Origin of the sequence: Fibrella forsythiae (assembly GCF_017353175.1) — a bacterium.
Lineage (GTDB): Bacteria > Bacteroidota > Bacteroidia > Cytophagales > Spirosomataceae > Fibrella > Fibrella forsythiae.
In genome coordinates this window covers 570,887-624,429 of the sequence record NZ_JAFMYW010000001.1, presented here as the reverse complement: position 1 = coordinate 624,429, position 53,543 = coordinate 570,887, and the positions used below count along the sequence as shown (strand labels likewise).

Here is a 53,543-nt window from a genome sequence, read left to right as displayed (position 1 = left end):
TACTAAAACTATAACAAACAGCCGTTTAGCCTACCTATTTTCTTCATTTGAGGACGTTTCCTCAACTGGTTTTACCAAGCCTGTTGTAGTAGCGTTGTAGCTAGGTTTTGTTCTTCCGATTTTGGTACAACAAACTGACTTTATCAACGGCTTCCTGATCGAACTGCTCCTGATAATTAATGGTCGTTTTCATGTCTGCGTGACCGAGCGCCTCCTGACGGGTTTGCATATCAACGCCGCTGCGACGCATCATATCGGCAAAACTGTGGCGCATGACATGGGGCGTCAGTCGTTTAGTTAAGCCGACTCGCTCGCCCAGGGCGATAATCTGTTTTCTGGCCCGACCTTTTGCCTTTCTGACTTCAAGGTACTGATCGGCCGTTTTTAGCTTATCAAAGTTGGCGGGGAGGTAGGGGAATAGGAATTCGTCCGGTTGCTTTGGCGTACCGTTTTCATGGACCAGGTAGGGAGCTAATAGCTCAATTGCTTCCCGGTCGAGTAGAACCGACATCGATCGTTTATTTTTACCCGTATTATACCGGAGCCGGTGTTGATCACCTTCAACGGTGTAAGCGCCAGCGCGCCAGGTAATGGCATCACCAATGCGCGCCCCATGTGCCAGGTACATCATCATGGCCAGCGGGCGGGCGTGTTTCGGACTGGTTACCGACGGATGGCCGCCCCGGTGTTTGGTAGGGGCGGGAGCCGTAGCCAGCTGCTCAATCTCCCCTTCGTGCAGTCGTTGTACGTTCTTGCGTTTGATCGTCAGGCTAATGCCCCGCATAGGAAAGCGCTCAAAGCTGACCAGTCCCTTGTCGGCGGCCAGGTAGAGCACGTGGCGAAGGTTTCGCAGGTAGCTGGTTACGGAATTGGGGGCATAGTATTGAAGCAACCACTCTTTCAATGCCAGAGCGTCTGCTTTAGTGAATTTGCCAAGCAACCAATACGAATCATCAATCTTCTCATCGGATACGCTATCGGCTATCTTGTGGGTTTCGCGCAGGTAGCCCCGGAATACCTTCAGGCTTGATTCGTAGCCATCGGCCGTTTTAAGCTTACCCAGGTCGCCACCGGCAATGGCTCGCCGGTGGGCAATGTGAGCGGCGAAAAAGGGGAGGAGTCGATCCGGTAGGCCGCCCTGCTCCAGATACGATTTAACATCGGTTGCCGAGAACTCAAGCTCCCGATTTTCAAAAAAACTGATTGCCTCTTCGGCCCGGTTTAGAGCCGAAACAATGCGGTCGTTGAAGATGGAGAAATCGGCACAGGACCGGCGTACCCAGTTCTTAAGCTGCCGATTACCATTGCCGTTGAACTGCTTTTCTGGAATGGCTACGGATAACGACAGAAACACCGCGTCACGGTCCTTAGTGATCCGAAGCCAGACGACATGCAATTCCGCTTTATTGGCCTTTGGGTTGAGTTTAACGGCCAACGTGCAACGACCCATTTATAACCGTGATTTATAATAATCGTAAACGTGGTATACCTGCCGTATATCGCCCATAGACAACTTTAGCTCGTCGCCGCCATTGTCGGAGCGCAAAACGACGGTCTCGCCCACGTAGTCGACCGAACGCAGGCGTTTGATGATGAGCTCGTCCTGAAAATCGACAACAACGATTTTGCCGGGCTTAGGAAAGGTGCCGGGTGGCATACGGTAAAGCAATACTTCGAAACCTGGCTGAAGCAGCGGCTCCATACTGTCGCCATTCACCACAATAATGCCGTGGTCTTCGGGCCTAATGCCGGGATACAGCCGATCTTCGGAAATAGGCACATACTCCAGTTCCTTGGGGTTGTCGCCAAAAAACGCCTGGTAGCCAAATCCCGCCCGCGCATTGACCGGGATACGCATAACCATCACCCGGTTCATTGCCTCAACAGAAACCGGACGGATACGGCGAAACTCATTGGCAATCTCGGCGGATGAGAGATCTTGAGCTTGCCCGAATACATCGTCGTATTTGGCCCCCAGTGCCTGAAGAATTACCTTCTTATTCTCCGCGCTCAGGGAGGCTGATTTAAAATATTGATTAACGGTGCTTTTGCCCTTTTCTAGCCTCCGGGCCAATTCAGCCTGCTGAATACCTGCCCTATCCATCCACTCCTTCAACGCCTTCCCCTCGTGTTTTCCGGACCGGTCCGGTATGCTCTCACTGTTTGTCCAAAACTGCGGTAACTCGCCTCTCTTCATCCATTCTAATCGCGCGTTGGTGGCACGCTCAATCTTTTCCAGGTGGTCGTCATTGAAATGACGAGTGGACCCTGGACTCAGCAGTTTCGATAATAGTGTCTCACCGAGGCCAACCATAATTGCAAAATCGCGCTGGCTCTCATTGGTGATCGTCTTAATTAGCTGTTCGACGCGCTTTTGTACGTCGGACTTTTCAAGCCGTGTTGGCATTAGGTACGGACCCACCTCCCAGCGGGCGTTCGTAGGAAAAGAAAAAATGTTCGTCATGCTTGCAAATAGTACGTATTAATTCGCATATTTGTCAAGCTCTTAGCGAACGGTCTAAAAAACTAGCGTTCGCACTCAATTCATATTAATTCGTAATAATACACATTATGGCAAGACCAAAAAACGTCCTGAGCAAGATTCAGCAGGACGAAACGCTCTTTGGAGGGATCTGTGAGGCCATCGATATGATTGGCCCCGATGCATTAGTGGGAACTGGCAAGATCGGCCGCACGTCAGTTTTTAAGTACAAACGCCGTGAGCCGGTCAATCCCAGGGTAGAGGTAGGTTTACTAAAAGCGATCGAGCATTCTGGCGACCCAAAGTATGTCAACACCCTGGCGGCAGCCGGGAGAATACTGAAAAGCATCAAAAAAGCCCGCTAATATGGCTCATGTTGTTGAATATGAGGAGTTTGAGAAAGTAATGAAGCGTATAGAGGCACTGGAAACAGATAACCAGTTCTTCAAGGCTTTACTACTGGGGCAAAAATGGCTCAGTCGTAAGCAGACCTATACGGCGCTCGGGGTATCGGCTATGACCTTAGATCGGTTGCGGCAGGCCAATGCTATTACTTATCGTTACGAAGGCACTAAGCCCCTGTACTGTATAGACAGTGTGCGGGACTACATGAAAAACCGAAAAATTGAGGGAAAGGCCATTGATCAACGCCTCATTTCTGCGTTACAGGCCAGATAAGAGGCAGTATCCATGTCAACAATTCGTATTCATGCGTTTTGTAAATTCGTATCAATGTCAATTTTTATTTGCCTAATAACTTGACATTAATACGAACTAATACGAACTTTGGGGTAACGAAACAGGCTAACCAATGGACACTGCTCAACTCCCTTTTTTGTCAGATACTCCCCGGTCAGGGTACCGCTTAGACAGCTTTCGTGGCAAGTACGTCCGCATCGATGCTGACGCCGAGCCACTGGATTTTCAGGATGAAGACGATTACAGTGATAGTCAGCAAAACCGCGATTTCTGCCGCCCCGAAGTATGATACCCGAACGCACCCAAACCCGAATTCTGGCGCTGGTTTCTGCCCTGCTACTGGGCGGGGCCGCGCTGGCCATCGCTTCCCGGCTTCTGTCATGAAAGATCGCCACCAACACCCCTCCGATGGCATCTGCCTGCTCATTGTCCTGTTCACGTTTGCCTTTGGCTATGCCATAATGACCACACTCTAAATCCTATTCCGGTGCCTAAGACGCTAACCATTACCCCCGAAGAAAAGGGCGAGCTGACCTACCAGGAACTTGTCGGCTACCTGAGCAACGACATTGATTTCTCCGAACTCGATACTGACTCGCGCTTGCTGGGCATACCCTACTCAGCCTGGGTAGTAGGCGTTTTGGCCGTCGGTGGATTTTGCACGACCTGCTTCATAATCAGCTTATTCCTATGAAATCTGAAACCATTGAAACGCTGGCCGAAGGGCAAAGCGAAACGCTGGGCCGCCTGCTCTTTGGTCTGCTGGGCCACGTTGACGATTACGCCAATCTGGAAGCGCGCATTTCAGATTACATCGAACGGGAGCTTGATCACTCGCGCCACACCTCCCCACTGATTGCCGAGCCTTATACGCTGGCCTACTTCGAGGCGCGTACCAAGAAGTTTGTCGTTCACCTGGCTGGCCTGTACGGCCGAAAGGCGCTTCCGGCGCTGCAACAGAAATATTTTGGGCTGTTTACCACGCTTACGTACGCCCACCTGATCGCCGGTCTGATTGACGAGCAGACGCATCTACGACTAACGGTCGACTTCGCCTTTGTCCGGGATTTCATGCGGAAGGAAAACTAAGCAATGAGTCAGGTAACGCACTCCTTTTCGGTTGATGTAGCGAACGCGGTTGGTGATCGTAAAGCGATTATGCTCAACAATTTCGCGCATTGGCATAAGATCAACATGACCGATGAGCGGCATTGTATGGACGGTCACGTTTGGTTGTACAACACCGTTGAAGACTTCGCCAGACTGTGGACGTACCTCACACCTAAACAGATCAGAACTTCACTGGATAGCCTGGAAGAAGATGGATATCTCATAACGGGCAACTACAACGAATTCAAGAATGATCGTAAGAAATGGTATGCCCTAACTCAAAAGGCCTGCGACCTTTTATGCATTGAATTTTCCCATTTGCCCAAACGGGCAAATGCATTTGCCCAAATGGTCAATTCCATTTTACTAAATGGGCAAATGCAATTGCCCAAACGGGCAAATCCAATTGCCCAAATGGGCAAATCATATACTAATACAAAACCTATAGAAACCTCTATAAAAATCTCTATAGGTAATACTACCGCCGCTAACGCGACGGCGACGCCCTACTGGTCAGTACTGACTATCTCGCTTGCTCAGTACGAAGTGCTTTTAAAGTCAAAAAAGAAAAAAGCCCCCCCCGGTTCCGCGACGCCCCCCCCGTCCAATCACCTATTCCGCAATTCGCCCTATGCCGAGCGGACCGCATTTGTGGCCGCGTTTACCAGCGATGAACGGTACTGCATTTACGACGCTGACTGGTATTACGATCTGGTGAGCAATTGGGCCGCCTCGAAAGGCGCGGTAAAAAAAGACTGGCTGGCTACCGCTCGCAACTTCATGTTAAGCGATGCCCAAAAAAATCAGGCCCGTCTGCGGCCTGATCTCCAACCTCAACAATCACAAAGCAATGGATACGCTGCAAAAGCCGGACGGAACGCAACTCCCGGCAATCAAACCCAACAACAGCGGGCTGAGTTTGCCCACGACGTCTACTCTGCAATTGATCAGATGGTTGCTACAGGGTAAGGCTGGCGACATGGGGGCGGCTCTGTCGCTGAGTAAGTATGCCACTTCGCTGACACCCGCCATGGCTATGCACCCGGCTAACAAGCAACTCTCCGTGCTTCGCAAGGAGGACGAAGCCAAATACCTGAAGGTGATTGCTACGCTACTCATGCGTACGGCCGAACTACTGAATGTCAGCGCCGCCAACTCACTCTCGACGATTCAGACGGCCGATCTGGCGATACGAATCGGAAAAAGTTACTACTATCTGCGTCTGGAAGAACTCGTTTACGTGTTCAACCGCGCCCAGAATGGCGTATACGGAAAGGATTACAACCGCCTGGACGCGCCGACGGTGATGGGCTGGCTTGACCGCTACGACATTGACGAGCGTACGCCGTTGGTGTTGAGCATGAATCAGGTGGCGGCCGCTAAACTGGAAAATCCCGACATGCAGCCCGATGAGAGGGCCAAACGGGAGTATCTGGAACGCGCCAGAGCGGCCGGGCATAACGTACCTGACTACGATCAACTGACGGCCGAGCAGCATGGACAACTTGAAAAGTATACCTCGGTCCGTGAGCTATACGACCGCGTTGCTGCTGGCAAAAAAACGGAGGTAAGCCAGTCTGAGAGTGAACGCTGGGCGAACCGAGTGCCCAAAACCGTACAGGAACAGTTCGCCGAGGCCCGCACCCGGTGGGTACAGGAAAAGAAGGAGGGTATAGTCGCTGATTATGCGCAGGCTAACTCGACCGACACCGACTTCGAAGAAATCAACGAACAATAGCATGGGCTACCAAATGCCAATCCACCGCGCCCGGTGCCGATTCATTATGGGTATCGACCCCGACGTTGATAATTCCGGCCTACTCGTTTACGACCGGCAAGCTGTCAAATGGTACGCCGACGAGTTGGATTTGTTCGCCCTGATCGCCTGGATACAAAAGGAATTCAACCCGGCCGATCTGGATACGATCATCGAAGCGGGTTGGAAAAACCCCAGCTACCACCACGTGGCCACCTTCAACCCCCGCTTCAAGGTGATGTCGGAAAAAAACAAGTTGGCCTTCATTGCGCGGGCTGCCATGGACGTGGGCGAAAACTTCAACGTCGGGAAGCAGATCGATAAACGGCTCAAGCAACTGAGCTACAATACCACTCTTGTCGCTCCGGTGTCGGCTAAGCTGAACGCCGCCGAATTTATGCGCCGTACCAAACTGGAGCACGGCTACAACGAAACCATCCGGGATGCCTACCGAACGATGGAGCCTTTCATCTAAACCAATTTTTCACCTATAAATCAGTACTCAAAATGTCTAAATGGTATCAACCCAAAATCAAGTACACAGCCTTAATCGAGGGGAAATCGAAGGTTGTCAGTGAACCCTATCTTTTCGAGGGAGTCAACTACGGCGAGGTTGAAAAGAACTGTTACGAAGCGCTGCGTACCCGTATCAAGGGGCCTGACGTGGACACAATCGCCAAGTCGTCATTAGGTGAGCCTGTATTTTATGCTGGTACACGTGAGGATAGCTTTGAGGCAGATCCGTTTTGGCGGGTTGGCATTGAAACCGGTGAAAAGTACGTTTACCTCGTTCCGGCAAAAGACGCCGAAGAAGCAATTAGCCGGGCGCTCAAGTTTCATGGGTACGGCGAGCGTAAGTCGGTGTTTGACATCAAACGCACCGATATCCTCGGCGTCTGGCATCCTAAAAACGAACTGTGGCAGGGTGACTGGTGGAACCGTATGGAATTGCTGCTCGAACAGAAGAAGTGCAGCTGGGATATTAATCAGACGAGCCTATTTAATGCTGACGGCGCAGTAGACCCAGAAACCGGAGAAGTATTCAACAAACCAGCCGACTTCGTAGCACCGCAGGAGACCGAAGAACAGCGCATCGCCCGCGAGTTGGACGAGCGGAAAACCAACGTACCTGCCGTGCGGAATGTAGGCGTCGGTTCGGTTGAAACGCTTGCCGTTGAGGCTGAGGATATGGAAAACGGCGTAGAACCGGAGCACTTCCACGAGGCGCGGTTGATCGAAACGCCGCAGCTGGGGCCAGGTACCGACATTAACGCCAATTCCGAGCAGAAGTACCCGGCCGGCAAATCGAAAGCCAAGGCAAAACCCAAGAAGGAGGTTAAGCCTAAAACGCCGAAACGAGCCGCCAAACGCCGGGGTGACTGGGTATCGCCTACTGCGTAATGGCCGCCAAAAAGCAGAAAAAAGACCTTAAAGTCGATGCCCAACTGCGACAAATAACCCTCGCAGTTGGGCGCGATTCGAGCGGCGTTGTCTGCCGGATAATCCGAAAACTGGACGTCGGTTTGGTGCTTCAACGCCAGCCCTACGTCTCCCCGATTGATGGGTGGCGGCAGGAATACCCCGACCTACCCATCGACCCCGATAATTCGCTTTGGCTTCTCAATACGATTAAAAATAGCCCGGCTGAATGGCCGGATTAAGTCAGAGCCGGGCCGTCGGAAGCGGCCCGGTCTTCCAACCACTAGTATCTACCCTTTCAAATAGACGCGCAATGTTAAGCAATAATTCATACCAAGCCTTTCTTGAAGCCAAGATCAGTTTGGCGCCAAAATCGGGCATTACGCTTGACCCTGGCCAGTTGCACCCGCTACTTAAACCCCACCAGCGCGACATCGTGTTGTGGGCCGCCGAAGGTGGACGCCGGGCAATCTTTGCTCAATTCGGTTTAGGGAAAACGATCATTCAGTTAGAGCTACTGCGCCAGATCATTAATGAGCGCGGCGGTTACGGCTTAGTTGTTTGTCCCCTGGGGGTAAAACACGAGTTCGTCCGGGATGGCGCCAAGCTGGGCTTGACGGTTCAGTACATCACAACCACCGATGAACTGGATGACCCGTCGGTAATTTACATCACCAACTACGAACGGATCCGTCGCGGCTCCATCGACGCCAGCTTGTTTACGGCCGTCAGCTTTGATGAGGCCTCAATTCTGCGCTCGCTTGATACCGATACTACGCAGACGATTCTTGACACATTTCAGGCAGTAGAGTTCCGGTTTGTCTGCACGGCCACGCCATCACCCAACCGGTTTTTAGAGCTAATCAATTACGCCGATTACCTCTCGATTATGGACCGCGGGCAGGCACTAACGCGGTTTTTTGAGCGAGACAGTACAACGGCCGGTAATTTGAGTATTCACCCGCGGCGGGCTACTGAGTTCTGGCACTGGATGAGTTCATGGGCTATTTTCCTGACTCGCCCCTCTGATCTGGGCTACGAAGATGAGGGATACGACCTGCCCAAACTAACGATCATTCCGCACAGGATATCGTTTGATCGGGCCGTGAAAGTGGATAAGAAAACCAGGCAAAGCTCCCTTTTGTCAGACTCGAGTAAATCGCTTCCTGATGCGGCGAAAGAAAAACGGGAGTCGGTCGACCGCCGGGTCGAAGCGCTTAACGGCATCCTGTTGGATAACCTCGACGATAATATCTTGATCTGGCATACACTGGAGCAGGAGCGCAAAGCGATTCAGACACTTATCGGTAGCGGCTGTAAATCCGTTTGGGGGGCGCAGGATATTGATCAGCGTGAGAGCTACCTGACTGGTTTTGCGGAAGGATCTGTCAAGTACCTATCGACCAAGCCAACTATCGCCGGTTCGGGCGTCAACCTGCAATACCACTGCCACAAGGCTGTATTCGTTGGCATTGATTACAAGTTTAACGACTTCATTCAGGCAATTCACCGCATTTACCGATTCGGCCAGACGCAGGCCTGTGAGGTGCACATCATCTACACGGACGCCGAAGACGAAATCTACAAAACGCTCCTGCAGAAGTGGGCCAATCACGACACGCTACAAAATGAAATGACGACCATTATCAAGGAACATGGCCTAAACGCCGACGCCTACGCCGCCCAGCTGAAGCGTGAACTGTTCGCCGGCCGCCAGGTAGCTACAGGTCAGTTGTGGGAGTCGGTCAATAACGACTGCGTAGCCGAGTGGCAAACTAAACCCGACAACTCGCTCGATCTGATTGTAACGTCAATTCCGTTCGGTAATCACTACGAGTACAGCGAGAACTATAACTGTTTCGGCCACAACGAGACCAACGAGGCGTTTTTCGAGCAGATGGATTTTCTCATTCCTGAGTTATACCGGACGCTCAAACCGGGCCGTATTGCCGCCATTCACGTAAAAGATCGGATTCGGTATAGCTACATGAACGGAACGGGTTTTTCGTCCATCGACCCGTTTTCAGACGATACCGTACGGGCGTTCCGCAAGCATGGGTTCTACTTAATGACGCGCATTACGGTTGACACCGACGTGGTACGCGAAAACGCAAGTACGTACCGTTTGGGCTGGTCGGAGGCCTGTAAAGACATGACCAAGATGGGCGCTGGCCTGCCTGAGTACGTGCTGATTTTTCGCAAGGCGCCATCGACCTCGGACAATGCTTATGCTGATGAGCCGGTCACGCATCAAAAGCGAGAATGGAATAACGATTCCAAATCGTGGTCGACCGACTACGAAAGCGGTTATAGCCGGGGCCGTTGGCAGTTAGACGCCCATGCGCATTGGAAAACATCGGGCGAGCGGCTCATTTCGGAGGAACGGCTCCGGCGTATGAATCTGAAAGATGTGCTCAAGTACTGGAAATCGCTGGAGGCGGGCGAACGCTACGATTACCACCGGCACGCCCAGCTGTGCGAAATGCTAGACCAGCAGGGTAAGCTACCGTCCGGTTTTATGGCTACGCCCCCGCAGGCTAATTCCCCCGACATCTGGGACGACATTACCCGGATGCGAACGCTCAACTCGGAGCAGGTGAATCAAAAAAACGAGAAGCATATCTGCCCACTTCAACTGGATATCATCGAACGATTGATTGAACGCTATTCAAATCCCGGTGATCTGGTAGCGGATCCGTTCGGCGGCATTGGCTCAACGGGGTATCAGGCCGTGAAAATGAAACGTCGCGCCTTCCTGACTGAGCTTAACAGTGCGTACTGGCGCGATGGTCTAAAACACCTCCGCGGGGCCGAGGTGAGCCAAACCGCCCTTTCCCTATTCGACATTCCCGAATTCGCTTAATCAACCTTTCACCTACCGACATCAATGTCGGTAGGTGACTACAATCAACCGAGAATCATGGCTTCATCAAGCATCGAATGGACTGAACAGACCTGGAACCCGACGGTTGGCTGCACGAAGGTTTCCGCCGGTTGCCGGGGCTGTTACGCCGAAATCATGCACCGGCGATTACAGGCAATGGGTCAGGAAAAGTACGCCGATAAGTTCACCGTCGTAAAGCCTTACCGGCCCCACCTGGGATTGCCCCTCTTGCGTAAGGTGCCGACTACGTATTTCGTCAACAGCATGAGTGATCTGTTTCACGAAGACCTGCCGGTTGACTACATCATCGAGGTATTTGATGTGATGAAACAGGCAGACTGGCATACGTTTCAGGTGCTGACCAAACGCGCTGATTTGCTCGAATACAACGGGCAGTCCATCGTATGGCCAGATAACGTCTGGATGGGTGTTTCGGTCGAAGACTACCGGCAGATTGACCGCATCGATCACCTTCGGCGTACGGGGGCAAAGGTCAAATTCCTTTCGCTTGAACCGCTGATCGGCCCTCTTCCTGGCTTAAACCTTACCGGTATTGACTGGGTGATTGTCGGCGGCGAATCTGGCCCGATGGCTCGCCCGATCCAGGAAGAATGGGTGGAGAACATCCGTTGGCAGTGCGAGGCTCAAGGCGTTGCCTTCTTCTTCAAACAGTGGGGCGGCAAGAATAAAAAGCTCAACGGCAGGCTGCTTAACGGTCGTACCTACGACGAAATGCCAGTACTATAATATTCATACCTGACTATGAAAACCCAAAATATGGCATTCCCAAATATAGACGTTCCAGCAGAGGATTTCCCCGACGCCCAGTTGTCGGCCGCCGAAAAAATAGCCCGCCCAATCACAATGCACTGTCTAGGCGTTGCCTTTCGCCTTCGCATCGAACGCGATTTGGTACGGGGTATCAATGGTCGAATCTTTTTGCAGGTGGTCTATGACGATCCCTGTACAAAGACCGACCAAACGCAGGAGTGGCACGGCCGGAAGTGGTACCTCAGCGACCACATGACGGCCGATGAAATTGTAAAAACGGCCTATGCTGCCTTCGAGGCAACCGTCAAGCACGAGGTCATGGAGGGCTTCAAAGTCGACGATCAAATCCTGTTTAATCCGCACGTTCATTTCCGCTCACTGCTGGCCATCACCGATCAGGAAGTAGGCCGACCCGTTCAACAATGACCCCAAATCAACCCATGAACACCCCAACACAAAAACCCGTCGAATTACACGCGATTATCGAACTTTTTGGACATCAAAAAATGGCCGGAAAGGTCAGTGAGTACCAGCTGGGCGGCAATTTTATCCGCATCGACGTACCTGAAACGTCTACGCAGGGGGCCTACTGCCGCATCGTAAACCCCTCGGCCGTCTACGCGATCAACCCCGTAACCGAGGAGGTAGCCAAGGGCATGGCCGAACATCTCCAGACTAAACCGATTGAGGCCTGGGATATTTCCACGATGCAGCGGAAGCTGTTGGCCCTCAAAAATGCGACGAATGAACCGGCCGATGAGGACCCACAGGATGAGGGGGATTATTACGAACGTATGTAGGCACCTACTTATCGGCTATGTACTTGACTCCCTCTCGCAGGGTAGGCAGGTACGTAGCCAACCGGCGTAAAACACCGGCCGAGGTGTCGCCCTCCTGCCCGCCACGTCGCATTCGATCAATCGCCCCGCGCACCATCGATGCCGGATCGTCGGTCGATTCAAACGCCGAAAAATTGATATGGCCTTTGGGCAGCTTATCCAAAATTGATTCGAAGTACTCGATTAATCGTTTGTCGTCATCAGTCATACCACAAAGCTACTGCCAACGGAAATGAACGTACCCACTTTTTTGATTCCCGTCGTAAAGCGCCAGGTGCCGCAATCGGCCGTGGTTCGCTTTGAGGCCTACGGAAACTACACGCTTATCTATGTGGAGGGCGAAGGAAGCCCCATTCTATACAGTCGGTGCCTATTGGAGATGTGCGCGAGATACCCATTTATGGTGCGTGTATCCCGTCATCATGCCGTAAATCCACAGCGCGTTGAACGTACCCAGCATTGGAATGTCATCCGGGTCGATGGTATGCCCATCAAGCTAGTCGGCCGGTACTCACCCGTTTTGAGGAGCGGCCGATTACCCCAAGTTAACTCATTTATGAAGTCGGTATGAAATTTCTCAAGAAGCTTGACCCCTCCCGCGCCGCCTGGGTATGGATGAAAGATGCTTCCGTCACGAAGCCTGAATTGATCGAGACGGAGATTGAATTTCGGCAAAAGTACGGCGATGCCTTCATGGGTGCCGTTGGCCGGGTGTTTTACTTCCAGTTTACCAACGCTCTGGCCCGTTCGCTGTTCCTGCAATCGTTGGCCATCGCCTATAGTGATGAGGGTGTATGGACTGAGTTTGTCGAGGCTAACCCATAAATCTTCCCATATGGTCTACATCGATAATATGAATGCGTCCTACCGTGGCATGAAAATGTGCCACATGATCGCTGATACAACTGCCGAACTACTTGAAATGGCCGATAAGATTGGCGTTGCCCGCAGGTGGATTCAAGACGTCGGTACCTACAATGAGCATTTCGATATATGCCAGACCAAAAAGGCGAAAGCTATTCAGTTAGGCGCACAAGCGGTATCCATGATGGAATTAGGTCGAATACTGGTTAAACGTCCTGGCCATCCTTTATACGAATCAGTATCTAGTTAACCCATTCACAACACCTACGACGATGAACAAACCCCAGCGATTAGACCCGCGCTTCTTTTACCTGCGGGGCATGGAATACGAAATACCCACCGCCGATGTGATTCGGTTCGAAGGTCTGGGCAACTACACCCGTATTTATATCCGAGGTCAGCGTAGGCCTTTACTGTATGGTTACACGATCGGTACGTTGTGCGCCCGATTTCCATTTATGGCCCGCGTGACGGTTTCCGTAGCGGTGAATCCGGCCCACGTCGAACGCACTGGCCAGCGCAATATTATCCGGGTTGGGGCTATTCCGGTCAGGCTGTCTAAGCACTATACCGCTAAGTTGCCCGGCAACGCGCTAGCTCTCTGACGGCCAAACTAAAGTTATTCCGGCCCCTTTGGTGGGCCGGGTAACTTAGAGGCCTATGGAACCTAAAAATCTATCTGACCTCATACCAGATCAGGACAATGCCAATAAAGGCACCGAGTACGGTCAGCACCTGCTCCGCAAGTCCATTCAGGAATTAGGCATCGGCCGGGGCGTACTGGCGGCAAACGATGGTACCCTGATTGCCGGGAATCAAACCGTCAATATGCTCTCCGAGCTTGGCTTCGAGAAGATCATCGTCGTGCCCACCGACGGTAACACACTGGTCGTAACGCAGCGTACCGACATTGCGCCCGGCACGAAAGAATTTCACGAGTTAGCCTTAGCCGATAACAAGGTCGGCCAGGTCAACCTGTCATTTGACGAGGGCAAGGTCGATGAGTTGGCCGAGATGTTCGATATCAATCTGGGTGACTGGGGGTTCAAAACCGAAAAGGTCGTCGGCAAACAGCAGAACGAGGGCGGGCTGGCCGAACGCTTCGTAGTACCCCCCTTTTCTGTACTCGATACCCGCCAGGGCTACTGGCAGGCTCGTAAGAAAGACTGGCACGCCCGAATCGGCGATAAGGGGGAAAGCCGGGAAGGTACCCTGCGTAAATCCGCCAGTGGCGATGATCCCTCGTATTACCGCCAAAAATCCGCCATCGAGGAAAAACTGGGCCTCAAACTCACCTCGGCCGAGTTCGAGGAGAAACATTACGTTCGTTCGACGAAAATACCCAAGGGTGTAAGCCTTCTCGACCCCGTTCTATCCGAAGTGGTCATCAAGTGGTTTGGCCTGCCCGGTGGTCATGCCTTTGACCCATTCGCGGGTGATAGTGTGTTTGGCTTTGTGGCCGCCTCCGAAGGTCAGCAGTTTACCGGCATCGAACTCCGGCAAGAGCAGGCCGATCTGAATCAGGGCCGTTTAACCGAGTCAGGCCTGCCGGGACGATACATTTGTGACGATGGCCGGAACGTCGCCCAGCATGTGCCGGCCGAATCGCAGGACTTACTGTTTAGCTGCCCGCCCTATTTCGATCTGGAGGTATACTCCGATAAAGAAAACGACGCCAGCAACCAAAAGACGTATCAGGGCTTCTACGCGATACTCGATCAGGCATTCACCGCGGCTATTACCTGTCTGAAGCCCGGCCGGTTCGCCGTTATCGTCTGCGGCGACGTACGCGATAAGAAAACCGGGGCCTACTACCGATTCCCCCAGGACGTAGTAGGTACGTTCGTCCGCGAGGGCATGTACCTCTACAATGAATTGATTCTGATTGAGCAGGCCGGTAACGGAGCCATTCGCGCCAATGGTCAGATGAAACACCGGAAGGTCGTCAAGACCCACCAGCAGGTACTCGTCTTCTATAAGGGCAACCCCCGCGATATTAAAACCACCTTTCCCGAAATCACTTATGAGCCCGAAGATCTGGAATCATTCGGAGTGGATTCCGCTGACGAATCCGACCACGCTGAAGACTAAGCTCGACGCTATTCTTCTACGCGCGACATTCAACGTGTTAAACTTTTCTGAATACCACTTCGAGCCGTTCGGATGGACGGCCCTTTGGCTGTTGGGTGAATCGCACCTGGCTATTCACACCTTCCCCGAACACGGCAAATCGTACCTGGAGCTATCCTCGTGCATGCGCGATAAGTACGTCGTGTTTCTGGAGGAGTTGGAGGGGTTGCTTGAGTCGGTAAATGGGAATTAAATGGGAATATGGAGACGAATGATGACGAAGTAGGCTACGGTAAGCCACCTAAGGAGACGCAATTTTCGAAGGGTCAAATCGCCAACCCGAACGGTCGGCCTGTTGGCCCAATTACCAAGTTCCTCCGGGAGTTTGGCGACGCCACCGAACTCACGTTTTCGATTACGCGGACCGACAGCAAGGGTACGTCCAAGAGCGAGGCGTCGCTATCGACCAATGGCACGAAGACGATCAATCAGGCGATTGCGGCCCGGTTGCTGCAACTGGCCATCGCGGGCGATATGAAAGCGATTCGGGAGGTGTTGAACCGGACCGAGGGACGTGTGCCTCAACCGCTCAACATCGGCGGCCAGAACGGGGAGAATCCGTTAGGCGTCGTGCAGGTCTTTTTGCCCGACAATGGCCGGGGCGACCGGCGAAGTGATGAGTAAAGCGGTCGATATTCGCCCCCAGCCCGGCTATCAACTCAAATCGCTGGCTTCACCGGCTGATATCGTCATCGGTGGCGCCAGCGCAGGCGTTGGTAAAACGTTCTCGCTGCTGCTGGAGCCGCTGCGGCACATTCAGAATCCGGACTTCCGGGCTGTCTGTTTCCGCCGTACCTCGCCACAGATACGGGCGGGCGGTGGTCTATGGGATACGTCAATGGGGCTATATCCGCTGACGTCGGCAAAGCCTCGTGAGTCAAGACTGGAATGGGAATGGCAGTCCGGCGCGCGGGTCGCCTTTCGACACCTGCAGTACGAAAAAGACAAACTCGAATGGCAGGGTTCGCAGGTTCCCCTGATACTATGGGATGAGCTAACGCACTTCTCCGAGTCGATGTTCTTCTACCTGTTGACGCGGAACCGGTCAGACTGTGGCGTACGGCCGTACGTTCGCGCGACGTGCAACCCGGACCCGGAATCGTGGGTGGCCACGCTCATTGCCTGGTGGATCGATCAGGAGACCGGCTTTCCGATTCCCGAACGCGATGGCGTAATTCGGTATTTTACCAAAGCGGGCGCGGACTACATCTGGGGCGATACCTTCGAAGAGGTGGTTGAAAAGGGCTGGTGGTTTCTGGAACCACTGTTGGCCGAATTCAACCTGCCCGCCGAGGTATTCGTTAAATCGATCACCTTTATTTCCGGGCGGCTGGTCGACAACCAGGCGCTGCTCAGTAAAGACCCCGCTTACCTGGCCAACTTATTGGCACAGGATGAAGAGACGGTGATGCAACTCTTTAAAGGCAACTGGAAGGTGGTTATCTCGGACCGCGACATCTACGAGTATCAGTCGTTTGTCGGGATGTTTGTCAATCAGTACGCTGTCGACACGCAGGGCCGCTACATCACGGCCGACATTGCCCTGCAGGGTAGCGATAAGTTCATTGTCGGCGTCTGGTACGGCATGGAACTGGTCGACATTCTGATTATGCCCAAATCCAACGGCCGGGAGGTCGTGGACGCGATCAAGGGGCTGGCTGCCACGCACAAAGTACCCAACCATCACATTGCCTACGATAACGATGGCGTGGGCGGCTTCATCGGTGGTGAGGGTGGCTTCATCGAAGGAGCGCGGCCGTTCCATAATGGCGGTTCGCCATTGGAAGTCCCGAACGCAGAGGGGAAACCAGAGAAGGAAAACTACGAAAACCTCAAAACGCAGTGCTACTACCGGAGTGGGCTAAACGTGGCCGATGGCAAGTACCGAATCAGTGAGCGCGTGGCCAATATGATGTACGATACGAAGATGACCGTACGCCAGCGGTTCATGTACGAACGGAAAGCGATCAAACGCGCGCCCAAGGATACCGACGGTAAACTAAAGTTAATCAAGAAAGAGGAAATGAAGGTGAAACTTGGAGGAGAATCGCCTGACATACTGGACATGTTCATGATCCGGGAGCTGTTCAACATCGTGCCACCTCTACGCCAGTTGAAGGTTTACTGACCCACTCTTCACTATGTTTTCGTTTATCGTCCTGCTCACTGTGTTAATCGCCAACGCCGTACTGGCAGCAGTGGCTTTCGTTTTACCACAAGTCGTTGATACGATTCCGGCCAACGCTAGACGAGGGCTTCTCAGCTTGGGCGGAATTGCCCTATTCAACGTGGCGGTCGCTCTCACCTTCTACTACCTCTACGTCCATGAGTTTTCTAAGTGATCTAAGCGCGGGCGTGGGCTTCGCCAGCCGCACCGTTGCCGCTTCCCCCAGTCAGGCAAGTGCAGCCCCAGGCTTTGCCACGGCGCAACCAGTATCGGGTTTGCTTGCCGCGTCCCTGACCAACTTTCTATCGCCTGATCAGTCGTCAGACCTCAAGAAGGGGTACGGAGGCAATCCATACGTGTTCGTTGCCGCCAACTGGAAAGCGACCCGCTTTGCGCAGGCGCCACCCCTTTTGTACGACATCAAGGACAAAAAGTCGTATCAGCAATTCATGCGTCGTAAGTCTGCTGACCGGGCGGATGATATTGAACTGCGCCGTAAAGCTCTGGAAGAGGTTGAGCCGACTGGCAGTCTGGCTAACCTTCTGAAGAAGCCTAACCCGACTCAGACCTGGGCGCAGTTGATGTTTGCCATCAGTATTTATTACGACTTCGGCAATTCGCTGACGCGGGGCATTGTGCTGGATGAAGGCAAAAAGGACGAGCGCGTTACGGAACTGTGGAACTTGCCAACTGCCCGCTGGTCAGGTGTTGAAGCGGACCTGGTTGGCTATAAATCGTACATTGACGGCGCGGGTCAACGCCTGCCCGCCAGTGAGGTACTTCATCTGCGCCGTTTTGCGGCGGATGTAGCCGATACGGATTCATCCCTGTGGGGAAAATCCCTGCTCTACGGTGCTGCTCTGCTTCTGGCCAGAAGCAACGGTGCCTTTACCGCCGAGGCGGCCCTGATGGCCAATGGGGGCAAAAAGACGCTTATTTTTCCGAAAGGATCGACGTGGAACCCAAACTCGGAACTCTCATTCGAAAAGGCCACGAAGATGGCCCAGCGTAAAGTTGAGGGCGCTAAACATGGCGGTGTCGCTGGCTTCAATGTTGAGTTGGATAAACTGGAAATCGGTGGGTCGGCGGTTGATCTAAACCTGCTTGAGTCAAACCAGTTGAGCCGCGAAGACACCTGCGCGGTTTGGAAGCTCAACGTGCTGGCCGTCTACTCGTCGATGCAGTCATCCACGTTTGCCAATCTCAAAGAAGCAAACGTCTCCTCGCTGCGGATGGGTGTACTACCCGATCAGGCACTGGTGTACGAATGGCTAACGGACTTCGTTTTCCGGGGCGAGCAGAAGGGTAAGCGAGTGTTACTACCCGATACAGATGTCTATACCGAGCTTCAGCCCGACTGGAAGGGGCTAGGTGAACGCGCAGACGCGGCCATGCTCAGCCTCAACGAACGGCGACGGCTGTTTGGCGATACGCCCTATAATAGCCCAGAGGCCGACATACCACTTGTGAAAGTTGGTGCTGGTTATGCACCCATTACTGACTTTGCACCTGGCACTGGCGGTACGGGTAACGTGGAGGACGACGAGAAAATGTATTAAGCCATGTGTGACAAGCGGCCGTTCGACACCCGGCAAGCGGCCAGCGAGGTCATCTACTACCTGAAGCGTAGTTCCTCCCGCGACAAAATACCACGTCGCACCTACTTCTGCCGGTATTGCTCCGCCTGGCACCTAACCAGTGAGACAAAAGGCGAGTACCGGGCACGCCGGAAGTGGCAAAAGGGGCGCGATAAGCCGAGCCGCACTATGCGGGATAGACGAAAGTAACTCAACATTCAAGCCATGACAGTAATTCGATTCCTTCTCTGGTTGCTCTTCTTCCTCACAACGACCAGTTGTGCATACAGCCTTTTAAATACCCCCAGTACAGTTCTGGCAATTATCGGCGGTCTCGCACTTGTCGCCAATGTTGTCTTATCTATCAGATCCAGGTGCTTTACAAAAAATCCATTTTCCAATGGCAAACGAAAAAGAGGCGCAAATCGCCGGGTTAGTTAAAGGAGCGCTCAAGGGAGTTGCGGTTATTTTTGGGCTGTTTATGATCAGCCATTTTTTCGTGGGCTGCGCGACCATCGACGCCAGCCACGAAGGCATTAAGGTTAGTAAGGTCGGGTCGGACCGGGGCGCTTCGGATATCGAGAATGTAACGGGCTGGGTCTTCTATTTTCCGCTGACCTCATTTATCGAGCAGTACCCGACGTTCACGCAGACAAAAGATTACGACCCGTTCACGGTGAGCGCGAAGGGAGGTACGTTGTTCAAGATCGACCCGACGCTGAATTATCACATGGTCAAAGGGCAGGGAGCCGCCGTCTACCGGAAGTACCGTAAAGAGTTGCCCGACATCGAGAATAACATTCTGCGTACGATTGTCTATAACTCATACCGCGACGTGGCCAACACCTTCACGCCCGACTCACTGGTGAATAACCGGGTCGGTTTCGAGGCGCTGGTCGAGGCAAAACTGCAGAAGGCGCTGACGGCCGACGGCTTCGCGTTCGAGAATATCACGTCGAATCTAACGCCGCCCGAATCGTTGCAGGCGATGATCGATGCCAAGAATACAGCGGTACAAAATGCCCTCCGTCTTAATAACCAGGTGGCGGCGGAGAAAGCCTCGGCGGAGATCACGGTAACGAAGGCAAGCGGGATTGCCCGCGCCAGAATCATCGAAGCGGAGGCCGAAGCGAGAGCCAACGAGCTAAAGCAAAAAACGCTTACGGCGATGCTGATTCAGCAGCAATGGATTTCAAAATGGGACGGCAAGTTGCCCGCCACGCAGTTGGGTGGGGGTAGTAACATGCTGTTTCAGGTAAAATAGCGCACATTATCCGGAGTCACCAGATACGTGGCTCCGGATAAATCAGCATTATGGCAACTCCGGATAAAAAATGTACCTACACGCTACCAAACCACTGGCCAGCCCCTAAAGCGGGCCAATATCTGGCTACGTTTAACTACAAGGGCGATAAGCTCAAACAGGTCTGGCTCATTCATTCAGTTCGTCAGATCAACCATAAGCTACCACGATTGGAGCAGGGATATGCAATCGTCGCTTATGATCGATCTGACCTGATTGCCCTGACGGAATGGGCGGATGAATGGAATGACAAGCTCGATACTTGGTACCGCTTTACGTGGGTACGTGGGGAGGAGGCTTTGCCCTGTTTCTCCTGGCCTTGGAAGAAGAAAGATCAAGAACAAAACCTACGAAGCTAATGGCTGAACCTATCAAGTTCCCCGAAGCAAATGTCACGCTTACCGCTGAAGGCTGTGGGGATTTGCCGGTTTGCCGCACGAAAGACACCGCCGGTACGCCGTTGTTGATTTCGCGATATAAGCTGAGCGAAGCTGAAATGGACGAGATACAGCGCACCGGGTGTATCTACCTGATCATCTACGGCGAGGGGCATCCGCCGGTACGCCTAACGGTAATCTCGCCATTTCTGCCAATGGCTATAGACAATTGAGCGATGAAAAAGACAAGAGACGTTAACGGACGGGCTGTGCTTACTGGCATGGTGCTGGAAAAGCAGGATAAGCACCTGACAATCCCTGAAACATGTAATGTGTTCTATGACACGGACAGGACTACGCCACTTGGTACCGCGACACTCTACAAGACTGACGCTGCGATTATGGCGGGTTTAGTCGTTGCAGAGATTCGGGGATTTGATACGTTCTACCCCACTATTATCTATGTCGTTGATAAGTCTGTGCATGACGAAAAGACTGGCATAACGACGATTCTGGAAGGAAGGGTGGTAGGTGTCAGCTTAACACTCAGTCCAAACCTAGACCCGTCTATCGGCTCTATTGGCGATCAGCTAAAAACCAGTTAACAAATGAACACACTCAATTACAACGATCAGGAAAAGGCCGTGTTAACCGCGGCATTGACTGAGTTTCGGGTACTGCTGGGCAAGCCAGAACCGGTCTCTATGGGCGATGGTATGCCGACTCATTACCCGCCAACATTCAAAGCAACCATTATCGTTGCTGAAATCTGTGATGGGTTGCTTGATAAGATGGAAGCTTCGGCCACGATTACCGTTTGTAGTCGCGACGGTGAGGAGAGATTGCCGTTTCATGCAGTTGGTGTGATTCACGGATCTGCGTTGACAGAGCAACAGAGTCGGGAGTTTAAGCGAAACATTAAATCGACAGCAGGTTGTGTTGGCTATGTTGCCCAGTTTGAAGAAGACAAACAACCGGCAGCAGCAAAACCGGAAGCGGCAGATACGAAAATTCAGTTTTCCGACGAGCCGGTACGTGCAACCGCACGTAAATACCCGCCAAAGGAAACGCGCGAGCGAGTCGCTGTTGATACATCAACACCCGAAGAACGGTTGTGAGCAACGCCGCCGACATACAGCTATACCGCGCCCTGATCGCGCCGTTCGACCGTCATGTACGTGTTTCGCGCACACAGGTACGTTCGGCCATGCGGGGTATCGTGGCCAGGTTAAAAACGGCACTAGAAGCTAGTAGTGCAGACGCAGTGGTTGCGGCCCTGCCGTTATTGCTTCCCGATGAAACTATTCACCAGATGTTAACCGCGATTTATCTGCGGTCAGGTGTTGCCGCTGCGGAAGCCTTCGCCAACCAACCGGCTCCGGTCAAATCTTCCCGGGTGGACATGCAGTTGAAGCGAATCGCCCCCAAACCAGACGGCTTCACGTCACTGCGAATTCGATTGCTCAGTCTCTCTCGTGAGGTACTCGGTAACGAGCGGGTTCAGAAAATAGCCAGCAAAACGCGTGACTTAGTGGCTGGTGTACTGTCTGGCGCAACTGCGGCGGCTTCTACATTGGTCAGGCAGGTACGTAAGGCGCTACTCAAATCGTCGCGTCTCGATCTGATTGCCCGTACCGAAACGCTGTACGCCTGGTCGGTGGGTAGTCAGTGGGCAGCGAAGGCGGCCGGCCGAACGTCGAAACGCTGGATTCCGGTACTTGATGGCCGTACGCGGGATGCTCATGCGGCCATGGCAAGAAAGCCAGCCGTTGGTATTGATGAAACGTTTATCGTCGGTGGCGAGGCAATGCGGTATCCGGGTGATCCGAATGGGAGTGCTGGAAACGTGATCAATTGTCGGTGTACCTTATTTTTTGAATGACGCTTTAACACTTTATCAAGGAAATACGCTATTCATGAGTTCTGTTCCCTCTCCATTTATGGCCAGTATGGATGTCGATCAGTTTATTCGCATCATGCAGGCCCTGCGTGACGGCGGTGATCTGTTGTCGGATGCCTACGAGCGGGCAGAGCGTATCCATGAAGCGTTCTACGGTCGCCGTCGTTACATCGATTTCGAGTCGGCGGCCCAGATGTATTATCGCCGTCATCCCTCACGCGGCAATACACAATCTTAACGGCGTTTAGGTTCTGCGGACTGGCGTACCGGCAGATTTGCGGCTACTAAACCGAGCCGCCGCGTGAGCAAATTATTAAAGCGTCTTTCTGAATCCGAGCATACAAAAGGCTTGAAGGATGTCGATACCAAGCAGGGTATTGTAAAGGGCTATTTTGCCGCATTCAATAGTAAAGACTCAGATGGTGATATTATCGTAAAAGGCGCATTCGCCAAGACGATTGCCGAGCGCGGCCCTGGTTCATCAAACTGCCGTATCCGTCACCTGATGGATCACGACCGAACCAAATCAGTCTGCAAAATCCAGACACTTACTGAAGACGACTATGGACTTGAATACGTCTCCAGGGCTGGTAAACACTCACTTGGACAGGACTATCTGCTCATGTGCGAGGATGGCCTCATTACCGAGCATTCCATTGGCTACGGTACCATTCAACAGAACTACGACCGGGCCGCTGATGCTAACTACCTGACTGAACTGCGGCTATGGGAAGGTTCTGGCCTGCAAGGGTGGGGCGCCAATCCTAATACGCCGTTCCTTGGCGTAAAAGAGGATGGGGTCATGTCGGAAGATGACTTTATCGTCGTGTTCAACTTGCTCGAAAAGGCACTGCGAACCGGCAAATATTCGGACGAAACGTTCAAGACGTTTATCGAGCCGAACTATAAAAAGCTTGGCGACTACCTAAGCCAAAAACGCAACACTGAGCCGGGCAGAAAGTCCACTCAGCCGAACACGGAGGTAGAGATGCTCGCTGCATTTCGCAGGGGGCTTAATGCGTAATCTCAACCAATCATTACGACATGGAACCTGAAGTACTCGAGAAGCTGGGCAAAGAGCTTGATGCCCGCATCGAAAAGGCCAATGGCCAAACCCGCCAATCTATTGACGGCGTAGAAACTAGCCTGAAAAGTGAGATCAAGAATCTCAGCGACAAATACACGGAGAGCCAACAAAAGTCTGACGAAATCTCACAAAAGCAGCAGGCGCAGCTAGACGAAATTTCGACGCAGCTTAAGCGCGGCACAATGTCGGGACCGGCTGCCTACAAGTCGTTTAAGGCCGTTGCGCAGGAAATGTTTGATACTGCCGAGAAGCAGCTTGACCTAAAAGCCGTGAAAAATCGGGCTGGGGCCGCCTGTGAGATTGAGATCGATACCAAAGCTGTGGTCATGGAGTCGACCAACCTGACGGGTGATGTGGTTGCCGCCGACCGCCGCCCCGGCATCATTATGCCGATGGAGCGTAAAATCCACCTCCGCGAACTATTGTTCCGGGGGACGTCGACCACCAGCGACAAGTGGGATTACACCCAGGAAACGACCTACACCGACGCCACGGCCACAGTGGCTGAAGGAGCCGCTATTCCCAAGTCAGAACTGACGATGGAGCAGAAGCGGGTATCGGTGAAGAAGATTGCCGTGGCCATCGATCTCTCTAACGAGATTCTAGAGGACATTCCGGGTCTGATTGGGTACGTACAGGGTCGATTGTACAGCAAATACCGCTACAAAGAAGACAACCAGCTTCTATTCGGCTCGGGGTCAGGTACCGATATTCGCGGCGTATACACCGCCGCAACGGCCTTTTCGTCAGTTGGTGTCAAGCCAAACAACAACCCTAACTTCTGGGACGCGCTGGCCGTGGCTGCAACCGGTATGGCCGTCAACGAGTACAGTGCAACCGCTGCCGTAGTGTCGGTTCAGGACTTTGCGGCGATGGCGCTGACCAAAAACGCCAACGGTGACTATATCCTGCCAATCCTGTTCAACGGAGGCAACGGCGCTCAGCGCATTTTCAACCTGGTCGTTGTGCCAACCACCGCGATGGCTCAGAATAACTGGCTCGTCGGTGACTTTGACCAGGCGGCTGAGATCGTTGACCGTCGGCAGGTTAACATCCAGATCTCATCGGAAAACAAAGACAACTTCGAGCGCGACCTGGTTACGCTGCGGCTGACTTCCCGGCTAGCCCTGCCCATCTATTACCCTCAGGGCTTTGTGAAAGGCACCTTCACCGGTACGGGCGGCGCTATCACGATCATCACGTAGGTCTGATTCCGCCCTCACCCAACACGCCCACCTGCTACCCGTAGGTGGGCCTTTTGGGTGAAAGCAAGCCCGTATGGCAACTATTGAAGTAGTTAAATCGTGGACGGCGGGCCGGGTTAATCGGCCTGTTGCTCCGCCGCAACCCCCTATTATAGCCATGATTGAAGTCAAAGCATTAACCATCCTCAATGTAGGGAAAGGCCACTATATGCCCGGTGAAACGTTTGTTGTTACGCCCGGTCTGGCTGATGATCTGGTCGCTGATGGCCTGGTTGAGGTTGTCAAGAAAGGTGTCGATGTGCCCAAGGAAGCTCGCGCCGATGACGGTCAATACGCCGAAGAACCGGCCACTGATCTGGCCACGGATCTGACCCGGACAAAACAGGCCGCTGAAGTACCGATTGAAGAGGCCGTGTCGGCTATTTCTGAAAAGCAAGCCGAAGCAGATAACGGGGACATTGACGAAGCGGAGGAAACCCGGCTGAAACAGCTAAACGAGGGCAAAACCGGGCAAAAAGAAGATAAAGCCGTCGGCACTCGTCAGACCAAAGAAGACAAGGGCGCGGCCGCTGCCCAAACGAAGTAGCTCCCGATGACCTACGCCGACACGCCCGCCGTTCGCCTAACTCGCCTGACCCAGCCACCGCTGGGCGATTACCTGCCGATGCTCAAAAAGCGGTTAGGTATCGATTTCGACGATCACAATGATCTATTGGAAGGGGCGATTGCGGCGGCGGTCGGTAAGGTTGAGACGTTCACCAGGCATCTACTGTCTCAGTGTCAGGTACAGGTTAGTTACGGGCCGGGCTTGATCGACGCCGAAATCCCATTCGGCCCGATCATCGCCCCGCCCGATGACCTACCCGTTGGCGCGACGTTAACTGACGAGCCGTTTGCTACGCTCCAATACGCCAATTCATCGGCCCTAACGGTGTTGACCTACAAAGCAGGGTATAGCGGCCCGGCACTCGTACCTGCTCAGTTCAAAACGGCGGTCGTGATACTGGCCGCCGAACTGTCTGGTTTCGGGGAGCCGGGCAATTGGAAAGCACTCGTGGTCGAATTCCGGCGCGCAACCTGGGCAGACTGATGAAAGCACCAGTTATCAGCCAGCCAATTGAGTTTTGGGGCGTCAAAGTGCCGGTACCAGACGGTTTGGGCGGATTTACGGGCGAGGCGGAACGCCTCCACCGACAACTCGGCGAGGTGAAACCGTTGCCCTCCAAACGCGACGATACTGGCTCCGCGCAGACAATCAAGCAGCAATACGCCATTGTCTTCTGGAATAATCCGGCCTACGCCCCTCAGCAGGGGCATTCCGTGCGCTGGAAAGACCAGATGCTGACGATTCAGAACGTCGATTATGTGGACGCTACCCGGTTGAAATACCGGTTAATCGCCCTGGCGCAATGATCGATGTCAAAGGCGTCAGCCAGGCTAAACGAATTCTGCTGTCGCTGGTGCCAAAAGCCAAAGCGGCCATTCAGGAGCTAACGCTTAATACGGCGATTGCGATGACGGCAGAAGCGGAGGCCAATGCGGCAAGGGATACCGGCGAGTTGGCCGCCTCGATTCATTTCACGCTCACGCGGGGTGGCATGGGTTTCATTCTGCTGGCCGATGCCCCGCACTGGGCCTACGTGGAATTTGGTACGGGTGGACTGGTCGAGATACCAGCCGGGTACGAAGCCCTGGCGGCTCAGTATCGAGGAAAAGGTATCAAAGAGGTAAATCTGCCAGCGCGGCCCTTCCTAATTCCCGCTTATGTAGCGCATTCGGAAATATATCTGCAAAACGTTAAACGCAACCTACCCCGACTACTGCGATGATCGATCCCGGCCCCGCTCTGCAAGCTGCCTACATCGCTCTGTTAACAGGGTTTAAGGTGGATGGCGTCAGTATTCCCGTTTATGACAGTTTGGCTCCGGACAAAGCCGCTGCACCGTATATCATTCTCACGCGGTCTGATACCCGGAGCGATAGCACCAAAACCAGTTTCGGCCACAAGCTAACGGTAACGCTCGACGTGGTAACGCGCTTTGCGCCGGGGCCGGTTAGCAGCCTGCCCGCTGAACGTATCGTTGCGGCCCTGCTCACGCTACTGTTCCCCGCACCGAGAGTTTGCCCGCTGACCGTAGCGGGATTTGTGCTTTGGCTCTACTCGTTTCAGGGCACCAAACCCCTGACGACCCGAACGCCGACCGATACACTCATTCGCCGCCTTGTTACGATCAACCACCAGTTACACCCTGCTTAAGCTAAGGTCCCTTTTTTCACTCTCATACCCATCAGTACCATGTCTGCATTCAATGCCTCCAATATGCTGGTCGCTGCCTACCTGGGCAGCCCTGCGACGAAGAAAACGGTCGCCAAGCAAACAGACTTAACCTTTGATGAGTCGGCCGGCGATATTGATATTTCTAATAAGCAATCCGGCCGGTACGGTGAATCGCTGGCCGGGCGACTCTCGGGAACCATCGATTTCGAAGCCTTCATTGAAACGGCACCGGGCGCTGGTGAGGCCTCGATTGCTGACGTGCGCGCCGTTTTCGTAGCTGGTACCGCCATTAAGTGGGCGATTGCCTCTACGATCTCCGGTACGGAATCAACCGAGGTGTTCGGCTACATCACCAAGTTCACCCGCAAGTACACGCAGGAAACCGGGGCGGCTTACTCGATCAGCATCAAAATCACCGGCGCACCAACCGTTACGATGGTCGCCTAATCTCTTCACCCGGTCCGGTGACTTCATGTTGAACTAACTCAGCATGAAGTCACCGGACAGTTTTCCCGTTTTTCACTATGGCTATCAAAGTATTTACGACCAAAATCGGCGGTCGCAATTTCGCGTTTGGCAACCTGGCCTTACGCCGTTTTACCGAAGCGCTCGGCTGCGCGCCTAACATTGTATCTGTACACGCGGCCTTCAAAGGCTCCACCCAGATTGGGGCGGTCATTGAGATGATAAAAGGCGGGGCCGAACAGGGCAACGACGATCTATTGACCGACCGTGAGGCAGGCGATATCATGGATACGCTGTCGGAGGAACAGCAAGTCAAGTTGATGGAAACCTTTCTAAGCTCAATCGTTGGTGAACCCTTCCAGGAGTACCTCGACAAACTAAAAGCCGAACTGGAGAAGATCCAGCAAAATGAAGCGGCCGAAGTCAAACCGGAGGAAGAGCCAAAAAACGTCGAAGCGTCGCCGACTGGTGGCGCGAAATCGAAGACGACGCCTTCGGAGAAATCGGCTTAACGCCCGACCAGTTTTACGGCGATTTCTCCTTCGGCCAGTACCTGCGCTACCGGGACGGCTACATCAAGAAGGCCAACCGGCTATTGAATGAAAGATGGCTGCAGACGCGCGAGATCGTCTTCCGGGTCTACAATGGCGGTGTAATGAAAACCTCCGATCTAAGGACGAGAGAGCAACTCATTCCGCTAGTTTCCGACCAAACCCGAAAGGCGCAACCCGTTAATTCGGTCGAGGAGGCCTCCACCTTCATTGATGCCCTCAATGCTCATACGGCTCGACTACAAAACGCCATTCCTACTCCATGAAAATCCTGACGCTAAACGACAATAGCCAGTTTACGCACCTTTTCTTCTGTGAGGGATGCGGGTGTGGTCACGGCTTCAATACAATTCCGAACCGGGGGGTGCCTACCTGGTCATATAATAACGATTCTGAATCACCCACGATTCAACCGTCTATTCTGGTCAGGTCAGGTAACGCCAACGGCCCGACGGTTTGCCATTCATTCGTGACGGCTGGCCGTATTCAGTACCTACCTGATTCAACCCACCCGCTCGCCGGTCAAACCGTTGAGTTAACCGATATGGATTAATGGCGGAAATTGCTTCACTCTCTGTCGGCATTGACGGCAATCTTTCCGGTTTTGAGCGTGTAATAGGCCGGGCAACAAATTTGCTTAACAGGCTAGAAGCGCAGGGCGCCGAATCCGGTCGAAATTTTGACCGCAACTTCGGTAATGCCCTTGCGCAAACAGCCGGTCGCGCGATCAATAGTCTTGATCAGATAAATAGCCGTATCGCCCTTTTGACGCAACGGCGGAGTCTATCACTCGATACGTCGGTTATTGCGCGCACCAATCGAGAGTTAGCTGATTTACAGGCCAGGGCTTCACAATTACAGAATCTAGGCGTATCCAATAGTGCCTTCCCGACTCCCTCAGCGGGGAGTACGGCAGGTTTGTTGTCCTATGCGGGTGGAATACTCTCGATAGGTAGCGCATTGAATGCGCTAAAATCTGGCTTTGAAGTCGTAAAGGATTTCGATAGACTTGACCGAAAGCTACAGGGGGCAACTACCTCGCAAACCGCCTACAATCGTGGTGTCAACATTACGCGTTCGCTGTCGGATCGGTACGGTCTGAGTGTCGAAAGTCTTACAAGTTCCTATGCTGACCTGACGGCCTCATCGGAAGGAACAACTTTAGCCGGGAAAGAAACCGACAAAGTTTTTGCCGCTGTTACGGCGCGGGCGGCAAGGTTAGGGCTGACCGCTAATCAGACGGAACGCGCCCTACTGGCCATAGGCCAGATGATGAACAAGGGTTCAATCCAGGCGGAAGAATTAAAGGGGCAACTGGCAGAATCGGGCCTTGCGGGAGCGTATGGGACGATGGCGAAGGCAGTAGGTGTCTCTACACAGGAGCTTGGCAGAATGTTGGAACGTGGCGAATTGGCGAGTAGCGATATTTTGCCAAAATTCGCAGCAGAATTATTAAAGACCGCTAACGGAGCCGAAGCGAACGCCAACAGTATAGGTGGCTCCTTTCAGCGAGCGACCGATCAGGTAAGTCTTTTCATTGCCGAATTTAGTAAAACGGCCGGGGTTGACTCGTTCTTTGCCAAGTTCGGAAACGGCATTGCCAACACATTGCAGGGGCTACGTGAGTTGAACAGTGGAACAAAGCAGGGAAGCGGACTAGGTGACTTTTTCAAAAAAGTAACCCCTCGCGTACTTCCGGCAGTAGGTATAGCAAAGGTGCTGGCCTCAATTAAGGCACCCGTACTGGAAGAGGCAACCTATAGAGCTAAAGCCAAGCAGGAGTTTTCGGGCAAAGATTACGCGGGTCGAGCAGCTCAGTTTGCACAGTTGCAGACAGATATTGTCCGTTCGGAGGCTAGTATTAATAGTCGGTCGAAAGATACCATTCTCGACTCTCCCGAATTGCGGCGCGATAGACAGACGCTAGCCTCTAAGAAGAAGCTACTAATTGAGTTGCGTTCGGAAAATTTACGTCTGGCAAAAGCCGATCAAGAATCGGCCAAATCGGCGGCAAAGTCTGGCGTAAAACTCAATCCCCTTGTAACCTTTGAGGCGTACAAAAAAGAGCGCGACGCACTTGAGCAGGAGAGAAAGGATTTAGCCGTTAATGGTAAGCTACTGACCGACATTAAGGCCAAACGCTTAGCCGCCCTTGATGCTAGGTTAGAGCGAGCCGAACCGCCAAAGAAAAACAAGGCGACCAACGTTAATCAGCCTGCCGCAAAATCAACCTATGATTTACTTACGCAGGATCTAAGCAAGCTACAGAACGAGGCTAAGACCTTCGTCTTGCTCAATCCTGGCAAGGCTATACCTAAAGAGTTAGCCGACCGGATTGAATTTGTAAAAAGAAAACTGAAAGAGGTTGATGACCTAATCTCCAATAAAGAGCCTAAAACCCTTTACGCGCAACTCACAGAGCAGCTAGGTAAATTAGGCGACCAGGCGCGCGACTTAGATTTGGCGGGCAAGGTAGTTCCGCCCAAACTTAGAGAGGATATTCAGGGGCTTGTTGCCAAATTGGCCGAAGCTGATCGGGTATTAACTAAGCTCAAGAAAGCCAAAGTGCCTGGCGCGGTTGATGTTGGCGGGTTTAAGGTAGACCAGAAGTTAGACAATGTTCAGGGGCAACTTGATAGATTTACGGAAGCTAGTGCAGCGGTTGAGGACGCAAAGAAGCAGTATAGGGAGCTACCGGGTTTTATTGGTAAACTAGCCACCAATGCGGAGGCCGCAACTGGCGATCTGTTCGGGGCGGTGGGTGATGCCGCCCGAAAGCAATTGGCTGAAGCTGGTAACATCTTTAAAGAGTTTAAAGAGACTACCAGAGGCAATGTAGCAGGTGTTTTTGCTAGCATTGGTGAATCGTTTGTTACCGGCACGGCTGATCCGTTTAAAAGCGCATTAGATACCATATTGGATGGTATAGCCAATTTTATTATACAGCTTGGCACATCAATGCTGCTGTCGTCAAAGCTACTCGCTTTTGCGGCTCCATTTTTAGGAGGAACAACTTTGCCCTTGAGTGTGGGGCAAGGTATAGCCGGGGCAGCTATGCTTGTTGGTGGTGGAGCTATCAAGGCGCTGGCTAGTAGAGGCAAGGGATATGCTACCGGGGGATATATTAGTGGTGAAGGGTCTGGTACTTCGGACTCGATACCCATTCGCGTCTCAAATGGCGAATATATTTTGCGAGCCGCTGCCGTGCGTAAAATCGGTGTATCGGCATTGAATAGCCTCAACCGAGTAGGCGAACTACCACAAGGGTTTGCGCGAGGTGGGGCCGTAGGTTATTCACCAGCACGTTTTGATTCACCAGCCGCCAACATTCCAGTTGAACGATTCAATACTTTTGACAGGGGAAACAATAGGACTGAACGTATTCAGGTAGTCGTTACTGGTAAATTGCGTGGCAACGATCAAGAGTTACAGGCAGCACGAACGGCTAGACAAGGCAAGATATTGGGAAGGGGGTAGGTAAAGAAACTTGATAGCCAGCTATCATAGATCACATCAACCCCCACGCTTTCTCAATTCTTACAATCTCATCTAACAACTCTGGAGATAAGTTATTTAATGAAATGCCACGGCCGTGTCTAGGGCTTTTTATAGTTATAAGTTTTGTTTCAGAATTTTGCTCAATCATCCCAATCAGACTTTTAGTTAGATAGGGCTTAATCTCTGAATATATAGCTGTCTGACTAAAGGCAACCCTGTCAAAATCAGGCCTTTCCGTGTACTGTCTAACCTTGTTTAGTAACTCTATTTTTTTATTAATCTTGATCTTTCGGCGCTCTATCCCCCATACTACCCAAGGTGCGATTAGGGAGCCGATAACCCCGCCTATCAGCCCAATTCCGCCTGTTATTAATAGTTCTATTGTCTTGTCGCTCATGACTTGAAGAGAGCCAGTATATGTGGCCAAAGCGTTTTGAGTGGATGTGTACGGCGCAACAATTTGCGAAATTTACAAATAGCGCGGACGGCAAGGCAAGGCAAGATACTTTGTCGGGGTAGGTGATCGCATAAAAAACGCCCCTCAGCTACGTTGAGGGGCGTTTTTTATTAACAATTTTCTTCGAGCCATTCCAAAAAGTACTCTTTTGTCATCCCCATTGTCCGTAGGTTAGTGGATATATGGGTGAAAGGAATCTCTTTTGGCGCGTTTCTAAAAATGATTGATTGCAGACAGCCAGGACATTTCCACTTCGAGTGATTAGTTCCTTTGGCCGGAAAGCAGCCGTGAGCTTTTAGAAAGGCAATCCAACACGACTTATCAATTGGTCTATGATTACCCATTGTAAGCGACTAACTCCTGATGTATTGGTGTATCTTGGGGTAGATCAAAATCGCGCAAAACGCCCTCTTTGTCCACATATGCCGAGTTATTGTACTGCCTTGACTCTTGAACGCGAGTGCCCTGCCAGCAGAGTTTACCTAGTTCTTCAAATACGGCCATTTCAGGCATGTCAATAATCGTATGAAAAAAATCGTCCAGTACCTCGTGGAATAACATGTGCTTTGCCTCTTCAATGGTCTCTCCGTAGGCAGATAGATTGAGCGACGGGATGTACGAAACCATGAAGCCGTTATCCTCAAAATGGTAGAGGTTTAGTTGGGCCTGAATGTTTTTTGATTTGAAATTAATACTTAGGCTGTCATGCGAGAGCAACTCAGGCCCTTCATTCAATTCGGTGTAGACACCCATACCTTTAATCTCCCTTTTAACATAGTATCAACGTGTGAGTCTGTGCGATCTGTCCAAACACTTAGACAGATTCTTTTTACAATAGTACAAAGTTTGTACCACAAGTGTTCGTGATAATACGCGTTAAGGTTCGCTAGTTTTAGTAACCGTGACCGTTTCATAGGCTAGAAACGTATTGGAGGGTAATATATAGTCACTGAAGGGGAGGTGTTTATATGAGATAGTAGAGCAAAGTGCCGTCATTGGTATTTCCCAATGGGTGATATGTCTCTTTATTATAATTAAAGTTGCTTAATGGTTAGTGAGCTTGCGACAGGTAATCCGCAACAACCGGGGAAAATCAACCGGATTGCATGGCGAAAAATCGTTTAAAAAGGGGGTTTAGGGGGCGTTTGAGGTAGCTCGCTCCTTAGGTTGTATCGAGTCTGCCTATTCGCCCTCACGGAGCATATAGTCAGCAAGGGTAGGGGTTATTCATCTAGAACTATAACTCCGTGTTCTACCTGTTGATCTATAATACCCCCACTCAAGTCTTTAACATATACCGTCTTCTGAGGCGGAAAGGTTTTGTATACAATGACTCTTGATTGTGATATCTCTGTCCAAGAACTGCCAGAATAGCTTATCAAGACAGGGATGTCTTTATACGTGTGATACTTTGACTTGTTGTAAACCTCAAAGTCATGAAGTCCGACAGCCCCAAATCCGCCTTTTCTAAATACCTCATCCGTAATTACTATGTCCCGTTGTATATCGGGTTCGGTTTCGGGTGTTTCTGAGTTCCAGATGTTCGGACTCAAACGGTAACCTAAAATCCATCCGGCTATGATTATGGTCAATATAATAGCAACTACATAAGACGTAATTTTAAGCGCCCTGGTCATATTAAAAGGAGTACAGTAAGTGCCAAATAAATCCACAAAACAACTATCAATCTGCGATATACTTTAAACGTAATGCGCTTATTTGATAACTTTGCCTATAGAACTAAGCTCTCTAATGGAAGATATAAAACAAGTAATAGGGCAACGAATAAAGGCGGCCCGAATAAAGAAAGGGCTAACACAAAAGGAGTTTGGCGAGAAACTAGGCTTGACTCGCTCTGTCATTGGGGGTTATGAGTTGGGAAAGCAGAACCTTACCGTTGATACGTTAAAAAAGATAGCCGACGCCTTGGGAGTAGACTTAAACATAAACTTGGGATAACAATATTTTTTTGATGCCAAATGACTGATATATCAGTCATTTGGCTTATATTTGTCTATGATTTAGCCAACGGCAAACGCGACACAGTACCGATGAGGTTGCCTCGCAAAGTAGTCTACTGGCTAGTCTATAAATGGAAAACCCCGCTACGCTCAAACTTTGGACGGCGAGAGCATAAACGGGGCGATTGACTCACTTAAACCGCTAGGTTCTCATGAACTCAAGGCAAAACTACGGCCCATCTGGTAGGCCGCAAAATACAAGTTGTGCAAACGGCACGACAAACACGCAAACGGTCAATTTTGACCAACTAGAGGCTATTAGCAGCCTCCGAGATAAGTACCCCTGCGGCTACCCTATCCGGCCTAATTTCCCCGACCCTTCTTCTACTCATCACGCATTTAGCATAGATGTGTCAATTGGCGGCAACGGGTATAGCCTATCAAGTTCGCTGTCGCTTATGTGGGCATTGAATGAGCGTAAGAATACGCTCTACCGGATACTGATAGATGCACTTGGCAACCGTACCAATGAGGGGTTAGTTGAGGCAGGCGGCACACTCAGCGAGATTGAGCGAATTGACCAGATGCTGACCGACCTAACGACGGGCTTACATAATATTGCCGTTCGTAATATGCATGCCGTTGCGGGACTTTCAGAACCTAAGCGCATCAAAGAACCCGAAGAGGTTGAAGAATACGAACGGCAGGTAATGCTTGAGCAAATCAAGGCTATTATCGGCGGCTAAGTATGGATAAGCTACAACTGACTACCGATGCGCAAGGCGTGTCGGTAGTGGCTGGGCTGAAAGATTACTTCCAGAAGATTCAGCAGTTAGCCGCTACGGGTGAGCAGTTCCCCATTGACCTGGATGAAGTTTGGCCCCTTGTTTACTCCCGAAAAGACAAGGCGGTTCGGACGCTTCGCAAAGAGTTCTTTGAGGGCGAAGACTACATTTCATTCGCCCAAAATGGCAAACGAGATGAGAGCCAGGTTTCCCCCCAAAATGGGGAAAACTCAAACGGCGGTAGACCTGAACAGGTGTACCGACTTTCGGTAAGCTGTCTCGAATACTTCATTGCCCGTAAGGTGCGCGAAGTGTTTGAGGTCTACCGGACCGTGTTTCATCAGGCCGTAGCCACCCATCAAGCCCCGTCAACGCCCGACGTTAACCCAATGCTTCTGCAAATCCTGCAACAGCAATCGCAGTTAATGACGGGCCAACAATCGCAGATCGATCAACTACGGTCTGACATTGACCAAATACGGGCGGGGGTTCGGGTAAAAAAACCGATGGCTCGACAGTTGCCCGTTCCCTTTAGCAGTCCGGTAGTCGATGTTCGGCAGACCCGGCAATTTATAACCCGGCGCATCAATGAGTACTGCGGGATTCAGAACTGTCAACCGAGTGAGGTGTACCGGTTCCTTTATCAACGGATGCAGTCAGTCTACGGGCTGAATGCTTGGCAACTGACCCGGCATCCCGGCGAAAGCGTGATCGATGCCATAGAACGGTACGGGTTTATTGACAGAATACTGGCGTTGATTACTGCGGAACTAGTTATCCCCCAATCCTAAGCACCATGAATCAAGAACAAAAACCGGGTGAGGAAATTGTCACTCGCACCACTGTTATCCAGTTTGCTCCCGATTATCGGCCCGCTTCTATTGACCTACCTGTGAGCTTGAGCTTCTACCGTGATCCCGATGATGAAAGCGCCGTAGGCAGTTCTGACCTTAGCGTTTTACTTGATGCGCTGAATAGCTATCGAAAGGCGGTAAAGAAATGGCCTGACACCTCCGACAAAACGGTGACCCTATCAACCATACGAGATATAGAGTCTCTTTTATTGGAAAGGACATGGGAGCGACTCTCACAAGTAACGGGGCTTTTACACGCTGTCAGACACGGCTTGAATAACCCTCGTCGTTATGAGCCGCTTGCTTAAAATCAGAATCTGGGACAGGCGGCTGCTGTCGTTTGTCCCAGATATGCTTCTGGACTTCGGAATGCTGACTGACCCGATAATCTTTGAGGCTACCGCGTTTACGGGCGTATTCGATAGCAACGGCAAAGAACTCTATGAGGGTGATATAACCGTGTGGTCAACGCGCGATATACAGACAGGCGAACGCTTTGCCTACCTGTACATCGTTGGCTTTGAGAACGGCTGTTTTGGTCTGTTTCCGGTAGGCAGTAGCGATGAGTTTCAACCTTTCGATAATCTGAGTAGTGGTGATGTGTTGGTGGGGAATCGGTTTGAGCATCCGTACTTATTAAGGGGGCTATAAATGGATGCAGCAACAAAGTGGCTCATTCGTGAAGCCTACCAGATCGGCGAACCGGCCAGCGAAATTGCCCTACGGCTAGACCTGCCAGAGTCGGAGGTAAACAAGGTTCTACAGTCCTTGAAAAAGGTCAACAGGCCAGTTCAGGTAACACCGTCTAAGGCTCCCGTTGTCTTTCGAGTAGTGCTGATTGACTACGACCCCGAATGGCGCAAGGAACTAACCGCCAAACTGAGAACAACGCCCCTTTACCTTGACTGGCGACGGGCGGTACTACGGCGCGGCCGTTGGCGATGCCGGGAATGTGGCAGTACTAAACGCGTACAGGTAGATCATATTTATCCACTATCGGCAATTATTCATAATTACCGAATCAATAGCCTGGAAGAGGCGGCAGAGTGTGAGTTGCTTTGGCGGGTGGATAATGGGCGAACGCTTTGCCCGACGTGCCACCAGCGAACCGATACCCACGGGGCGAAAGCCCAACGGTATTGGGTGGGCCCCGATAATATTGATTAACGAAAACTAATCCACATGCCCCCGTTGTAATGGCGGGGGCCTAATAATTTAGAGAAATGAAACCGAGGATATTCACACCTGAAGAAATCCTTCAGATTGTATTTGAATACCAGTCAGGTGAAGGGTTGAATACCCTCGCTAAGAAGTATCGGCTTGGTGTGTTAACCATTAGAACCCTTTTGCTTGGTCAGGACATTGTGTTACGCAACACATCTGAATACGGAAGGACTTATCAAATTAATGATCGCTTCTTGGATACAATTGACACAGAAGTGAAGGCGTATTATTTGGGTTTTATGTATGCGGACGGATATAATGGAAAAGGTGAAATTATTGACGCCAAGAGAAACAGGTACAAAGTTTCCTTGGCACTGCAAAATCAAGATCGCCATATATTAGAATCATTTGCCAAGGCACTTGAGGCAGAACATCCTATCCGTGCAGCAAAAAAAAACCTTTTAGAGTTTTGCTTCAATAATTTGCGGTTAGCCAGTCGGCTGGCTGAGTTAGGGTGCCACCGGGCCAAAACCTTTACGCTTACCTTTCCCGAGTGGATGCCAAACGAACTACTTCACCACTTCGTACGCGGCTATATTGATGGAGATGGGTGTATTACATTTAAAGATAACGTACCTCAAAATAACCAGTATTGTAACGTTAAGGCGACAGGCAATACGGCGTTTATCGGTCGCCTTGCAGACGTTTTAAAGGATTACTGTAACGTAGGAGTCTCCTTTTACCCTCACCCTAGGTCGCCGGGCATTGTTGATCTAAGTGTGTCAGGCAGAGCGCAAGTCATGACCGTACTAGCATGGCTTTACAGAGACGCTACAATTTGTTTAGAACGCAAAAAGCGTAAGGCAGAGCAAATACTTGTCCCATTCATAAAAAAAGGAACGCCCAGCGGTTCAGATTCCCACCTTGCTATACTAACCGAAGGTGAGGTGGTAAATATCAAGGGTCGTGTATTGGCGGGCGAACGCTTCACTGAAATTGCGAAGAGGTTTGGTGTAGAGGAGACTTGTATTAGGGATATTGCCGCCGGTCGAACTTGGGGCCACGTAACGGGATGGAATAGCCAAACCAATGTTTCACCGGGCAACCCTAAGGGTAGTCGGCATGGCAGATCTAAATTGACAGAAGATCAGGTGCGCGACATAAAACAGTCAATTCTGCTTGGCGAAACCAATTCAAATATTGCGCGTAAGTTCTCTGTATCTGAGCGAGCAATTTACAGTATTGCTGTCGGCAAAAACTGGACACACATTACCATTTAACGGGGTTTCCTTTCTACTATCAAGATGAACGCTCAAGCCTCGGTTAACGCCGGGGCTTTTTTTGTGAATTGATTATCGGAAGTAGCAACACATCAGTTGCCTCTAACTACCGCTTAATCAATTGGCTACGTAAGATGCTTAGAAACAGACACTATCAGGTTTTGAATTGTATGTGTGTTGACTCAAGGGCCGTGAAAGGGCAAAAAACGACCAGAATACGAAAACAAACAGACTGTAAATTTTCCCTTAAATAAAAAGCAGATGGACGGTTCTAAACCAGTTAATGCAATACAAGAAGCACCAGGCAATCAAATCCCTCCTCGTATAACTGTCTACAAGGATAGAAATTTTAAAGGTGACCAATCCGACGAAACCGGGGGGTACGATTTTTTAGGGGATGACTGGAGCGACGACATCTCCTCATTTAAGATTCACGCAGGTGAATTCGAATTTTATCCAGCCAGAGATTACGGTCCCGAAGATTGGGGGCCAGTACGATTAGGAGTGGGGGATTATCCCTGGGTCGTTGATGCAGGCATAAAAAACGATAGTATATCTTCTTGGAAAGCGTTTTACGGGGTGGGGGTACCGGCACCTATAGTAAGGCAGCCATCTGCTCCGACAGGAGAAGAAGCTTATAATTACGCTGGAATAGACCATAGGGACGACCCATCATGCGGACGAGGTAACTATTCTTCCTGGTTATATAATAAACACCCTAGTAGGAAGATAAAAGTAACCTATTACGATTCGGCCAGTCCTCAAAACCTAAAAGTAGCCGATATGGATCCGAATAAAGAGTACCCTGCTGGGAGATGTCAGATGTTGAATGTAAGGAGTACTGAGTTTATAAATTAGAAGTAACATATATACCTCCTAATAGAAGCAGGGGTTTCGGCTACTACCGAAGCCCTTTTTTATGCGGCGCAAACACATCCCAATCTCTCTCTTTTAACCTGTTCTCGCCGTGCAGTCCGGTAGGTAATCTCCCTGTATCTATCTATGTTGCAGAACCTTTTAAGTGTTCAACCATACAAAGTGTGTATTCATGACTGAAAGCGAATTGATTGCGGCGATAAGGGAAAAAAAGAAGGAGATAGATAGATTTGGCCTAGAGCAACTTTATGAGCTTGACCTAAACCTGAGAGCAATTAGCCAGTTACTTTTGGATTTATCTGTCTTAGTTGGTTCCAAAACAGAGAAAGGCTTGCATTATGAATTTGTCGAAGGCAGGCTATGGAGTACAATTGATAAAGAGGCTTCCCGACTTGTTACTGACTACAAGGAATCAAACAAGCCTAGAGCCTCGGCTATCTCAAAACGAAGATTGCCAGATCAATTAACAAGCTTAAAGCAACGTATAAGCTCAGACTTGTCTATGATCGACCGAGCTTAGTTTGCTTATCTCTCCCTTTCGCCCCGTTCTTTTGCTGGTTTGTTTTTTTATACCCGAAATTAACCGCTTACACAATTCACTAAAAACCATTAGAATAGCAAACATAGGAGGGGCTTCTTTGTAAGCGTTTATCGCATTTGGTAAACGTTACACATTAACTCTTAAACCCAATTATAATATGGCTCGCGTAGTGTATTATGTTGTTACCTCTGGTAACAAATGGAAAGTTATTTACAATAGCAAAGACTACGGGCCATATGATACCCAGGCCAAAGCGATAAAAGTTGCGGTTGATGCTGCACATGGTGCCGGCGAGAATGGTCACGATGCCCAAGTTCGTGTACAGGGTGCCGACAGCCAATGGCGAACGGAATGGACTTATGGCAATGACCCCTACCCGCCAAAAGGATAAGTCGCCTTTTAGGGTAGTTAATAGTCTACATCATCATGGACACTCAAGAGCCTCGGTTAACGCTGGGGCTTTTTCTACAAGTCACAATTAGACGCTAAAGCAGTACATCGACCATCTACGTCTGCCGTTTAATGGATTAGTAGTGTGAGATGATAATGAGTCAGTATCATTACTACATAGATTGTATATATGCGTAAGCCCTGAAAATGGGTGAAATGAAGAAAAGGAATATTGACAATTCTTGATTATTGTTGATTACAACCCATTTTGCATTCTATACTATTCGTCTTCCTTCGATTACAAACCACTATCTCATAATATAATGAAACTGGAACAATGGGTGCTTTTCATCGATATGCTAGGCTACAGAGAGTTGAATGGACAAATTTCTGATGATAAATCAGCTAATGACTTTCTGAACTTCATGAAAAATAATGAAAAGATTTTTTTAAGACAGAATAATGATGACATTAAGAAAATGTATTCAGAGGGAATATTTGATTTGTATTTATTCTATGAAATTCAAGTAGTCTTTATTTCAGATTCATTAATAATTAATTATAAACCATTAGAATTTTTTGATAAAAAAATTGACGAAAAAATTAGAAATCTTCATTCAGCTAACGCCTTGTTTATAATTATTGATCGTATACAAGAATTTATTTACCATTGCTTAAAGGAGAAGAATATTTTGATTAGGGGTGGAGTTTCTAATAAATATTGCTCAGTTCAAAATAATTTTGCTGTTGGCGAAGGTCTGATAGAAGCATATATAAATGAGTCGAAAATGGCTGTTTATCCTAGAATTGTACTTAGTAGTAGTATTATTGATAATTTGCCTTTAATCGAAAGTTTTAAATTCTTGTCATGGGTAATTTATCACACAGATACTTTTCTTAAAGAAGATGGCGACGGGGTTTTTTATATAGATTATTTAAAGTATGTTATAAAGTCTACCCAAACTAATATGGCTGAAAATGACGGAGCGTTAGTAAGGGTTGGAAACATTTTAGTTGCTCACAAATTAGTTATTGAAAGTAAACTGAACGATTTAAAAAATAAAATTAATAATGAAGCTGATTCGGGCAAATTGAAAGAGTTGGATAAAATACAGGCAAAGATTATATGGTTAAAGAATTACTACAACGAAAATGTAATTGATGCACCGCCACATTTCAAAATTAGCTAGCGAAGGTACGCTTTACATGATTATTCAAGTGGTGCTTTATTCATCTAAAATGCCATAAAATGTGAACGATTCTTGTAGATAGATAAAGGTAAGTTAGTTTAATAATCTGTCATGTATCAGTGGCATGATAAATACTTTCTAAATAATTGTTTCAGAAGCAGTAAGGGCTACTGGCTTAAAGGGGGAAAAAGCTATGTAGCAAAAATGAGCAAATCCATCTTGAAACCGAATTAATTGGGAGTCATAAAATACTTTACGAAAACTATATATTCAAATTAAATAGATCGAGAAGATCTTATAAAATATTGCACGATTTTATAAAGAGCCTACCTAGGTCAGTAAGTTTAAAGTGCGAATCGACCCACTCTGTTTTTCCAAATCTATCACCTAAAATTTTTTTTCCCTCTTCTGGATACAGTCGATAAAAATTATGTAACTTTTCGTATTTTTCAGGATTAATCTTTTTTGATGGATAAGCGTCTGACAGTATACCTAACGTAATGAGATTTTGTAAATAGACTCGATCGTTATCAGGAAATATAAAGTCCAATTCTTCAACCAAAGAGGTGAGATAAGAGCTTATCTCAAAATAGCCCTCATCATCTTTCAAATAAAGCAAAAGATTAGTGTAAATTAAGTCATCCTTGATATGCTTAATAATCTTTGCTTCGTCCGCAGATAAAAGAGAGATAATGGATACAAACTTCGGGTGTGCCTCGTTGGCGGTTTCGATAGACGAAGCCTTGGCTAGAAGCGTAGTAAATAAATCTGCGAGGTCATCGTTCGTTGTATACGTTAATTTCTCCAGCAGTGGTACGCCTAGCTCAGGTGGGACTGGACATACTTTTTCCGCCGGTATTGTATCTAACTTCACCTTGTAATTCTCCATATGCTTCGTAAACCAGTAATTGGTTTTCTCGTTAAGCAAGAGTATGGGAAGTAAGGCTGTATTACCTAAACCAACTACTGTTTCTAATGCTTTTCCAGCTTTTTGAACACTAGGTTGAGCTAAGTCTTTATACACCAAGGGGAGTAGCTCCACAGAGCTGGCTATGCTTCTTGCTAATTGATTAAGACCTCCTTCCATTCTAAGCTAATTTTGAAATCAAGAACATGGGTAAGTAATAACCTGTCTTGTAAAAGTTTTTTATTTAATCTTGAAACGAATTACAATTCAGTTACTTTTTCATCTCCGCCCAAAATAAGAATATAACCTTGCCAATCAAGCGAAGCATCACTGAGTCTAGCTAGATCCCTCTTCTCAAAATACTGCCTCTGTTCGTCAGGAAGCGTACCAGTTGTTTGCCAATGCCACTTAATATATTTTACCGCAAGTACGAATGCTCTCTTAGAGTATGCCACTAAATCAGCTTGTCCTATGTGCCAAGCTAGTTCTGCGCCATTAGTAGTAGTAACGATATGTATTTGGTGTGTATCCTCGCCATGGTTTATAGTATAAAAATATTGAAAATCGAATCCATCTCGATCTAGATTGACCCTGCGAGCACTAACAAAGGTTAATTTCATAGGTGATTGATTTGTATTTGTTACATCAAACTTACCGATGGTACCTCCCAATATTATATTTGCACGATTACTGACATAAAGTTCAACCCTTTGATATAAAGACTGAAGTACTTCGGTATAGTCAAATGCACTAGAGTTAAATACCGGAAGCATCATAGTCTTACTAATAGTTTTTATATCTAAAACCACTTCACTAGTTTCTGAATTGATGATCTGAAAAATGTATCCACCAATGCCCATTGGGCCTATTCGTTGAATAGATGTCACAAATTTATCACCAATTAGCAAACTAGATTCATAGTAGTATGTTGATGGGTTCTGCTGCTCCCAATATATCTCCCCTTTAGAAGTTGACTCTATTAAAGATTGTAATTTGTCTGTGTATGCTCCTTCTTGTGACATTGCATTTATGGTTGAGTACGCTTTGCAACTGCTCCAATTAATTCACCTAAGTGTCCTACGAGGGGTGAGGAAAAACATTCAATTGCCCAGTATACTGAATGCAAAGGACTGATTACTGTTTCATTAATCGGCCTAACATCATATAAAGCGACCTCAATTTGCCCTAAAGTACTTTCAACTTTATTGATTATAATCGATAATTCAGGGTCATTTTTATAGGTTGCTGTTAACTGCCTAGTTTTTCGATGTGTTTCACTAAGCAAAGTTCGACATGTTGTATATTGAATATTAATATCAATTCGTTCTAATTGATATGCTATTTCACTTAGGCCTAGAGATACACCAACTGCTCTTACAGAATTAGCTGCCTCTTCAGCAGCTTCTTTAGCTCTATTAGCTTCCTTGTATGCTAGATAAGCTAGATATAGACCTAAAAAATTAAAAAAAAGTGAAATCCAGAAATCTCCTTTTTGTAAGAAGGAAACCTCATTTTGGCTTTTTATGTCTCCGAGTAATTCGTAAATTTTATTTAACATAATTTACGTTCATTTATCGTGGACCCCTCGAGGTGATAATTAGTAACTATGAAACTAGCCTGATTAACAATATCAGGCTAGTTTCATAGGCCAACCTCTATAGTGCTGGCTGAGCATCTAGCGGTACTTGAGCCATGTATATAATAGCTTCGCCGCCCACCAAAGAAAAGAGGTTAGGCTGTATATACTCTCAAGCGAGTACGGATCTTGCCAGATTGAGTATGCGTCCACTAGTCGCCTTGCCAATTCTAACAATAATGCCTAGTTATTGAGTAGCCAGCGATGTACTTTCTTTACTTTGAAGCCAAGCTCTTGTTGGCTCCTTTTGTATCGTGTCCTTTAAAATCAGTTTATGCACTACGTTCCATAGGCGGCATAAGTATACTGACATCTTACGTACACACCTAACTGGCGCTGTTTTTTTGTGATCGGCGGTTCCAATATAAGTCAAGCGGACTACTCTCTCTTTTGTTCCTGTCAAAATTAATCTAAGTCGATGGGTTTTGAGGGATTTAAAATCTAATATCGCCAGGTAGGCTCGTAGACTCTTCTCCTGGTGCAATCTGGTGGTAACTACCCTACCTGAATAACTATAGAATACCGTAATAAACCCGCTTAATCCCTTCCTATCCCCACCTCCAAGGTGTATCTTCCCGTTGTAAACAACAACACAACAAGAATGGAAAGTAACGTTCGTATGCTTCAGCCGGAGGTGCTCCTGCGCACCATGCGCTACCTTACCGCTGATCGTAGCCAAGCCGAACCCCTTAGTCCAACCTACTGGACTGATGCCGAAGATGCCTATGGCTACGCACAGGGAAACCGTCAACAGATTACGTTTTATGACCGGCCCGAACTAAACGGAGAATACGTGGTGTGTGACCCGCCGCTGCTTGGCAGTCAGTCTCGCCAAACCAAGACAGGCGAAACGGTGCAGGTGCCGATGGTAACGGTTTATATGGTACTGACTGATGTGTGGGCACAAATGGAGCGGTTGCCCGCTGAGGAACAAAATAAGTAAGAGACGATGGAACCAAGCCCAGCCCCAAATGAGATGGAGGTTCTACTCCGGCTCATGTATTGCGCAACTCCCGACTTGACCCAAGCAACCCAGCTAGGGAGCGATAAGCCAATCGATGCAGAAACCGCCTTTGGTGATGAGGTCGATTACCAGCAAGGGGCACATCTTGAGTTGGCGTTTACAACTGACCCGCAAGCATCCGGCACGTATGTACTGGTAGCCCCGCCTTATCTGCAACGAACGCTGCATCCGACCGTACCTGATAAGAAGCAGGTCATTATGCATTTGTACGTGACCAGACTTGAGCAGTGGCCACTGTTTGACTCGCAGCCATTAGTGTGGATACGTAAACTAAGGGCTACATCCTAGCTCACGTATCCACACTAATGCTATTGGTCCGTATTTACATATAATAATGTGTTTTGATAATTTTTAAATATAAATGATTAAATATCAATGCTTTACGAATATTATAATTGAGCCAAATCATATTATTGAGATAAACATTCATCTATACGCTTGGAACGCCAACAAAGTAAATTCGTTTGTATGATGCAACCTTACATTACTAACTTCATTATAGATTTGTCAAAAATAGAATACACATGGCTACAACTAATCCTTTAGAGTTAGAGAACTTATTTATAAGGCTATATAATCAAGGTATCCCTTACGAGAAGATACTTGCAGACCTACCTGGGGTTGATCCTGAAATTGTTGCTAGGTGGAAGGCTAACTTAGAAAATGCTATTAAGCGCGCTCAAGAAGATGATTTCGTCACAGCAGTCGCAGAGTATTTAGATGAAGACGGAATGTACGTTTTCAAAAAAACTATTAAAGTTAATATGAATAGTGCCGAGTCGCTAAGATTTGAGCTGGCTAGAATTGCAACTCGGGAAATTGATCTTGAAGAATCTAAAGCAGCTCCATTTTTCGAAAAAGTAAGAAAAAAGGCGGCAGAGCTATACGAATTTGTAGATGAGAATGTAAATAATTTTGAATTTCGACTTGATAAATCCGAAGAAGTGGGGCCTCTTGAGACTCAAGTTGAGTTCACGTACAATACTGGTATTAAAGATGAAATATTTCATGAAAAGTTAGTGGAAACGCTGGAATTTTTTGTAAAATATATATACATGCCGAGGAATTATATAAACAAGTATAAAATCATTAAAGATACGAGCGTTGATACCTATAAAGATTTAGTTAATAGTATGCCATTTTGCATTAAGCAAATAAAAGTAAATGATTATTTATGTATAAAGAGCGCTCATATTGAGAACATACCAATAGATACTCAATGGATTTTTATTACAGGCGAAAACGGTTACGGAAAATCTAGCTTACTGCAGGCAATTGCTATAGGATTGTTCGGAACTAGGGATAAAAGCATTAACCTTTTGAAAGATAATAGTCCTAAGATTGGTATAGAATACAAAAAGAAAAGTATAAATTATATCAATAATATTAACAGCGGAGGATTTGAATCCCTAAAAGAAATGATTGGCTATGGACCTTCTCGGTTACAATTACAAAACGACATGAGCCAAAATGAGCTTTCTGAAAAGAGCAGCGTTACTTATAGTTTATTCAATATTGATGGTGTGCTATTAAATATTGAGCCAGACTTAATAAGATGGCATATCGAGAATAATCCGAAATTTGAGCAGACAACATCAATTTTAAAGAAATTAATACCATCTCTCTCTGAAATTATTGTTCAAAAAAATAAGGAAGATCAGTACGATGTACTTTATCTTGAGAAGGAGGAAAATACAGAAAAGCTATATGATGCTATTCACTTTTCAAAATTGGCATCAGGATTAAAAAGTGTAATCGCTATGGTTGGTGATATAATATTACGTTTCAGTAGGCTACAGCCTAACGTTATAAATTTTGAAGAGTTTGGAGGGATAGTTTTGATTGACGAACTAGAAAATCACCTTCATCCAAAGTGGCAGTATGAACTACCTAGGCTTTTGTCAACTGCTTTTCCGAATGTTCAGTTTATAGCAACTACTCATAGTGTTATACCTATATTAGGGGCTCCAGAATCTTCTGTATTTTTGAAAGTTACTAGATCAAAGGATGATGGTGTAAACGTACAAAAAATTGATATTGATGTCGCTAACTTACTTCCTAACTCAATATTGACCTCCCCTCTATTTGATATGAGTAATATTTTGCCAGTGTCAAATAAAAATGTGGGTGATTTGCGAACGGAGGAAACTTATAGCGATGTGATTGATGCTAAAAGCATTGATGAAAGACTTGATGCTATAAATAAAGACAGCCGAGATTATCCTGAGTATATATTTGACTAATCATGATAAGCGTCAAAAAAGACTTCTCAAATCCACCCAGCGGTTTATTGAAAAAAGGATGTTTGGATAATATTAAATTAACAATATCAGAAAAAAATAAGCACAGTTTTAGTACTCATTTTTATAGAGACCAATCTCACGCCACCTTAACTACACTGTATAACTCAAAGTGTGCATATTGCGAGTCGCCTGAATCTCCGACTTGCGTGCTTCGGGTTGACCATTATCGTCCTAAAGATGGTATTAAAAATACGAGCCACTTAGGGTATTATTGGTTAGGTTACGAGTGGTCTAATCTGATATTGTCCTGTGAGAAATGCAATAGGACCAAATCAAATAATTTTCCATTGGCAAATGAGTCTTTACGTGTCTTAAGTCCTGTTGTAAAGCAGAATCTTCTTCCTAATAAAGCATCACGTCGTGCTGATTTTCCCTTGCTTAAAGCAGAGGATCCGCTATTACTGAATCCTGAACTAGATATTGTCGAAGATCACTTATACTTTAAACGTGACGGAACAATCCATCATCTCACAATTCACGGAGAAGCTTCCATTAAGTGTTACGATTTAAAGCGAACACTATTAGTAGTTGAGAGAAAAAAGCTTGTAGACAAAGTTTTAAGGGAGATAAAAGAGCATCTGATTGATTTCTTTGATGGGAAAATCAATCAGCAAACATTAAACTATTCCTTGTATAGAGTGTACACACAAATGCTCTATCGAGTAGATTCCAAGTCGAAATACTCGCGTATGGCATATTTTGTGTACACTCATTTTGATAAGTTTATAGTAAGTCAACTGCCATCCCAAATACACCAAAGGATCATTCTTACAACTTTTGAATTATTTAGACAGAAAAAATTAATTTAGTAACAGTGCGAGGCGACCTTATACAAGCTTTCCCTAGTTATTAGGCAAAAGAGCAATGGTGAGTACGTTTTGCGGGCCGCAGCGGTGCGGGGCATTGGTGTCTCAAAGCTGGATAAAATGAATCGGTTGGGTACGCTGCCGTTCGCCTCGGGTGGGTCCGTTGGTTATTCACCAGCGCGTTTCGACTCTCCAGCCACCAATATTCCGGCAGAGCGATTGGCCAATGCGAATAGGGGTACTAACGGACCGCAGCGCGTTGAGGTAGTCGTCACTGGAAAAATTCGCGGTAACGATAACGAGCTACAGGCAGCCCGAACCGCAAGGCAGGGTAAAATACTTGGACGGGGGTAGTATCAGATGGCTTATTTGATCTCTATGTAGGTCAACGTTGCGCCAGTTAAACTATCACTGACCTTTTGGGCGACCTCACTCAGCGCCTGAAAGGTCTTTTTTTCTTGGGCGGTACCGTGATTGGCCGAAACTGCGTTAGTGAAGGGCATACCCATTGCGCTACCCGACCACTGGCCCCGAAGTCGTAGAACGCCCGATTTAACATCGCCCAGGATTCGTAGGCTGGCCACGCCGATTGATTTTTGATCGGTCACGATTGTGCCCCGCTTGAAGTCGGATTTGACTACGGCAAACCCTTGATCTTCGAACACAGACATGGCCGACTCTATTAATGTGGAGTCCGAAACGGCGGCCGTAATTTCGATTGCATTGGCCCACTTTTGTGAGCGTTGAGCTATGGTGGGAGATACCAGCAATGTTAAGGCAGAAAACAAGCAGGCAATTAAGAAAGTAAGCGATCTCATATGTAAAATTTATAATCCCAGTGCTTACTACTTGTTACCAGGCCGGAGAAATGGCAGTCTTAAACTTTGCTGACCAGCCACGAATGGATAACTAAAGGCACTAATCACTAGTCCTGGTATTAAAGCAACTAATATTAGGGCAGAAACAATTGGTGTTATTGCCACAGTAACCATGATCAAAACATAGTCCATTTGTTTTGGCTGGCTACCCTTCTTTTCGTACTTTTTGAATAGTGATATTACGTAAGTTGGTAAGGCCGCACCTACGATCAACATAAAAATCATCAAACTAACGCCGATTATTCCATAACGCAAGTATATGAAAGGCATAACAGCAAATGCGAATGCCACTATAAAGCGAACTACATATCGCTGAATTACCTGCTTACCGCTAAGCTGAAATAATGTGCGTTGGTTGAACATATTCATAATTTAAGAGTAATCTTAGTTACTCACATATTAATCGATGATGGGCTCTCTGAGATCTCCTTTAATTGTTGCCTGATCTGAATATATATTCTCAGTGCTTGTCTGGCAATGTCCCCTATGATGAATAACGACAAAACGATATAAAGACCATAAGTGGAAAACATCATCATCCATTTAAATGCCTGATCTTTTTGTTGCATCTTCTCAAATCCGAGCAATGAGTCTGTCTTCGATTTGATAAACCACAAAATAATAGTCAATACAAAATCAAGAAACAGCGTTACACATATTTCGATAAACTGCTTAACTTTTTCCGATAAAGAAGATAGAAGTTCGTTCATAAAGGCAACCAATTACCATGTATTTTGATTTCCGTCTATCATTGCCTTCAATGTCATGAACACTATCGCTAGATCGAATTGTGATGACCTCTTTTTTATATAGAAAAGATCATATTTCACCGTTCGTTGGAAATTCTTCTTATCCCAATTGGATGACATCATCGACTTTACTTGGGCTAGTCCTGTAATACCAGGCTTTACCAAATATCTTGCACGGTAACCCTTAGACTCCCAATACATGGCATCCAATACTGGTGAATGAGAATGTGGTCCAACAACGCTCATATCCCCTAAAAGCACATTGATAAACTGAGGCATCTCGTCTAGATGCGTTCTGCGCAATAACCGACCAATTGGGGTAATCCGAATGTCATATTTAGACGTCAGAGATGTTTCATTCCTATTGTTATCTCTTGTAATTCTAAAACTAAAACAACGAAATGGGCGGCCTTTGTAGCCTGTCCTAAGCCTAGAGACTAGTACCGGACCTGGAGATGTTAATCTTATAAAAAGGCCAAGTAGAGGTATTAGCCAAACCAGTACGGAAATAATTACGAGAGTAGAGAATGTGACATCAAAAATCCGTTTAGCCAAATCATACGCGTTGTCCCCATGAGCGACAATGAAGTCGTCATCTGGCATTGAAAGGTCAATGTCAAGTGCCGGATTCGATGAACTTACTTCCATAAGAGTACATGTTGGCTATTTCAATTCCCAAGGTATTCAACGGGGTAACACCCTAACAACTCAGATTAGAAAAAGATTTAGAGCTATCACGTACCAACTTCTTGGCTTAAAGCCAACATACCTAATTTGACTAATTAAGACACAAAACCAATGCCAGTACGCGATTTACTCTAAACGGCATGTGAACGGACAACCAAAACTTAACGGCGTTTAGCCTTGCACCCTCAGCAATAGGACAGATTTGCGCATATAGACGCAATTTCTGTGAAACGATTCCTCCTTCTTCTCCTTCCATTTGTAGTCACGTTGGCCAGGGCGCAAACGGTGACGCCAATCAAACAAACCGCCGAAATCAACGGCCAGCCGTACTACTCGACGGGTAACCCGGCTAAAGGCGCGGCCTGGAAACCTTATTCCGGCACGGCCACCGGGGGCGGTAGTGGAACCTACGTATCGGGGCCGGTCGCCTTCACCAATCTGACGGGCGTACCTTCCTACCTAACTTCGGGAGCATTAGCGGCCAAACTCGAAACGGCGCTCTACAACAGCAATCGAACAGCAGATCAGGCAGCCACGGCGGCGGCATTAGCAGCGGGCAACAACGCCCAGATTGGCCTCAACAACCACGTCAGTAACAGCAACAATCCGCACGGCACGACAAAAGACCAGGTTGGTTTGAGCAACGTACCTAACGTTAATACGACCAATCCGGCCAACATCATTCAAAGCCCGGGTTACCGGTTCGTCACCGACGCGCAGATCAACACATGGAACTCACCGCCCACCAACTCGACGGCCAACGTATCGGCCGCCACGGTACGCAGCTATTTGTCGGCCGGTAACGGTCTGCTCTACGATCAGAGCGCCGGTCAGTACTACATCAACGCCAGCGACGTGAACGTCATCGTCAAAAGCTACCTCAAGAGCCGCGACGGGTACGCCGCCGGTAAGGTATTGCAGGCCGATGGTAACGAGTTCACCTGGGTCACGCCCACGTCAACGACGGTAACGGGTGGTTCGTCGGGTACTGTCGCGCCGGGCGGCTCGGTGGTCAGCGCCGATCACATCTTCGCCGACAGTACAGTCAGCCGGTCCAATCCGGGCGTAATGACCGACGTACTGCTGACTAACACCGCCGACCTGCTCACCTTCATCACTACGCCTCAGACCAACAAACGGGGTATTCTGACCAATGCGGCCACGCCCTACGACAATGGATCGGGCGGCTTTTCGCGTACCGGGGCGTGGACCAACGTCATGCTCACGGCCCAGACCAGCGCGACACTGATTTCGACGGGTACGAACGTGATGACGTTTCAGGGTTCGAATACCGTCAACCGGGTGTATCTGAAGGGCATTACGTTTAAGTCAACCAATACGGGTGGGGGCTACCCGATGGTGTTTACCAACGAGCTGGTCTCCTTTGACGGGCTGGAAATCGGATACTGCAAATTCGTCGGCACCAACACTGGCAATTTCAACGGTTTCGGGGTCATTCAGTACAGCACCTCCAGCAACTCGGGCGGTACGTCGGCCAACCTCTACCTGCACGATAACGAGTTTATCGACATCCCCCGCTGCGGGGTGGAAATCCTTTCCCAGGGCTACGATGCCGTGCGGCTCACGAACGTGACCATCGCCGCCAATCGGTTCAGGAACTCGGCGGCCAATAGTGGCGAGTTCAACCGGATGGCGACCAGTCTGTCGGGCCTGATTACCAACATCTACCACGCCCGCAATCACTCAACCAACGCCAAAAACATGGCCTATGAGTTCGTGAACGTCAAATACGCGAAGGGCGAAAGCAACACGGCCGTGGCTAGTCTGGAAACCTGCGTAGGCTATTCGGTCTCCGACGACGGGCGCAACAGTACGGAGCAAATTTATCTGGAGGGCGGCTACTTCAATGTTACGTCACGTCCATTCCAGCTGTACGACTGCAAGGATGTGCACATCAAAGGGGGCCTCTACATCGCCGGGCGCGGTATTGACATGAATACCCGTCTGTCGAGCATCGAGAGCATCACGGCCACCTGTACCAACCTGTTCAACGCCGAGGCCATCGTGCAGTTTGGTGGTACCTCGAACAATAACGTGCTGAAAAGTTCGGTGCTTTCCTCGTGGGGGTCGGCCGCGCTCGGCCGTGAGCCAAGCTACGAAACGGTGGTACTTCGTTCTGGTACCTACGCCAATGTGGTATCGGGTACGGTAGCCGCGCCGCTTATTCTGCGCCAGGGCAAGCGGCCCGGCGGTGGCTACTTTACCGATGGCCAGGTCGTCAATCAGGGTACGGCTTCGCCTGCCAATACCGTCTCCGGCACCATCACCGTCCAGCTTGAACCGTAGACCCCGCCTCACGCTTATGCCTCACTACATGAAACAACTACTTGTTTGTTCACTGGTATGCCTGTCGCTTTCGGCCGTAGCGCAGGGTAATCTGCCCGGTAATCTGTCAACAGCGCCGTTAAAGCTTTATCCCTCGTCACCCTATTCGTATTCGGGTACGATCACCGTAACGGGTAGCCCGGTCAGCATTTCAGCCACGGCCTATTACGATTACCCGCCGCTTACCTTTCCGCTGCCGGCCATTGATCAGCCTGCGGTACGGGTAGTCGGCAACACGTACTATCTCGACTGGACAGGCGCGCAAACCGCCCGGCAACCCTCGCGCATCTGGCTGGAAATTCGGGCCGCGCAGACCGTAGTGAGGGTTGGCTACCTGTATTTTGTTCGGGAGATCAATCCGGGAGCGACGGGTACGTTGGGCACCATCAACATTGCCACGTTGACTAGATCTGACATTAACCAGATTCGCGATTCCTTGGCGGCTGCAGTGGACGGTTCAGTGGCTGCGGCAGCAAGCAACGCAGCCACTGCTACGACACAGGCGGGTATTGCCTCCGCCAAAGCGGCGGAGGCGCTCTCCAGCAAAACGAGTGCTGCTGACTCGCAGACCAAAGCGGCCGGATCAGCCACCAGTGCGGCCGGTAGTGCTTCGGCCGCACTGTCAGACCGGCAGGCCGCTCAAACAGCTCGCAGCGGATCGGAGACGGCCCGCGACGGTTCGGTCAACGCCGCCACCTCGGCTGGTCAATCGGCCCAACAATCCCAAGATTATTCGACCAGTTCACAGGGCTATTCGACCAGTGCGGCCGGATCGGCCACCAGTGCCGGAAATTCTGCGACCAACGCAGCAGCCTCGGCCGCTCAGGCACTGGCTACCTACAACGCCATGCTGACAATACCGCTGGCCTTCAGCAACCTGACGGGTATTCCCTCGTACTTGAGCAGCTCGGCACTAAACGCTAAGCTGGAGACGTCGTTGTACGCCACTAACCGGATCAACGACCGGGCTGACGTAAGCAACCATACGGGAAATACGAACAACCCCCACAACACGACGGCCGCTCAGGTGGGAGCTCCCGATCTAGCGAGCTTCAACACGGCCCTGACCGGAAAACTGGGGGTCAACAAAGTAACCACCACGGCCCAGGTAACAGGAACGCCCACAGTGTTGCAGGTCTTCGAAGTGCCCTCCGGCGATACCAATACCGGAGGCAAAGCCTTCTATTTCCTGGATAGCACCGGCCAAAAACACATTATTCTCACCGCTCCGATTAACTAACTGACCTATGAAAAACAGGCTCATCATTGCCCTTCTCTTTTTGTCGTCTGTTGCTCAGGCACAACTCTCCAACACCTTCGATACCATCTTCCGGCAGGATGGGGGCA

At 49.2% G+C, this 53,543-nt stretch carries 74 protein-coding genes (1 of these 74 cut by a window edge); 62 read left to right on the top strand and 12 right to left on the bottom strand.

Annotated features, from left to right (window positions below):
• Positions 1-100: 100 nt before the first annotated feature.
• Positions 101-1,450 (bottom strand): tyrosine-type recombinase/integrase, encoded by a 1,350-nt coding sequence (locus J2I46_RS03160; RefSeq protein ID WP_207327472.1) that lies wholly within the window; start codon positions 1,448-1,450, stop codon positions 101-103.
• Complete coding sequence (locus J2I46_RS03155; RefSeq protein WP_207327471.1) at positions 1,451-2,464, bottom strand: LexA family transcriptional regulator; 1,014 nt, start codon at positions 2,462-2,464, stop codon at positions 1,451-1,453. It abuts the gene before it with no gap.
• Between the two features lie 107 nt (positions 2,465-2,571).
• On the opposite strand from J2I46_RS03155, the gene J2I46_RS03150 reads away from it, so the two are divergent.
• The 14 genes from J2I46_RS03150 to J2I46_RS03085 all read left to right on the top strand — a co-directional run bounded on the left by J2I46_RS03150 (position 2,572) and on the right by J2I46_RS03085 (position 11,921).
• A complete protein-coding gene (locus J2I46_RS03150; protein WP_207327470.1) occupies positions 2,572-2,847 on the top strand; it encodes a hypothetical protein in 276 nt (91 codons plus the stop codon).
• A gap of 1 nt (position 2,848) precedes the next feature.
• On the top strand, positions 2,849-3,160 hold the full coding sequence (locus J2I46_RS03145) for a hypothetical protein (protein ID WP_207327469.1): 312 nt from the start codon (positions 2,849-2,851) through the stop codon (positions 3,158-3,160).
• A gap of 133 nt (positions 3,161-3,293) precedes the next feature.
• Positions 3,294-3,470 carry a hypothetical protein gene (locus J2I46_RS03140; RefSeq protein WP_207327468.1) on the top strand — a complete coding sequence of 59 codons (177 nt, stop codon included), beginning with the start codon at positions 3,294-3,296 and terminating at the stop codon, positions 3,468-3,470.
• Between the two features lie 198 nt (positions 3,471-3,668).
• Complete coding sequence (locus J2I46_RS03135; protein ID WP_207327467.1) at positions 3,669-3,875, top strand: hypothetical protein; 207 nt, start codon at positions 3,669-3,671, stop codon at positions 3,873-3,875.
• Positions 3,872-4,270, top strand: coding sequence for a hypothetical protein (locus tag J2I46_RS03130; RefSeq protein ID WP_207327466.1), 399 nt, complete (start codon positions 3,872-3,874; stop codon positions 4,268-4,270). The genes J2I46_RS03135 and J2I46_RS03130 overlap by 4 nt, the downstream gene beginning before the upstream one ends.
• A 3-nt stretch (positions 4,271-4,273) precedes the next feature.
• Positions 4,274-5,260, top strand: a complete 987-nt coding sequence (locus J2I46_RS03125) for a hypothetical protein (protein ID WP_207327465.1) — start codon at positions 4,274-4,276, stop codon at positions 5,258-5,260.
• Entirely contained in the window at positions 5,235-6,029 is a 795-nt protein-coding gene (locus tag J2I46_RS03120; RefSeq protein ID WP_207327464.1) for a hypothetical protein, read from the top strand. The genes J2I46_RS03125 and J2I46_RS03120 overlap by 26 nt, the downstream gene beginning before the upstream one ends.
• A gap of 13 nt (positions 6,030-6,042) precedes the next feature.
• Complete coding sequence (locus tag J2I46_RS03115; protein ID WP_207327463.1) at positions 6,043-6,522, top strand: hypothetical protein; 480 nt, start codon at positions 6,043-6,045, stop codon at positions 6,520-6,522.
• A gap of 32 nt (positions 6,523-6,554) precedes the next feature.
• On the top strand, positions 6,555-7,448 hold the full coding sequence (locus tag J2I46_RS03110) for a DUF4494 family protein (protein ID WP_207327462.1): 894 nt from the start codon (positions 6,555-6,557) through the stop codon (positions 7,446-7,448).
• Positions 7,448-7,708 (top strand): hypothetical protein, encoded by a 261-nt coding sequence (locus tag J2I46_RS03105; protein ID WP_207327461.1) that lies wholly within the window; start codon positions 7,448-7,450, stop codon positions 7,706-7,708. The genes J2I46_RS03110 and J2I46_RS03105 overlap by 1 nt, the downstream gene beginning before the upstream one ends.
• A gap of 71 nt (positions 7,709-7,779) precedes the next feature.
• Positions 7,780-10,329, top strand: coding sequence for a DNA methyltransferase (locus J2I46_RS03100; protein WP_207327460.1), 2,550 nt, complete (start codon positions 7,780-7,782; stop codon positions 10,327-10,329).
• A gap of 57 nt (positions 10,330-10,386) precedes the next feature.
• Positions 10,387-11,097: a DUF5131 family protein gene (locus J2I46_RS03095; RefSeq protein WP_207327459.1), complete on the top strand. Its 711-nt coding sequence runs from the start codon at positions 10,387-10,389 to the stop codon at positions 11,095-11,097.
• A gap of 30 nt (positions 11,098-11,127) precedes the next feature.
• Positions 11,128-11,547, top strand: coding sequence for a hypothetical protein (locus J2I46_RS03090; protein ID WP_207327458.1), 420 nt, complete (start codon positions 11,128-11,130; stop codon positions 11,545-11,547).
• Between the two features lie 14 nt (positions 11,548-11,561).
• Positions 11,562-11,921 carry a hypothetical protein gene (locus J2I46_RS03085; protein WP_207327457.1) on the top strand — a complete coding sequence of 120 codons (360 nt, stop codon included), beginning with the start codon at positions 11,562-11,564 and terminating at the stop codon, positions 11,919-11,921.
• Between the two features lie 4 nt (positions 11,922-11,925).
• Here the strand turns inward: J2I46_RS03085 and J2I46_RS03080 are convergent, their stop codons facing one another.
• The gene (locus J2I46_RS03080) at positions 11,926-12,168 is read right to left on the bottom strand and encodes a hypothetical protein (protein ID WP_207327456.1); all 243 of its coding nucleotides are present in this window, start codon (positions 12,166-12,168) and stop codon (positions 11,926-11,928) included.
• 24 nt (positions 12,169-12,192) lie between these two features.
• On the opposite strand from J2I46_RS03080, the gene J2I46_RS03075 reads away from it, so the two are divergent.
• The 29 genes from J2I46_RS03075 to J2I46_RS02935 all read left to right on the top strand — a co-directional run bounded on the left by J2I46_RS03075 (position 12,193) and on the right by J2I46_RS02935 (position 31,341).
• A complete protein-coding gene (locus J2I46_RS03075; protein WP_207327455.1) occupies positions 12,193-12,531 on the top strand; it encodes a LytTR family DNA-binding domain-containing protein in 339 nt (112 codons plus the stop codon).
• Positions 12,528-12,785: a hypothetical protein gene (locus tag J2I46_RS03070; RefSeq protein WP_207327454.1), complete on the top strand. Its 258-nt coding sequence runs from the start codon at positions 12,528-12,530 to the stop codon at positions 12,783-12,785. The genes J2I46_RS03075 and J2I46_RS03070 overlap by 4 nt, the downstream gene beginning before the upstream one ends.
• Positions 12,786-12,795: 10 nt before the next feature.
• Positions 12,796-13,074, top strand: a complete 279-nt coding sequence (locus tag J2I46_RS03065) for a DUF4031 domain-containing protein (RefSeq protein WP_207327453.1) — start codon at positions 12,796-12,798, stop codon at positions 13,072-13,074.
• Between the two features lie 22 nt (positions 13,075-13,096).
• Positions 13,097-13,429, top strand: a complete 333-nt coding sequence (locus J2I46_RS03060; protein WP_207327452.1) for a hypothetical protein — start codon at positions 13,097-13,099, stop codon at positions 13,427-13,429.
• 55 nt (positions 13,430-13,484) lie between these two features.
• The gene (locus tag J2I46_RS03055; protein ID WP_207327451.1) at positions 13,485-14,915 is read left to right on the top strand and encodes a hypothetical protein; all 1,431 of its coding nucleotides are present in this window, start codon (positions 13,485-13,487) and stop codon (positions 14,913-14,915) included.
• Positions 14,848-15,147: an S-adenosylmethionine decarboxylase family protein gene (locus tag J2I46_RS33305; RefSeq protein ID WP_207327450.1), complete on the top strand. Its 300-nt coding sequence runs from the start codon at positions 14,848-14,850 to the stop codon at positions 15,145-15,147. Before J2I46_RS03055 ends, J2I46_RS33305 begins: the two co-directional genes overlap by 68 nt.
• An 8-nt stretch (positions 15,148-15,155) precedes the next feature.
• Positions 15,156-15,578 carry a DUF5681 domain-containing protein gene (locus J2I46_RS03045; protein WP_207327449.1) on the top strand — a complete coding sequence of 141 codons (423 nt, stop codon included), beginning with the start codon at positions 15,156-15,158 and terminating at the stop codon, positions 15,576-15,578.
• A complete protein-coding gene (locus J2I46_RS03040; RefSeq protein WP_207327448.1) occupies positions 15,547-17,082 on the top strand; it encodes a terminase large subunit domain-containing protein in 1,536 nt (511 codons plus the stop codon). The genes J2I46_RS03045 and J2I46_RS03040 overlap by 32 nt, the downstream gene beginning before the upstream one ends.
• Positions 17,083-17,095: 13 nt before the next feature.
• Positions 17,096-17,296 (top strand): hypothetical protein, encoded by a 201-nt coding sequence (locus J2I46_RS03035; RefSeq protein WP_207327447.1) that lies wholly within the window; start codon positions 17,096-17,098, stop codon positions 17,294-17,296.
• Positions 17,280-18,680, top strand: coding sequence for a phage portal protein (locus J2I46_RS03030; RefSeq protein ID WP_207327446.1), 1,401 nt, complete (start codon positions 17,280-17,282; stop codon positions 18,678-18,680). Before J2I46_RS03035 ends, J2I46_RS03030 begins: the two co-directional genes overlap by 17 nt.
• Positions 18,681-18,683: 3 nt before the next feature.
• Positions 18,684-18,908 carry a hypothetical protein gene (locus J2I46_RS03025; RefSeq protein ID WP_207327445.1) on the top strand — a complete coding sequence of 75 codons (225 nt, stop codon included), beginning with the start codon at positions 18,684-18,686 and terminating at the stop codon, positions 18,906-18,908.
• 190 nt (positions 18,909-19,098) lie between these two features.
• Positions 19,099-19,962, top strand: a complete 864-nt coding sequence (locus J2I46_RS03020; protein WP_207327444.1) for an SPFH domain-containing protein — start codon at positions 19,099-19,101, stop codon at positions 19,960-19,962.
• 50 nt (positions 19,963-20,012) lie between these two features.
• The gene (locus tag J2I46_RS03015) at positions 20,013-20,360 is read left to right on the top strand and encodes a hypothetical protein (protein ID WP_207327443.1); all 348 of its coding nucleotides are present in this window, start codon (positions 20,013-20,015) and stop codon (positions 20,358-20,360) included.
• Positions 20,360-20,611 (top strand): hypothetical protein, encoded by a 252-nt coding sequence (locus tag J2I46_RS03010; RefSeq protein ID WP_207327442.1) that lies wholly within the window; start codon positions 20,360-20,362, stop codon positions 20,609-20,611. Before J2I46_RS03015 ends, J2I46_RS03010 begins: the two co-directional genes overlap by 1 nt.
• 3 nt (positions 20,612-20,614) lie before the next feature.
• Positions 20,615-20,983 (top strand): hypothetical protein, encoded by a 369-nt coding sequence (locus J2I46_RS03005; RefSeq protein ID WP_207327441.1) that lies wholly within the window; start codon positions 20,615-20,617, stop codon positions 20,981-20,983.
• Between the two features lie 3 nt (positions 20,984-20,986).
• Positions 20,987-21,496 carry a hypothetical protein gene (locus tag J2I46_RS03000; protein ID WP_207327440.1) on the top strand — a complete coding sequence of 170 codons (510 nt, stop codon included), beginning with the start codon at positions 20,987-20,989 and terminating at the stop codon, positions 21,494-21,496.
• On the top strand, positions 21,493-22,260 hold the full coding sequence (locus J2I46_RS33300) for a phage minor head protein (RefSeq protein WP_207327439.1): 768 nt from the start codon (positions 21,493-21,495) through the stop codon (positions 22,258-22,260). The genes J2I46_RS03000 and J2I46_RS33300 overlap by 4 nt, the downstream gene beginning before the upstream one ends.
• Before the next feature lie 34 nt (positions 22,261-22,294).
• Positions 22,295-22,516, top strand: a complete 222-nt coding sequence (locus J2I46_RS02990; protein ID WP_207327438.1) for a hypothetical protein — start codon at positions 22,295-22,297, stop codon at positions 22,514-22,516.
• 63 nt (positions 22,517-22,579) lie between these two features.
• Positions 22,580-23,302 (top strand): HK97 family phage prohead protease, encoded by a 723-nt coding sequence (locus J2I46_RS02985; RefSeq protein ID WP_207327437.1) that lies wholly within the window; start codon positions 22,580-22,582, stop codon positions 23,300-23,302.
• Positions 23,303-23,322: 20 nt separating this feature from the next.
• A complete protein-coding gene (locus J2I46_RS02980; protein ID WP_207327436.1) occupies positions 23,323-24,570 on the top strand; it encodes a phage major capsid protein in 1,248 nt (415 codons plus the stop codon).
• Positions 24,571-24,643: 73 nt separating this feature from the next.
• A complete protein-coding gene (locus J2I46_RS02975; protein ID WP_207327435.1) occupies positions 24,644-25,156 on the top strand; it encodes a hypothetical protein in 513 nt (170 codons plus the stop codon).
• A 6-nt stretch (positions 25,157-25,162) separates the two neighbouring features.
• Positions 25,163-25,660 (top strand): head-tail connector protein, encoded by a 498-nt coding sequence (locus J2I46_RS02970; protein ID WP_207327434.1) that lies wholly within the window; start codon positions 25,163-25,165, stop codon positions 25,658-25,660.
• Complete coding sequence (locus J2I46_RS02965; RefSeq protein ID WP_207327433.1) at positions 25,660-25,983, top strand: phage head completion protein; 324 nt, start codon at positions 25,660-25,662, stop codon at positions 25,981-25,983. The genes J2I46_RS02970 and J2I46_RS02965 overlap by 1 nt, the downstream gene beginning before the upstream one ends.
• A complete protein-coding gene (locus tag J2I46_RS02960) occupies positions 25,980-26,399 on the top strand; it encodes an HK97 gp10 family phage protein (RefSeq protein WP_207327432.1) in 420 nt (139 codons plus the stop codon). Before J2I46_RS02965 ends, J2I46_RS02960 begins: the two co-directional genes overlap by 4 nt.
• Positions 26,396-26,827 (top strand): tail completion protein gp17, encoded by a 432-nt coding sequence (gene gp17 / locus J2I46_RS02955; protein WP_207327431.1) that lies wholly within the window; start codon positions 26,396-26,398, stop codon positions 26,825-26,827. The genes J2I46_RS02960 and gp17 overlap by 4 nt, the downstream gene beginning before the upstream one ends.
• Positions 26,828-26,866: 39 nt before the next feature.
• Positions 26,867-27,295, top strand: a complete 429-nt coding sequence (locus J2I46_RS02950) for a phage tail tube protein (protein WP_207327430.1) — start codon at positions 26,867-26,869, stop codon at positions 27,293-27,295.
• Positions 27,296-27,372: 77 nt separating this feature from the next.
• Positions 27,373-27,825, top strand: coding sequence for a hypothetical protein (locus tag J2I46_RS02945; protein ID WP_207327429.1), 453 nt, complete (start codon positions 27,373-27,375; stop codon positions 27,823-27,825).
• 301 nt (positions 27,826-28,126) lie between these two features.
• On the top strand, positions 28,127-28,417 hold the full coding sequence (locus J2I46_RS02940) for a ubiquitination-like system serine protease family protein (protein ID WP_207327428.1): 291 nt from the start codon (positions 28,127-28,129) through the stop codon (positions 28,415-28,417).
• Positions 28,417-31,341, top strand: a complete 2,925-nt coding sequence (locus tag J2I46_RS02935; RefSeq protein WP_207327427.1) for a tape measure protein — start codon at positions 28,417-28,419, stop codon at positions 31,339-31,341. The genes J2I46_RS02940 and J2I46_RS02935 overlap by 1 nt, the downstream gene beginning before the upstream one ends.
• A 31-nt stretch (positions 31,342-31,372) precedes the next feature.
• Here J2I46_RS02935 and J2I46_RS02930 read toward each other — a convergent pair whose 3' ends face one another.
• Positions 31,373-31,759 carry a hypothetical protein gene (locus J2I46_RS02930; RefSeq protein WP_207327426.1) on the bottom strand — a complete coding sequence of 129 codons (387 nt, stop codon included), beginning with the start codon at positions 31,757-31,759 and terminating at the stop codon, positions 31,373-31,375.
• Positions 31,760-32,155: 396 nt separating this feature from the next.
• Complete coding sequence (locus J2I46_RS02925) at positions 32,156-32,572, bottom strand: hypothetical protein (protein WP_207327425.1); 417 nt, start codon at positions 32,570-32,572, stop codon at positions 32,156-32,158.
• Between the two features lie 999 nt (positions 32,573-33,571).
• On the opposite strand from J2I46_RS02925, the gene J2I46_RS02920 reads away from it, so the two are divergent.
• The 11 genes from J2I46_RS02920 (at position 33,572) to J2I46_RS02870 (ending at position 40,860) form a co-directional block, all read left to right on the top strand.
• A complete protein-coding gene (locus tag J2I46_RS02920) occupies positions 33,572-33,778 on the top strand; it encodes a helix-turn-helix domain-containing protein (RefSeq protein WP_207327424.1) in 207 nt (68 codons plus the stop codon).
• 214 nt (positions 33,779-33,992) lie between these two features.
• Positions 33,993-34,526: a hypothetical protein gene (locus tag J2I46_RS02915; RefSeq protein WP_207327423.1), complete on the top strand. Its 534-nt coding sequence runs from the start codon at positions 33,993-33,995 to the stop codon at positions 34,524-34,526.
• Positions 34,527-34,528: 2 nt separating this feature from the next.
• Entirely contained in the window at positions 34,529-35,356 is an 828-nt protein-coding gene (locus J2I46_RS02910; RefSeq protein WP_207327422.1) for a hypothetical protein, read from the top strand.
• Between the two features lie 5 nt (positions 35,357-35,361).
• On the top strand, positions 35,362-35,727 hold the full coding sequence (locus J2I46_RS02905) for a hypothetical protein (RefSeq protein ID WP_207327421.1): 366 nt from the start codon (positions 35,362-35,364) through the stop codon (positions 35,725-35,727).
• Positions 35,711-36,070, top strand: coding sequence for a YopX family protein (locus tag J2I46_RS02900; RefSeq protein ID WP_207327420.1), 360 nt, complete (start codon positions 35,711-35,713; stop codon positions 36,068-36,070). Before J2I46_RS02905 ends, J2I46_RS02900 begins: the two co-directional genes overlap by 17 nt.
• Entirely contained in the window at positions 36,071-36,586 is a 516-nt protein-coding gene (locus J2I46_RS02895; RefSeq protein WP_207327419.1) for an HNH endonuclease, read from the top strand.
• Between the two features lie 56 nt (positions 36,587-36,642).
• Positions 36,643-37,863, top strand: a complete 1,221-nt coding sequence (locus J2I46_RS02890; protein ID WP_207327418.1) for a helix-turn-helix domain-containing protein — start codon at positions 36,643-36,645, stop codon at positions 37,861-37,863.
• Between the two features lie 261 nt (positions 37,864-38,124).
• The gene (locus tag J2I46_RS02885; RefSeq protein ID WP_207327417.1) at positions 38,125-38,721 is read left to right on the top strand and encodes a beta/gamma crystallin-related protein; all 597 of its coding nucleotides are present in this window, start codon (positions 38,125-38,127) and stop codon (positions 38,719-38,721) included.
• 190 nt (positions 38,722-38,911) lie between these two features.
• Positions 38,912-39,259: a hypothetical protein gene (locus J2I46_RS02880; RefSeq protein WP_207327416.1), complete on the top strand. Its 348-nt coding sequence runs from the start codon at positions 38,912-38,914 to the stop codon at positions 39,257-39,259.
• Between the two features lie 178 nt (positions 39,260-39,437).
• Positions 39,438-39,671, top strand: coding sequence for a DUF2188 domain-containing protein (locus J2I46_RS02875; RefSeq protein ID WP_207327415.1), 234 nt, complete (start codon positions 39,438-39,440; stop codon positions 39,669-39,671).
• A gap of 322 nt (positions 39,672-39,993) precedes the next feature.
• Positions 39,994-40,860 carry a hypothetical protein gene (locus J2I46_RS02870; protein WP_207327414.1) on the top strand — a complete coding sequence of 289 codons (867 nt, stop codon included), beginning with the start codon at positions 39,994-39,996 and terminating at the stop codon, positions 40,858-40,860.
• A gap of 295 nt (positions 40,861-41,155) precedes the next feature.
• On the opposite strand, the gene J2I46_RS02865 is transcribed toward J2I46_RS02870, so the two are convergent.
• The 3 genes from J2I46_RS02865 to J2I46_RS02855 form a co-directional block, all read right to left on the bottom strand.
• Positions 41,156-41,947, bottom strand: a complete 792-nt coding sequence (locus J2I46_RS02865) for a DUF4393 domain-containing protein (RefSeq protein ID WP_207327413.1) — start codon at positions 41,945-41,947, stop codon at positions 41,156-41,158.
• Positions 41,948-42,027: 80 nt separating this feature from the next.
• The gene (locus tag J2I46_RS02860; RefSeq protein WP_207327412.1) at positions 42,028-42,789 is read right to left on the bottom strand and encodes a hypothetical protein; all 762 of its coding nucleotides are present in this window, start codon (positions 42,787-42,789) and stop codon (positions 42,028-42,030) included.
• A 5-nt stretch (positions 42,790-42,794) separates the two neighbouring features.
• Positions 42,795-43,325, bottom strand: a complete 531-nt coding sequence (locus tag J2I46_RS02855; RefSeq protein ID WP_207327411.1) for a hypothetical protein — start codon at positions 43,323-43,325, stop codon at positions 42,795-42,797.
• Between the two features lie 679 nt (positions 43,326-44,004).
• Here J2I46_RS02855 and J2I46_RS02850 point away from each other — a divergent pair.
• The 5 genes from J2I46_RS02850 to J2I46_RS02830 all read left to right on the top strand — a co-directional run bounded on the left by J2I46_RS02850 (position 44,005) and on the right by J2I46_RS02830 (position 47,890).
• On the top strand, positions 44,005-44,346 hold the full coding sequence (locus tag J2I46_RS02850) for a hypothetical protein (protein WP_207327410.1): 342 nt from the start codon (positions 44,005-44,007) through the stop codon (positions 44,344-44,346).
• A 33-nt stretch (positions 44,347-44,379) separates the two neighbouring features.
• On the top strand, positions 44,380-44,715 hold the full coding sequence (locus J2I46_RS02845; protein ID WP_207327409.1) for a hypothetical protein: 336 nt from the start codon (positions 44,380-44,382) through the stop codon (positions 44,713-44,715).
• 236 nt (positions 44,716-44,951) lie between these two features.
• Positions 44,952-46,670 carry an AAA family ATPase gene (locus J2I46_RS02840; protein WP_207327408.1) on the top strand — a complete coding sequence of 573 codons (1,719 nt, stop codon included), beginning with the start codon at positions 44,952-44,954 and terminating at the stop codon, positions 46,668-46,670.
• A gap of 2 nt (positions 46,671-46,672) precedes the next feature.
• A complete protein-coding gene (locus J2I46_RS02835; protein WP_207327407.1) occupies positions 46,673-47,539 on the top strand; it encodes an HNH endonuclease in 867 nt (288 codons plus the stop codon).
• Between the two features lie 117 nt (positions 47,540-47,656).
• Positions 47,657-47,890: a hypothetical protein gene (locus J2I46_RS02830; RefSeq protein ID WP_207327406.1), complete on the top strand. Its 234-nt coding sequence runs from the start codon at positions 47,657-47,659 to the stop codon at positions 47,888-47,890.
• Positions 47,891-47,901: 11 nt separating this feature from the next.
• On the opposite strand, the gene J2I46_RS02825 is transcribed toward J2I46_RS02830, so the two are convergent.
• The 4 genes from J2I46_RS02825 to J2I46_RS33440 form a co-directional block, all read right to left on the bottom strand.
• Positions 47,902-48,207 (bottom strand): hypothetical protein, encoded by a 306-nt coding sequence (locus J2I46_RS02825; protein ID WP_207327405.1) that lies wholly within the window; start codon positions 48,205-48,207, stop codon positions 47,902-47,904.
• Positions 48,208-48,381: 174 nt separating this feature from the next.
• On the bottom strand, positions 48,382-48,783 hold the full coding sequence (locus J2I46_RS02820) for a hypothetical protein (RefSeq protein ID WP_207327404.1): 402 nt from the start codon (positions 48,781-48,783) through the stop codon (positions 48,382-48,384).
• Between the two features lie 23 nt (positions 48,784-48,806).
• Positions 48,807-49,124: a hypothetical protein gene (locus tag J2I46_RS02815; protein WP_207327403.1), complete on the bottom strand. Its 318-nt coding sequence runs from the start codon at positions 49,122-49,124 to the stop codon at positions 48,807-48,809.
• A 12-nt stretch (positions 49,125-49,136) separates the two neighbouring features.
• On the bottom strand, positions 49,137-49,766 hold the full coding sequence (locus J2I46_RS33440; protein ID WP_374758077.1) for a sugar transferase: 630 nt from the start codon (positions 49,764-49,766) through the stop codon (positions 49,137-49,139).
• A gap of 309 nt (positions 49,767-50,075) precedes the next feature.
• Here J2I46_RS33440 and J2I46_RS02805 point away from each other — a divergent pair, with 309 nt between their 5' ends.
• The 3 genes in view from J2I46_RS02805 to J2I46_RS02795 are tightly spaced (at most 28 nt apart) and all read left to right on the top strand, a layout consistent with a single transcriptional unit that may run on beyond the window.
• A complete protein-coding gene (locus J2I46_RS02805; RefSeq protein WP_207327401.1) occupies positions 50,076-52,157 on the top strand; it encodes a hypothetical protein in 2,082 nt (693 codons plus the stop codon).
• Between the two features lie 28 nt (positions 52,158-52,185).
• Positions 52,186-53,436, top strand: coding sequence for a hypothetical protein (locus tag J2I46_RS02800; protein ID WP_207327400.1), 1,251 nt, complete (start codon positions 52,186-52,188; stop codon positions 53,434-53,436).
• A gap of 7 nt (positions 53,437-53,443) precedes the next feature.
• Positions 53,444-53,543 carry the beginning of an SGNH/GDSL hydrolase family protein gene (locus J2I46_RS02795; RefSeq protein WP_207327399.1) on the top strand. 1,853 nt of this gene lie beyond the right edge of the window, so 100 of the gene's 1,953 nt are visible here — the first part of the coding sequence; it begins with the start codon at positions 53,444-53,446; the stop codon falls past the right edge of the window.

Excerpts from the sequence above, each read along its gene's own strand:
- J2I46_RS02825 (WP_207327405.1), bottom strand. The coding sequence starts at position 48,207 with ATGTCTGTGTTCGAAGATCAAGGGTTTGCCGTAGTCAAATCCGACTTC.
- J2I46_RS02945 (WP_207327429.1), top strand. The coding sequence starts at position 27,373 with ATGGCTATCAAAGTATTTACGACCAAAATCGGCGGTCGCAATTTCGCG.
- J2I46_RS02830 (WP_207327406.1), top strand. The coding sequence starts at position 47,657 with ATGAATCGGTTGGGTACGCTGCCGTTCGCCTCGGGTGGGTCCGTTGGT.
- J2I46_RS03150 (WP_207327470.1), top strand. The coding sequence starts at position 2,572 with ATGGCAAGACCAAAAAACGTCCTGAGCAAGATTCAGCAGGACGAAACG.
- J2I46_RS03000 (WP_207327440.1), top strand. The coding sequence starts at position 20,987 with ATGAACACACTCAATTACAACGATCAGGAAAAGGCCGTGTTAACCGCG.
- J2I46_RS03080 (WP_207327456.1), bottom strand. The coding sequence starts at position 12,168 with ATGACTGATGACGACAAACGATTAATCGAGTACTTCGAATCAATTTTG.
- J2I46_RS02865 (WP_207327413.1), bottom strand. The coding sequence starts at position 41,947 with ATGGAAGGAGGTCTTAATCAATTAGCAAGAAGCATAGCCAGCTCTGTG.
- J2I46_RS03155 (WP_207327471.1), bottom strand. The coding sequence starts at position 2,464 with ATGACGAACATTTTTTCTTTTCCTACGAACGCCCGCTGGGAGGTGGGT.
- J2I46_RS03045 (WP_207327449.1), top strand. The coding sequence starts at position 15,156 with ATGGAGACGAATGATGACGAAGTAGGCTACGGTAAGCCACCTAAGGAG.
- J2I46_RS02935 (WP_207327427.1), top strand. The coding sequence starts at position 28,417 with ATGGCGGAAATTGCTTCACTCTCTGTCGGCATTGACGGCAATCTTTCC.
- J2I46_RS02900 (WP_207327420.1), top strand. The coding sequence starts at position 35,711 with ATGAGCCGCTTGCTTAAAATCAGAATCTGGGACAGGCGGCTGCTGTCG.
- J2I46_RS02960 (WP_207327432.1), top strand. The coding sequence starts at position 25,980 with ATGATCGATGTCAAAGGCGTCAGCCAGGCTAAACGAATTCTGCTGTCG.
- J2I46_RS02840 (WP_207327408.1), top strand. The coding sequence starts at position 44,952 with ATGGCTACAACTAATCCTTTAGAGTTAGAGAACTTATTTATAAGGCTA.
- J2I46_RS02895 (WP_207327419.1), top strand. The coding sequence starts at position 36,071 with ATGGATGCAGCAACAAAGTGGCTCATTCGTGAAGCCTACCAGATCGGC.
- J2I46_RS02905 (WP_207327421.1), top strand. The coding sequence starts at position 35,362 with ATGAATCAAGAACAAAAACCGGGTGAGGAAATTGTCACTCGCACCACT.
- J2I46_RS03025 (WP_207327445.1), top strand. The coding sequence starts at position 18,684 with ATGTGTGACAAGCGGCCGTTCGACACCCGGCAAGCGGCCAGCGAGGTC.
- J2I46_RS03105 (WP_207327461.1), top strand. The coding sequence starts at position 7,448 with ATGGCCGCCAAAAAGCAGAAAAAAGACCTTAAAGTCGATGCCCAACTG.
- J2I46_RS02875 (WP_207327415.1), top strand. The coding sequence starts at position 39,438 with ATGGCTCGCGTAGTGTATTATGTTGTTACCTCTGGTAACAAATGGAAA.
- J2I46_RS02815 (WP_207327403.1), bottom strand. The coding sequence starts at position 49,124 with ATGAACGAACTTCTATCTTCTTTATCGGAAAAAGTTAAGCAGTTTATC.
- J2I46_RS03100 (WP_207327460.1), top strand. The coding sequence starts at position 7,780 with ATGTTAAGCAATAATTCATACCAAGCCTTTCTTGAAGCCAAGATCAGT.
- J2I46_RS03075 (WP_207327455.1), top strand. The coding sequence starts at position 12,193 with ATGAACGTACCCACTTTTTTGATTCCCGTCGTAAAGCGCCAGGTGCCG.
- J2I46_RS02930 (WP_207327426.1), bottom strand. The coding sequence starts at position 31,759 with ATGAGCGACAAGACAATAGAACTATTAATAACAGGCGGAATTGGGCTG.
- J2I46_RS03060 (WP_207327452.1), top strand. The coding sequence starts at position 13,097 with ATGAACAAACCCCAGCGATTAGACCCGCGCTTCTTTTACCTGCGGGGC.
- J2I46_RS02880 (WP_207327416.1), top strand. The coding sequence starts at position 38,912 with ATGACTGAAAGCGAATTGATTGCGGCGATAAGGGAAAAAAAGAAGGAG.
- J2I46_RS02990 (WP_207327438.1), top strand. The coding sequence starts at position 22,295 with ATGAGTTCTGTTCCCTCTCCATTTATGGCCAGTATGGATGTCGATCAG.
- J2I46_RS02910 (WP_207327422.1), top strand. The coding sequence starts at position 34,529 with ATGGATAAGCTACAACTGACTACCGATGCGCAAGGCGTGTCGGTAGTG.
- J2I46_RS02845 (WP_207327409.1), top strand. The coding sequence starts at position 44,380 with ATGGAGGTTCTACTCCGGCTCATGTATTGCGCAACTCCCGACTTGACC.
- J2I46_RS03110 (WP_207327462.1), top strand. The coding sequence starts at position 6,555 with ATGTCTAAATGGTATCAACCCAAAATCAAGTACACAGCCTTAATCGAG.
- J2I46_RS03015 (WP_207327443.1), top strand. The coding sequence starts at position 20,013 with ATGGCAACTCCGGATAAAAAATGTACCTACACGCTACCAAACCACTGG.
- J2I46_RS02885 (WP_207327417.1), top strand. The coding sequence starts at position 38,125 with ATGGACGGTTCTAAACCAGTTAATGCAATACAAGAAGCACCAGGCAAT.
- J2I46_RS02890 (WP_207327418.1), top strand. The coding sequence starts at position 36,643 with ATGAAACCGAGGATATTCACACCTGAAGAAATCCTTCAGATTGTATTT.
- J2I46_RS02970 (WP_207327434.1), top strand. The coding sequence starts at position 25,163 with ATGACCTACGCCGACACGCCCGCCGTTCGCCTAACTCGCCTGACCCAG.
- J2I46_RS02915 (WP_207327423.1), top strand. The coding sequence starts at position 33,993 with ATGAACTCAAGGCAAAACTACGGCCCATCTGGTAGGCCGCAAAATACA.
- J2I46_RS03020 (WP_207327444.1), top strand. The coding sequence starts at position 19,099 with ATGGCAAACGAAAAAGAGGCGCAAATCGCCGGGTTAGTTAAAGGAGCG.
- J2I46_RS03140 (WP_207327468.1), top strand. The coding sequence starts at position 3,294 with ATGGACACTGCTCAACTCCCTTTTTTGTCAGATACTCCCCGGTCAGGG.
- J2I46_RS02835 (WP_207327407.1), top strand. The coding sequence starts at position 46,673 with ATGATAAGCGTCAAAAAAGACTTCTCAAATCCACCCAGCGGTTTATTG.
- J2I46_RS02940 (WP_207327428.1), top strand. The coding sequence starts at position 28,127 with ATGAAAATCCTGACGCTAAACGACAATAGCCAGTTTACGCACCTTTTC.
- J2I46_RS02975 (WP_207327435.1), top strand. The coding sequence starts at position 24,644 with ATGGCAACTATTGAAGTAGTTAAATCGTGGACGGCGGGCCGGGTTAAT.
- J2I46_RS03055 (WP_207327451.1), top strand. The coding sequence starts at position 13,485 with ATGGAACCTAAAAATCTATCTGACCTCATACCAGATCAGGACAATGCC.
- J2I46_RS03145 (WP_207327469.1), top strand. The coding sequence starts at position 2,849 with ATGGCTCATGTTGTTGAATATGAGGAGTTTGAGAAAGTAATGAAGCGT.
- J2I46_RS33305 (WP_207327450.1), top strand. The coding sequence starts at position 14,848 with ATGAGCCCGAAGATCTGGAATCATTCGGAGTGGATTCCGCTGACGAAT.
- J2I46_RS03065 (WP_207327453.1), top strand. The coding sequence starts at position 12,796 with ATGGTCTACATCGATAATATGAATGCGTCCTACCGTGGCATGAAAATG.
- J2I46_RS02855 (WP_207327411.1), bottom strand. The coding sequence starts at position 43,325 with ATGTTAAATAAAATTTACGAATTACTCGGAGACATAAAAAGCCAAAAT.
- J2I46_RS03040 (WP_207327448.1), top strand. The coding sequence starts at position 15,547 with ATGGCCGGGGCGACCGGCGAAGTGATGAGTAAAGCGGTCGATATTCGC.
- J2I46_RS02860 (WP_207327412.1), bottom strand. The coding sequence starts at position 42,789 with ATGTCACAAGAAGGAGCATACACAGACAAATTACAATCTTTAATAGAG.
- J2I46_RS02980 (WP_207327436.1), top strand. The coding sequence starts at position 23,323 with ATGGAACCTGAAGTACTCGAGAAGCTGGGCAAAGAGCTTGATGCCCGC.
- J2I46_RS03095 (WP_207327459.1), top strand. The coding sequence starts at position 10,387 with ATGGCTTCATCAAGCATCGAATGGACTGAACAGACCTGGAACCCGACG.
- J2I46_RS03090 (WP_207327458.1), top strand. The coding sequence starts at position 11,128 with ATGGCATTCCCAAATATAGACGTTCCAGCAGAGGATTTCCCCGACGCC.
- J2I46_RS03030 (WP_207327446.1), top strand. The coding sequence starts at position 17,280 with ATGAGTTTTCTAAGTGATCTAAGCGCGGGCGTGGGCTTCGCCAGCCGC.
- J2I46_RS03160 (WP_207327472.1), bottom strand. The coding sequence starts at position 1,450 with ATGGGTCGTTGCACGTTGGCCGTTAAACTCAACCCAAAGGCCAATAAA.
- J2I46_RS03035 (WP_207327447.1), top strand. The coding sequence starts at position 17,096 with ATGTTTTCGTTTATCGTCCTGCTCACTGTGTTAATCGCCAACGCCGTA.
- J2I46_RS02800 (WP_207327400.1), top strand. The coding sequence starts at position 52,186 with ATGAAACAACTACTTGTTTGTTCACTGGTATGCCTGTCGCTTTCGGCC.
- J2I46_RS03125 (WP_207327465.1), top strand. The coding sequence starts at position 4,274 with ATGAGTCAGGTAACGCACTCCTTTTCGGTTGATGTAGCGAACGCGGTT.
- J2I46_RS03070 (WP_207327454.1), top strand. The coding sequence starts at position 12,528 with ATGAAATTTCTCAAGAAGCTTGACCCCTCCCGCGCCGCCTGGGTATGG.
- J2I46_RS03130 (WP_207327466.1), top strand. The coding sequence starts at position 3,872 with ATGAAATCTGAAACCATTGAAACGCTGGCCGAAGGGCAAAGCGAAACG.
- gp17 (WP_207327431.1), top strand. The coding sequence starts at position 26,396 with ATGATCGATCCCGGCCCCGCTCTGCAAGCTGCCTACATCGCTCTGTTA.
- J2I46_RS33440 (WP_374758077.1), bottom strand. The coding sequence starts at position 49,766 with ATGCCAGATGACGACTTCATTGTCGCTCATGGGGACAACGCGTATGAT.
- J2I46_RS03010 (WP_207327442.1), top strand. The coding sequence starts at position 20,360 with ATGGCTGAACCTATCAAGTTCCCCGAAGCAAATGTCACGCTTACCGCT.
- J2I46_RS02850 (WP_207327410.1), top strand. The coding sequence starts at position 44,005 with ATGGAAAGTAACGTTCGTATGCTTCAGCCGGAGGTGCTCCTGCGCACC.
- J2I46_RS03115 (WP_207327463.1), top strand. The coding sequence starts at position 6,043 with ATGCCAATCCACCGCGCCCGGTGCCGATTCATTATGGGTATCGACCCC.
- J2I46_RS02920 (WP_207327424.1), top strand. The coding sequence starts at position 33,572 with ATGGAAGATATAAAACAAGTAATAGGGCAACGAATAAAGGCGGCCCGA.
- J2I46_RS02965 (WP_207327433.1), top strand. The coding sequence starts at position 25,660 with ATGAAAGCACCAGTTATCAGCCAGCCAATTGAGTTTTGGGGCGTCAAA.
- J2I46_RS03005 (WP_207327441.1), top strand. The coding sequence starts at position 20,615 with ATGAAAAAGACAAGAGACGTTAACGGACGGGCTGTGCTTACTGGCATG.
- J2I46_RS03085 (WP_207327457.1), top strand. The coding sequence starts at position 11,562 with ATGAACACCCCAACACAAAAACCCGTCGAATTACACGCGATTATCGAA.
- J2I46_RS02925 (WP_207327425.1), bottom strand. The coding sequence starts at position 32,572 with ATGGGTGTCTACACCGAATTGAATGAAGGGCCTGAGTTGCTCTCGCAT.
- J2I46_RS02820 (WP_207327404.1), bottom strand. The coding sequence starts at position 48,783 with ATGAATATGTTCAACCAACGCACATTATTTCAGCTTAGCGGTAAGCAG.
- J2I46_RS02950 (WP_207327430.1), top strand. The coding sequence starts at position 26,867 with ATGTCTGCATTCAATGCCTCCAATATGCTGGTCGCTGCCTACCTGGGC.
- J2I46_RS02870 (WP_207327414.1), top strand. The coding sequence starts at position 39,994 with ATGAAACTGGAACAATGGGTGCTTTTCATCGATATGCTAGGCTACAGA.